This is a genomic window from Acidovorax sp. SUPP2539, assembly GCF_030158975.1.
Lineage (GTDB): Bacteria > Pseudomonadota > Gammaproteobacteria > Burkholderiales > Burkholderiaceae_C > Paracidovorax.
This window is the reverse complement of sequence record NZ_BQXJ01000006.1, coordinates 111,694-166,855: the sequence shown is the minus strand read 5'-3', so window position 1 is coordinate 166,855 and position 55,162 is coordinate 111,694. Positions and strand designations below refer to the sequence as shown.

General features: G+C 66.7%; 56 protein-coding genes (2 of these 56 running past the window's edge). 38 read left to right on the top strand and 18 right to left on the bottom strand.

Annotated features, from left to right (window positions below; all coding sequences use genetic code 11):
* Together sctL and sctN are read left to right on the top strand one after the other, a co-directional pair.
* Window positions 1–736, top strand: partial view of a type III secretion system stator protein SctL gene (gene sctL, locus AVTE2539_RS20580; protein WP_284413492.1) — the 3' portion only. The gene continues 467 nt to the left of window position 1, outside the view; 736 of the gene's 1,203 nt are visible here — the last part of the coding sequence; the start codon falls outside the window, past its left edge; the stop codon is at window positions 734–736.
* Complete coding sequence (sctN, locus tag AVTE2539_RS20575) at window positions 729–2,051, top strand: type III secretion system ATPase SctN (RefSeq protein WP_272565633.1); 1,323 nt, start codon at window positions 729–731, stop codon at window positions 2,049–2,051. The genes sctL and sctN overlap by 8 nt, the downstream gene beginning before the upstream one ends.
* Before the next feature lie 40 nt (window positions 2,052–2,091).
* On the opposite strand, the gene AVTE2539_RS20570 is transcribed toward sctN, so the two are convergent.
* On the bottom strand, window positions 2,092–2,814 hold the full coding sequence (locus AVTE2539_RS20570) for a metal-dependent hydrolase (protein ID WP_284413490.1): 723 nt from the start codon (window positions 2,812–2,814) through the stop codon (window positions 2,092–2,094).
* Window positions 2,815–2,816: 2 nt separating this feature from the next.
* Entirely contained in the window at window positions 2,817–3,527 is a 711-nt protein-coding gene (locus AVTE2539_RS20565) for a hypothetical protein (RefSeq protein ID WP_284413488.1), read from the bottom strand.
* 247 nt (window positions 3,528–3,774) lie between these two features.
* On the opposite strand from AVTE2539_RS20565, the gene AVTE2539_RS20560 reads away from it, so the two are divergent.
* Window positions 3,775–5,238 carry a leucine-rich repeat domain-containing protein gene (locus tag AVTE2539_RS20560; protein ID WP_284413485.1) on the top strand — a complete coding sequence of 488 codons (1,464 nt, stop codon included), beginning with the start codon at window positions 3,775–3,777 and terminating at the stop codon, window positions 5,236–5,238.
* A gap of 151 nt (window positions 5,239–5,389) precedes the next feature.
* Here AVTE2539_RS20560 and AVTE2539_RS20555 read toward each other — a convergent pair whose 3' ends face one another.
* The 6 genes from AVTE2539_RS20555 to AVTE2539_RS20530 all read right to left on the bottom strand — a co-directional run bounded on the left by AVTE2539_RS20555 (window position 5,390) and on the right by AVTE2539_RS20530 (window position 13,760).
* The gene (locus AVTE2539_RS20555; RefSeq protein ID WP_284413483.1) at window positions 5,390–7,543 is read right to left on the bottom strand and encodes a hypothetical protein; all 2,154 of its coding nucleotides are present in this window, start codon (window positions 7,541–7,543) and stop codon (window positions 5,390–5,392) included.
* A gap of 49 nt (window positions 7,544–7,592) precedes the next feature.
* Entirely contained in the window at window positions 7,593–8,048 is a 456-nt protein-coding gene (locus AVTE2539_RS20550; RefSeq protein ID WP_284413480.1) for a hypothetical protein, read from the bottom strand.
* A 268-nt stretch (window positions 8,049–8,316) separates the two neighbouring features.
* On the bottom strand, window positions 8,317–10,344 hold the full coding sequence (locus tag AVTE2539_RS20545) for a pectate lyase (protein ID WP_284413478.1): 2,028 nt from the start codon (window positions 10,342–10,344) through the stop codon (window positions 8,317–8,319).
* Window positions 10,345–10,467: 123 nt separating this feature from the next.
* Window positions 10,468–12,033 (bottom strand): hypothetical protein, encoded by a 1,566-nt coding sequence (locus AVTE2539_RS20540; RefSeq protein ID WP_284413475.1) that lies wholly within the window; start codon window positions 12,031–12,033, stop codon window positions 10,468–10,470.
* Window positions 12,034–12,352: 319 nt separating this feature from the next.
* Window positions 12,353–13,216 (bottom strand): type III secretion system export apparatus subunit SctT, encoded by an 864-nt coding sequence (sctT, locus tag AVTE2539_RS20535; RefSeq protein ID WP_284413473.1) that lies wholly within the window; start codon window positions 13,214–13,216, stop codon window positions 12,353–12,355.
* A gap of 7 nt (window positions 13,217–13,223) precedes the next feature.
* Window positions 13,224–13,760: a type III secretion protein gene (locus AVTE2539_RS20530; protein WP_284413471.1), complete on the bottom strand. Its 537-nt coding sequence runs from the start codon at window positions 13,758–13,760 to the stop codon at window positions 13,224–13,226.
* Window positions 13,761–14,007: 247 nt separating this feature from the next.
* Between AVTE2539_RS20530 and sctU the strand changes: the two genes are divergently transcribed.
* The 8 genes from sctU (at window position 14,008) to AVTE2539_RS20490 (ending at window position 21,425) form a co-directional block, all read left to right on the top strand.
* Window positions 14,008–15,081: a type III secretion system export apparatus subunit SctU gene (sctU, locus tag AVTE2539_RS20525; protein WP_284394250.1), complete on the top strand. Its 1,074-nt coding sequence runs from the start codon at window positions 14,008–14,010 to the stop codon at window positions 15,079–15,081.
* 27 nt (window positions 15,082–15,108) lie between these two features.
* The gene (sctV, locus tag AVTE2539_RS20520; protein WP_284413469.1) at window positions 15,109–17,163 is read left to right on the top strand and encodes a type III secretion system export apparatus subunit SctV; all 2,055 of its coding nucleotides are present in this window, start codon (window positions 15,109–15,111) and stop codon (window positions 17,161–17,163) included.
* Window positions 17,164–17,174: 11 nt separating this feature from the next.
* On the top strand, window positions 17,175–17,939 hold the full coding sequence (locus tag AVTE2539_RS20515) for a type III secretion HpaP family protein (protein ID WP_284413467.1): 765 nt from the start codon (window positions 17,175–17,177) through the stop codon (window positions 17,937–17,939).
* A gap of 194 nt (window positions 17,940–18,133) precedes the next feature.
* Window positions 18,134–18,988, top strand: coding sequence for a FliM/FliN family flagellar motor switch protein (locus AVTE2539_RS20510; RefSeq protein ID WP_284413465.1), 855 nt, complete (start codon window positions 18,134–18,136; stop codon window positions 18,986–18,988).
* Entirely contained in the window at window positions 18,985–19,656 is a 672-nt protein-coding gene (sctR, locus tag AVTE2539_RS20505; protein ID WP_284394255.1) for a type III secretion system export apparatus subunit SctR, read from the top strand. The genes AVTE2539_RS20510 and sctR overlap by 4 nt, the downstream gene beginning before the upstream one ends.
* Before the next feature lie 16 nt (window positions 19,657–19,672).
* A complete protein-coding gene (gene sctS, locus AVTE2539_RS20500; RefSeq protein WP_272565653.1) occupies window positions 19,673–19,936 on the top strand; it encodes a type III secretion system export apparatus subunit SctS in 264 nt (87 codons plus the stop codon).
* Window positions 19,933–20,973, top strand: a complete 1,041-nt coding sequence (locus tag AVTE2539_RS20495) for a hypothetical protein (protein ID WP_284413463.1) — start codon at window positions 19,933–19,935, stop codon at window positions 20,971–20,973. Before sctS ends, AVTE2539_RS20495 begins: the two co-directional genes overlap by 4 nt.
* A complete protein-coding gene (locus AVTE2539_RS20490) occupies window positions 20,970–21,425 on the top strand; it encodes a CesT family type III secretion system chaperone (RefSeq protein ID WP_272549503.1) in 456 nt (151 codons plus the stop codon). Before AVTE2539_RS20495 ends, AVTE2539_RS20490 begins: the two co-directional genes overlap by 4 nt.
* Window positions 21,426–21,735: 310 nt before the next feature.
* Here the strand turns inward: AVTE2539_RS20490 and AVTE2539_RS20485 are convergent, their stop codons facing one another.
* Window positions 21,736–22,449, bottom strand: coding sequence for a winged helix-turn-helix domain-containing protein (locus tag AVTE2539_RS20485; protein ID WP_284394261.1), 714 nt, complete (start codon window positions 22,447–22,449; stop codon window positions 21,736–21,738).
* Between the two features lie 632 nt (window positions 22,450–23,081).
* Here AVTE2539_RS20485 and AVTE2539_RS20480 point away from each other — a divergent pair.
* Window positions 23,082–24,509 carry a helix-turn-helix domain-containing protein gene (locus AVTE2539_RS20480; RefSeq protein WP_284413461.1) on the top strand — a complete coding sequence of 476 codons (1,428 nt, stop codon included), beginning with the start codon at window positions 23,082–23,084 and terminating at the stop codon, window positions 24,507–24,509.
* A gap of 43 nt (window positions 24,510–24,552) precedes the next feature.
* On the opposite strand, the gene AVTE2539_RS20475 is transcribed toward AVTE2539_RS20480, so the two are convergent.
* The 3 genes from AVTE2539_RS20475 to AVTE2539_RS20465 all read right to left on the bottom strand — a co-directional run bounded on the left by AVTE2539_RS20475 (window position 24,553) and on the right by AVTE2539_RS20465 (window position 27,462).
* Entirely contained in the window at window positions 24,553–24,888 is a 336-nt protein-coding gene (locus AVTE2539_RS20475; RefSeq protein WP_284413459.1) for a chorismate mutase, read from the bottom strand.
* Window positions 24,888–26,387, bottom strand: a complete 1,500-nt coding sequence (trpE, locus tag AVTE2539_RS20470) for an anthranilate synthase component I (RefSeq protein WP_284413457.1) — start codon at window positions 26,385–26,387, stop codon at window positions 24,888–24,890. The genes AVTE2539_RS20475 and trpE overlap by 1 nt, the downstream gene beginning before the upstream one ends.
* A gap of 394 nt (window positions 26,388–26,781) precedes the next feature.
* A complete protein-coding gene (locus AVTE2539_RS20465) occupies window positions 26,782–27,462 on the bottom strand; it encodes a TetR/AcrR family transcriptional regulator (RefSeq protein ID WP_284413455.1) in 681 nt (226 codons plus the stop codon).
* A 60-nt stretch (window positions 27,463–27,522) separates the two neighbouring features.
* Here AVTE2539_RS20465 and AVTE2539_RS20460 point away from each other — a divergent pair, with 60 nt between their 5' ends.
* Both AVTE2539_RS20460 and AVTE2539_RS20455 read left to right on the top strand, forming a co-directional pair.
* Window positions 27,523–28,704: an MFS transporter gene (locus tag AVTE2539_RS20460; RefSeq protein WP_284413453.1), complete on the top strand. Its 1,182-nt coding sequence runs from the start codon at window positions 27,523–27,525 to the stop codon at window positions 28,702–28,704.
* A 22-nt stretch (window positions 28,705–28,726) separates the two neighbouring features.
* Complete coding sequence (locus AVTE2539_RS20455; RefSeq protein WP_284413451.1) at window positions 28,727–29,038, top strand: Mpo1-like protein; 312 nt, start codon at window positions 28,727–28,729, stop codon at window positions 29,036–29,038.
* Here AVTE2539_RS20455 and AVTE2539_RS20450 read toward each other — a convergent pair.
* The gene (locus AVTE2539_RS20450; protein ID WP_284413450.1) at window positions 29,028–30,077 is read right to left on the bottom strand and encodes an NAD-dependent epimerase/dehydratase family protein; all 1,050 of its coding nucleotides are present in this window, start codon (window positions 30,075–30,077) and stop codon (window positions 29,028–29,030) included. The two genes, AVTE2539_RS20455 and AVTE2539_RS20450, sit on opposite strands and share 11 nt — an antisense overlap.
* 95 nt (window positions 30,078–30,172) lie before the next feature.
* Here AVTE2539_RS20450 and AVTE2539_RS20445 point away from each other — a divergent pair, with 95 nt between their 5' ends.
* From AVTE2539_RS20445 to AVTE2539_RS20375, 15 genes are all read left to right on the top strand, one after another.
* The gene (locus tag AVTE2539_RS20445) at window positions 30,173–31,195 is read left to right on the top strand and encodes an AraC family transcriptional regulator (RefSeq protein ID WP_284413449.1); all 1,023 of its coding nucleotides are present in this window, start codon (window positions 30,173–30,175) and stop codon (window positions 31,193–31,195) included.
* Between the two features lie 103 nt (window positions 31,196–31,298).
* A complete protein-coding gene (locus AVTE2539_RS20440) occupies window positions 31,299–31,727 on the top strand; it encodes a DUF2147 domain-containing protein (RefSeq protein WP_284413447.1) in 429 nt (142 codons plus the stop codon).
* A gap of 41 nt (window positions 31,728–31,768) precedes the next feature.
* Window positions 31,769–32,650 carry a TorF family putative porin gene (locus tag AVTE2539_RS20435; protein WP_284413446.1) on the top strand — a complete coding sequence of 294 codons (882 nt, stop codon included), beginning with the start codon at window positions 31,769–31,771 and terminating at the stop codon, window positions 32,648–32,650.
* A gap of 7 nt (window positions 32,651–32,657) precedes the next feature.
* Window positions 32,658–34,244 (top strand): xylulokinase, encoded by a 1,587-nt coding sequence (locus AVTE2539_RS20430; protein ID WP_284413443.1) that lies wholly within the window; start codon window positions 32,658–32,660, stop codon window positions 34,242–34,244.
* A 12-nt stretch (window positions 34,245–34,256) separates the two neighbouring features.
* The gene (locus AVTE2539_RS20425; RefSeq protein ID WP_284413441.1) at window positions 34,257–34,910 is read left to right on the top strand and encodes a class II aldolase/adducin family protein; all 654 of its coding nucleotides are present in this window, start codon (window positions 34,257–34,259) and stop codon (window positions 34,908–34,910) included.
* Between the two features lie 25 nt (window positions 34,911–34,935).
* The gene (locus AVTE2539_RS20420) at window positions 34,936–36,426 is read left to right on the top strand and encodes an aspartate aminotransferase family protein (protein WP_284413440.1); all 1,491 of its coding nucleotides are present in this window, start codon (window positions 34,936–34,938) and stop codon (window positions 36,424–36,426) included.
* An 11-nt stretch (window positions 36,427–36,437) separates the two neighbouring features.
* The gene (locus tag AVTE2539_RS20415; RefSeq protein ID WP_284413438.1) at window positions 36,438–37,070 is read left to right on the top strand and encodes a class II aldolase/adducin head domain-containing protein; all 633 of its coding nucleotides are present in this window, start codon (window positions 36,438–36,440) and stop codon (window positions 37,068–37,070) included.
* A gap of 39 nt (window positions 37,071–37,109) precedes the next feature.
* The gene (locus tag AVTE2539_RS20410) at window positions 37,110–37,934 is read left to right on the top strand and encodes an SDR family NAD(P)-dependent oxidoreductase (RefSeq protein WP_284413435.1); all 825 of its coding nucleotides are present in this window, start codon (window positions 37,110–37,112) and stop codon (window positions 37,932–37,934) included.
* Window positions 37,928–39,367 carry an aldehyde dehydrogenase family protein gene (locus tag AVTE2539_RS20405; protein ID WP_284413433.1) on the top strand — a complete coding sequence of 480 codons (1,440 nt, stop codon included), beginning with the start codon at window positions 37,928–37,930 and terminating at the stop codon, window positions 39,365–39,367. Before AVTE2539_RS20410 ends, AVTE2539_RS20405 begins: the two co-directional genes overlap by 7 nt.
* A gap of 180 nt (window positions 39,368–39,547) precedes the next feature.
* Window positions 39,548–40,144, top strand: a complete 597-nt coding sequence (locus AVTE2539_RS20400; protein WP_502868956.1) for a chalcone isomerase family protein — start codon at window positions 39,548–39,550, stop codon at window positions 40,142–40,144.
* A 265-nt stretch (window positions 40,145–40,409) separates the two neighbouring features.
* The gene (locus AVTE2539_RS20395) at window positions 40,410–41,030 is read left to right on the top strand and encodes a cytochrome b/b6 domain-containing protein (RefSeq protein ID WP_284413427.1); all 621 of its coding nucleotides are present in this window, start codon (window positions 40,410–40,412) and stop codon (window positions 41,028–41,030) included.
* Window positions 41,027–41,818 carry a molybdopterin-dependent oxidoreductase gene (locus tag AVTE2539_RS20390; protein WP_284413421.1) on the top strand — a complete coding sequence of 264 codons (792 nt, stop codon included), beginning with the start codon at window positions 41,027–41,029 and terminating at the stop codon, window positions 41,816–41,818. The genes AVTE2539_RS20395 and AVTE2539_RS20390 overlap by 4 nt, the downstream gene beginning before the upstream one ends.
* Before the next feature lie 92 nt (window positions 41,819–41,910).
* Window positions 41,911–42,180 (top strand): pentapeptide MXKDX repeat protein, encoded by a 270-nt coding sequence (locus tag AVTE2539_RS20385; protein WP_284413419.1) that lies wholly within the window; start codon window positions 41,911–41,913, stop codon window positions 42,178–42,180.
* 113 nt (window positions 42,181–42,293) lie between these two features.
* Window positions 42,294–42,902, top strand: coding sequence for a sigma-70 family RNA polymerase sigma factor (locus AVTE2539_RS20380; RefSeq protein ID WP_284413664.1), 609 nt, complete (start codon window positions 42,294–42,296; stop codon window positions 42,900–42,902).
* Window positions 42,899–43,540, top strand: coding sequence for an NrsF family protein (locus AVTE2539_RS20375; protein ID WP_284413416.1), 642 nt, complete (start codon window positions 42,899–42,901; stop codon window positions 43,538–43,540). Before AVTE2539_RS20380 ends, AVTE2539_RS20375 begins: the two co-directional genes overlap by 4 nt.
* 28 nt (window positions 43,541–43,568) lie before the next feature.
* On the opposite strand, the gene gph is transcribed toward AVTE2539_RS20375, so the two are convergent.
* The 4 genes from gph to ku form a co-directional block, all read right to left on the bottom strand.
* Window positions 43,569–44,291, bottom strand: a complete 723-nt coding sequence (gene gph, locus AVTE2539_RS20370; protein WP_502868955.1) for a phosphoglycolate phosphatase — start codon at window positions 44,289–44,291, stop codon at window positions 43,569–43,571.
* A gap of 79 nt (window positions 44,292–44,370) precedes the next feature.
* The gene (locus tag AVTE2539_RS20365) at window positions 44,371–44,847 is read right to left on the bottom strand and encodes an RDD family protein (protein ID WP_284413412.1); all 477 of its coding nucleotides are present in this window, start codon (window positions 44,845–44,847) and stop codon (window positions 44,371–44,373) included.
* 87 nt (window positions 44,848–44,934) lie between these two features.
* Complete coding sequence (locus tag AVTE2539_RS20360) at window positions 44,935–45,747, bottom strand: exodeoxyribonuclease III (RefSeq protein WP_284413410.1); 813 nt, start codon at window positions 45,745–45,747, stop codon at window positions 44,935–44,937.
* 36 nt (window positions 45,748–45,783) lie between these two features.
* Complete coding sequence (ku, locus tag AVTE2539_RS20355) at window positions 45,784–46,698, bottom strand: non-homologous end joining protein Ku (protein WP_284413408.1); 915 nt, start codon at window positions 46,696–46,698, stop codon at window positions 45,784–45,786.
* Window positions 46,699–46,856: 158 nt separating this feature from the next.
* On the opposite strand from ku, the gene AVTE2539_RS20350 reads away from it, so the two are divergent.
* The 4 genes from AVTE2539_RS20350 (at window position 46,857) to AVTE2539_RS20335 (ending at window position 49,245) form a co-directional block, all read left to right on the top strand.
* Window positions 46,857–47,189 (top strand): hypothetical protein, encoded by a 333-nt coding sequence (locus AVTE2539_RS20350; RefSeq protein ID WP_284413406.1) that lies wholly within the window; start codon window positions 46,857–46,859, stop codon window positions 47,187–47,189.
* A 67-nt stretch (window positions 47,190–47,256) separates the two neighbouring features.
* Window positions 47,257–48,300 carry an NAD(P)H-dependent flavin oxidoreductase gene (locus tag AVTE2539_RS20345; RefSeq protein ID WP_284413404.1) on the top strand — a complete coding sequence of 348 codons (1,044 nt, stop codon included), beginning with the start codon at window positions 47,257–47,259 and terminating at the stop codon, window positions 48,298–48,300.
* A 42-nt stretch (window positions 48,301–48,342) separates the two neighbouring features.
* Window positions 48,343–48,675 carry a DHCW motif cupin fold protein gene (locus AVTE2539_RS20340; protein ID WP_272565681.1) on the top strand — a complete coding sequence of 111 codons (333 nt, stop codon included), beginning with the start codon at window positions 48,343–48,345 and terminating at the stop codon, window positions 48,673–48,675.
* Between the two features lie 153 nt (window positions 48,676–48,828).
* Window positions 48,829–49,245: a hypothetical protein gene (locus AVTE2539_RS20335; protein WP_284394315.1), complete on the top strand. Its 417-nt coding sequence runs from the start codon at window positions 48,829–48,831 to the stop codon at window positions 49,243–49,245.
* A gap of 38 nt (window positions 49,246–49,283) precedes the next feature.
* Here AVTE2539_RS20335 and rpe read toward each other — a convergent pair whose 3' ends face one another.
* Window positions 49,284–49,964, bottom strand: coding sequence for a ribulose-phosphate 3-epimerase (gene rpe, locus AVTE2539_RS20330; protein WP_284413402.1), 681 nt, complete (start codon window positions 49,962–49,964; stop codon window positions 49,284–49,286).
* A gap of 69 nt (window positions 49,965–50,033) precedes the next feature.
* Here rpe and apaG point away from each other — a divergent pair, with 69 nt between their 5' ends.
* The 5 genes from apaG to AVTE2539_RS20305 form a co-directional block, all read left to right on the top strand.
* The gene (gene apaG / locus AVTE2539_RS20325; protein WP_272565684.1) at window positions 50,034–50,441 is read left to right on the top strand and encodes a Co2+/Mg2+ efflux facilitator ApaG/CorD; all 408 of its coding nucleotides are present in this window, start codon (window positions 50,034–50,036) and stop codon (window positions 50,439–50,441) included.
* Window positions 50,438–52,417: a transporter-like protein TlpB gene (gene tlpB / locus AVTE2539_RS20320; RefSeq protein ID WP_284413400.1), complete on the top strand. Its 1,980-nt coding sequence runs from the start codon at window positions 50,438–50,440 to the stop codon at window positions 52,415–52,417. Before apaG ends, tlpB begins: the two co-directional genes overlap by 4 nt.
* Window positions 52,418–52,607: 190 nt before the next feature.
* A complete protein-coding gene (locus AVTE2539_RS20315; protein WP_272565687.1) occupies window positions 52,608–53,867 on the top strand; it encodes a cation:proton antiporter in 1,260 nt (419 codons plus the stop codon).
* Complete coding sequence (locus tag AVTE2539_RS20310; RefSeq protein ID WP_284394324.1) at window positions 53,857–54,981, top strand: YbdK family carboxylate-amine ligase; 1,125 nt, start codon at window positions 53,857–53,859, stop codon at window positions 54,979–54,981. The genes AVTE2539_RS20315 and AVTE2539_RS20310 overlap by 11 nt, the downstream gene beginning before the upstream one ends.
* Before the next feature lie 23 nt (window positions 54,982–55,004).
* Window positions 55,005–55,162 carry the beginning of an O-acetyl-ADP-ribose deacetylase gene (locus tag AVTE2539_RS20305; protein ID WP_284413398.1) on the top strand. 364 nt of this gene lie beyond the right edge of the window, so only the first 158 of its 522 coding nucleotides appear in the window; the start codon lies at window positions 55,005–55,007; its stop codon lies beyond the right edge, outside the window.

Sequence of the window (55,162 nt, the reverse complement as noted above, 5' to 3'; positions counted from 1 at the left end):
TGCGCTGCGCCAAGCCGGAACGGCCAGCCTTCGCGTTCACCCTGACGAGGCCGACGCGGCACGCACCGCCATTGCCTCGGCCGTGCGTGGGCCGAACGAGCCCGATGTGCGCGTCGAAACCGACGCATCGCTCGCGCTGGGCTCCTGCATCTTCGAGTCCGACATCGGCCGGCTCGACACCAGCCTCGGCGTGCAGCTCGCTGGTGTGCGCTCTGCACTGGAGCGGGCCACCCGGTTGGCGATGGCCAATGCTTCGCAGGAAGCCAGTACGCCGCCAGACCCCGAAGAGATTGAGATCGAACCTTTGCATGAGGTCCAGCCGCCGTCCGCCCACGAAGCCACGGAGTGGCTGGAGGCGGCCGAAGCGGCCGAAGCGGCCGAAGCGGAAGAAGCGGCCGAAGCGGCCGAAGCGGCCGAAGCGGCCGAAGCGGCCGAAGCGGAAGAAGCGGAAGAAGCGGAAGAAGCGGAAGAGGCGGAAGAGGCGGAAGAGGCGGAAGAGGCGGAAGAGGCTCTCGTACCCGAGGATCCGCTGGACACCGAAGATCCTGAGTCCGAGCAAACCCTGGTATCCGTTGCACAGCGTCTGGCCCAGAGGGCAGACGACTCGCCCAACTGGTTCTCATCTGCCAAGCCGTTGGAAGACGAAGACGATGCGACGGACTGGCTCGAAAACCTGGACCCGATGAACGGGACGGCCGGCGACGGCGATGACGAAGAGGAAAAGCACCATGCTTGAAGTCTCCGGACTGCCCCAATGGATGGAGCAGGAAATTGCCTCCGCGACGATCGTCCGGCGCAGTGGCAAGGTCGTCGAGGTGATCGGCACCTTGATGCGCGTGACCGGCCTGGACGCCAAGCTCGGCGAGCTTTGCCATGTGCTCGATGAAAGCGGTGGCTTGCTGCAGGCCGCCGAGGTGATCGGCTTTGCCAACGGCCAGAGCATCCTGTCGCCGTTCGGATCGATCCTCGGCGTGCGGGGCGGCTCGGCGGTGGTCGGCCTGGGCGAGGTGCTGTCCGTCCCCGTGGGCCCCAAGCTGCTGGGCCGGGTGATCGACAGCCTGGGCCAGCCCATCGATGGCAAGGGCCCGCTCGATTGCCTCGAGCGCCGCCCGGTGTTCGCCCTTCCGCCCACCCCTATGGAGCGGGAAATGATCGAGCACCCCTTGCCCACCGGCGTGAAGGCCATCGATGCCCTGCTCACCCTGGGCGAAGGCCAGCGCATGGGCATCTTCGCCCCGGCGGGGGTCGGCAAGAGCACGTTGATGGGCATGCTGGCGCGTGGCACGGAGTGCGACATCAGCGTGATTGCGCTCATCGGCGAACGGGGCCGCGAAGTGCGGGAATTCGTCGAGTTCATTCTGGGCGAAGAAGGCATGGCGCGGTCCGTGGTGGTGTGCGCCACCTCCGATCGGTCGTCCAGCGAACGCGCCAAGGCGGCCCACGTGGCCACCGCCGTGGCCGAGTACTACCGGGACCAGGGCCTGAAGGTGCTGCTGATGATGGACTCGCTCACCCGCTTCGCCCGCGCGCAGCGGGAAATCGGCCTGGCGGCGGGCGAGCCCCCCGCGCGGCGCGGGTTCCCGCCCTCGGTGTTCGCCGAGATCCCCCGCCTGCTGGAGCGGGCCGGCATGGGTGCGGTGGGCTCGATCACGGCGCTGTACACCATTCTTTACGAGGATGAGAGCGGTGGCGACCCGATCTCCGAGGAAGTACGAGGCATCCTGGACGGCCACATGATCCTGTCGCGCAAGATCGCGGCGCGCAACCAGTACCCGGCCATCGATGTGCTGGGCAGCCTGAGCCGCGTGATGTCGCAGATCGTGCCCAAGGACCATCAGCAGGCGGGAGGACACTTTCGCCGCCTCATGGCGAAATACGACGAGATCGAACCGCTGGTGCAGATGGGAGAGTACAAGCCCGGCAACGATGCGCTCGCGGACGAGGCCATGCAGAAAATGCCCCAGATCCTGGATTTCCTGAACCAGGCCACATCGGATCTCTGGGATTTCGACCGATCGGTGGGCACCCTGGCACAGGTGGCCAACGGCTGACCCCACGTCCACGGCCCACCGGCCGGGATCGGGCCAACGGTCAGGCCAGGCGGCGGGGCAAGAGACCGGCGAGCGAGGCGATGGCCATGCGGCCCACTCCGGGCGCCGTGCACCATGCGAACCGCGTTGCCTGCCCCAGCAGGCCCAGCGGGCGCACGTGGCCGTCAACCATGTCCCGCCACAACAGCCCTGTCATCAGACGCGACAGATCGATGCCGAGGTAAAGCGTCGCCAGCGCCAGGCATGCCACACGCCGGGCATAGCCCACACCGAATGCACGGGCCACATCGGAGGCCACATGGCGATGTCCGACCTCTTCCTCGCAATGCCAGCGCCACATCCGCGCCTCACGGCCATCGCCCTGCAGCCAGGCCGTTCCCTGCAGCACCTGCGCTGAGAGCAGCGCGGTCAGGTGCTCGAACGCCTCGGCCAGTGCCAGGCGCATCGGCAGCGGCAGACCGGCCAGGTCCTGGACCGCCGCCGCAACCCGCCCCTCCAGCTTGGATACCGGCACGCCGGTCTGCGCCAGGCGCTCGTTGTAACGGCGATGCGCTCGCTGGTGGGCGGCCTCTTCCCGCACGAAGCGCAGGGCCTCGTCACGCAGCGCGGGGGCCGAGACGCCTTGCCCGCCGTCGGCCTGGAGAGCGTCGGAGATGGCATCGATCACGAAGGCTTCGCCGGACGGCAGCAACAGCGACAGGGCGTCGAAGAAACGCGTGCGGAACAGGTCCCCATTCCAGGGCACCATACGGGCGTGCGTCACGGTCAAAGCAGCGCTCCCGCCCAGTGCGTGGCACGTCGCAGCACCGCAAACGGCAGGATGCGCCACAGAGGCCATGCTGCCGCGAGCGGCACGGTGCCACGCAGCAGGACGCCGTGGTCCAGCGAATCTGCGTGCGGGAAATAGTCCGGCCGCACGCCGACGATCTCGCGGAAGCCCTTGCGGTGGTAATACCGCAGCTGGGCATCGGCCGGCAGGCCGCCGCGGCGCGAATGCACATAGGTGTCTGCATCGGGCGCAAGCCCTTCCTGCAAGGCGCGGCGCAGGCCGGGCACCGGCGATCCCAGATAGATGTCGCGCCAGCCATGCCGAAGCGCATGGGGCCAGAAGAATCGGATCAACTGGCAGGCCGCTTCCGGGTCCACGCTGGTCAGGCTGATCCCGAAGAGGCTGCCACCAGGCTGCGCGCCGCCCGGTTGTCCCGCGCAATCGTGCCAGGAACGGGCGGCCACCAATGCATCACGGCAGGCCGGCTTCATGAAAAGCGATGCCAGCGCCTCCCCTGTTTTAGGGCAGAACGCACCTACGCACAGATCGGGATGCGCCAGGATGCGACTTTGCAGAGCTGCTTCGTCAGCGGCTTGCTCCGGCGTCCATTGCCGGGCTTCCAGGCGTAGCAATTGCGGAATGTCGTCCAGACCTAGAAACCGCGCACGGGGCCGGCTGGCCACCCGTGAAACGCTCTGGGGCACCATGGCTGGCGAACGCGCTCTGCGCGATGGCAACCAGGAGCCCGCTGGCGCGGTGCGCCGAATCTGCATATCGAAAGACATGGGGCCGGATGATCGCCAGCCCGTATGAAAGGCTGATGACACCCCGTGCAATCGGCCACCGCTGGCTTGGCCCGCTCGCTCGCTTGTCGGTCGATCGCTTCGCATGCCGGCTGCCTGCGCTGGGCATGGCTGCCTACCCTGGAGGCATCCCGATCAACGCGAGAACGCCATGAACAGCCTTATCCTGAAAAGCCCCCCTACAGAACTGCGCCCGGTAGCGGGCGGCCTCTTGGCCTGGCTGAGCGCCAAGGCCTCCGGCGCCCATCGCCTGCGCCGCGCATCGTCCCGTCGCATGGGTGGCGCGTCCTCGGCGCCTGCCGCAAAGCAAGCAGCCGCCCGGCCGGCCGAGCAATCCGTGCGGGACTTGTCCGAGGGGCAGGCTGGCGTGCCGGTGGTGCGTGGCACACAGGGCCTGCTCGATATTTGCGAAGACGGACTTTTTCCCGGGTTGCGCAAGATCGTGCTGCGGGGCGAGTTCAGCGACGCGGATCTGCAGCACCTGCCCGGGTCGCTCGAGGAGCTGGAACTGCTGCATTGCAAAGGGATCAGTTCCGCAGGCCTGGCACAACTTTGCCAGTTGGATCTGCGCTCGCTCACGGCCCGCCATCTGCACATCGATGCGCAAGGCGCCGCGATCCTCGCAGGCCATCCCACGCTGCGTTGCCTGGACCTCAGCCACAACCCGATTGGCGATGAAGGCGCTCGCGCGCTGGCTCGAAACCCCAGCGTGCAAACGTTGCGGCTGAACGACTGCGGTATCGGCAATGCGGGAGCGGCCGGCTTGGCGGCCAACCCCCACCTTCAGGTGTTGGAGCTGCGCAGCAACCCCACGCTGGGAGCCGAGGGCATCCGGGCCCTGGCCCGCAGCCACGGGATGCGTTCGCTCGACCTGAGCGACAACCGGCTGCGCGACCCGGCCATCGCCCCGCTGGGCAGCAACCGCAGCCTGACCCATCTGGTACTGGGCGGCAACCTGATCGGCGAGGACGGTGCGCGCAGCCTGGCGGCACACCCGTTCCTGGAGTCGCTGAACCTGCAACGCAACCGGATAGGCGACAAGGGCGCCGGCGCTCTGGCGCGCATGCCACGGTTGCACACTCTGGTCGCATCAGGCAACGGCATCGGCACGGCCGGTGCGCAAGCCCTGGCGCAGCACACCGCCCTGACCACCTTGGACCTGCGCCACAACCCGATTGGCGATGCCGGTGCCCAGGCGCTGGCCGACGCCCCGTCCCTGGTCTGCCTGGATGTGGGCAGTTGCCAGGTGGGCAATGCCGGCGCGTGCGCATTGGGCCGCTCCCGCACGCTGACTCGCCTGGTCCTGCGCAACGACATGGCCGGCACCGTGCAGATCACGGAAGCCGGCGCGTGCGCACTGGCCGCCAGCGCCTGCCTGACCGAACTCGACCTGGAGGGCCACCAGATCGGCTCCGGCGGTGCGCGGGCCCTGGCAGCCAACCCTCGCCTTCAAAAGCTGAACCTGGCCCGCAACCGGATCGGCGAGTCGGGCGCGCACGCGCTGGCCGGCAATCGCACGCTGGCATCGCTGGACCTGTGGAGCAACCCGTTTTCAGAGCGGGGAAACCGCGCGTATGCGCAAACGCATCGCGCGCTGATGACGGCCCTCGGCTGAAGGCATCCGGCATTGCCGAAGGGGCTGGCTGGGCGCCCAGGGTCGGGGTAATAGGGGCCCGGATCGAGAGAACGGTGCACACTCAAACGCTGGCTTCACCGACTGTCTGACGGCAGGCAGGTCCGGTGCCACGGCGCCGGCCTGCGATGCATCAATCGGACTTGGGCTTGACCCAGTCGGTCAGTTCGTCGCGGTGCCGCAGAGTGCGGATGGTTTGGTCGACCATCCCCTGGATCTCCGCGATCTCTTCCCTGTGCTCGCCTGCGCCAGTCGCGCCACCGAGTAGAAGCCGCTGAACGAACTCCAGATCAGCCAATTTCGGCTCGCGAGCGTCTCGCAGACTAGCCAGCTTGTCCATCGCCGTGCTGAGGTACAACGCCTCGTCGCCGCGATATTCGGGAATCGCGCCTTGCAGTTCCGAACCCAGGGTGGCCACCTTTTCCTGCACGATATACGCCGCATTCGACAGCCGTACCAGCTTGTTGTCTCGCCACTTGTCCAGGGAGTCGTTCAGGCTGTGCGACGCGCCGCCCAGGTATTCCTTGCTGGCCTGCCAGACGAAATCGTTGGAAGAACTCTGGCCCGCCTGCTGCAGCATGTAGCCCTGCGATCGCAGGGATTCGCCTGGCAGGGCAGAGTTGGAGCCGCCCCGCCCCAATTGTCCGACCAGGGCGCCGATGCCGGTCGAGGCAACGCCTGCCATCACATTGGACGCCAGCGACCGGCCCATGTCGCTCACCCGGGCACGCACGTCGTCGCCATTGGGCAACCATGATCCGCTGGTGCGCCAGGGGCCGATCCAGAAGTGCTGCGTCAATGCCAGCGTTTCCTTGGCCACCTCCGCGCCATAGCCTGGCAACCCTTTGATGTCGGCCAGCCCCGCCGCGGGCAACCCGGGCTGGGGCAGCCTTTTGGCAAACACGTTGGCCTTTTGCGTTCCACCCGCGAAATCGTCCAGGTTGGCATAGGCCACGGACTTGCCCATGCCCAGCGCCAGCTTGGTCACGCCCCCTCCGAGCCCCGAAGCCCATAGCGAGTGCGCGAACACCAAGGCGGGATTGGTGAACGCGTGAATCGGCATCACCTGCCGGCGCAGCACATTGAAGCCCGCCGTCATCAGCGGCTGGGCCAATACCCCCCACTGCTTGCCATCCAGGGCCGCCTGCAGCGTGGTCACCGACTTGCGCCGCAGGTCCGCCTGGGCCTTCAGTTCGTTCATCGTGGGCAAATGCCTCGGGCCACCGAGCGAGTCTGCCGTCACCGGCCTCCAGAACTCCTTGTGTCCGTTCACCACCCGGATCTGTACCGGGCAAGGGTCGGGGACCAGCACGTGGGGATCGATGGCCTTGAACTGGGGAAAGTTGGCCAAGGCCGCTCGCCGGTCCATGGCCGACAGCAACGTGGTATCGACCATGTGCGCGGTGAGCCCCCCGAGGGTGCTGCCCGCGAGCGCCGGATCGTACTGGTTGCTCAACTCTCCGATGTTCACCGATTGGCCTTCGGCATTCAGGCCCGAGCGCGGACCGATGGCGGTGGCCATCGCATTGGTGGCGGGCGAACGCGCCATCGAGCTCAACAACTGCCGGGCAAAATCGTACCCCGCAGGCAAGGCCGCATCGCCAGCCCGCAGCGAGTAGCCCTCGGCCCCGGCGGCTTCCCGCGCATCGGCCTTTTGCCGGACCCATTCCATGTAATGCTCCGCCATTTCGCTCTGCTGCGCGTTTTCGATGCGAAACGGTATGTCACTCAGGAAGGCCACCAGGCGGGCGCCCGCCGACAAAGCGGGCCGGTCTGCGGCCGGGGGATCGACCGCCACATGCGGAATGCCGGCCTCCAGGTCCACCATATCGATGGCGATGTCTTGCACCGGCGCCTGCACATCGGTCGCCTGGGCCGCTGCAGGCTGTGGCGCCTGGCCTCGCCATCCCACCTGTCCCGCCAGGGCATGGGCGCCGGTCCATGCAGCCCCCAAGCCTTGCGCCATGCGCCGTCCACCCGACTGCATGGTCTCCATCCAGCTGCGGGAGGCCCCGGCATTGGCAAGGTCTTCGTTCGGGGACGGCATGTCGATGGCGACGTAGCTTCCGGACGCCGGCGGGGAGTTGGTGCTCCGTTCGGGCAACGCTGTTCGGCGCATCGGGGTGGCCGGCTCGGCGGTGCCTGGCGCGGTGCGCGGGCTCAAGTCCTGGTGCTCGAGCGTTTGCGTCCGGGGCCGCTCGGTCGTGTGGCTGGCGGCCGTGGTGTTGGCATCGGTCCGATGGGGGGTGGACCGAATGCTGCGGCCAGTGATGTTCGGGTGGTCCATGGGAGTGTCCTTGGGTCCAGAAATTCGTGAAACGGAGGGTCAGCCGGTCTCAAGCCGAGGACGGCGCTGGCGCGGGCTCGTCCAGCAGTGCCTGCAGCACGCTGGCCCCGATGCCGTTGAGCATGTCCATGGCGGTGGCCGCGTCTTGCGGCGCCTCGATCCAGGACAGCGAACTGAGCTGCAGCATGCCTTCGGCGGATGCGCCCAGATACCAGCCGAACTCTTTCAGGATCGCGGCCTGCAACGTCAAAAGCCTCAGGACCTCGGGGCCAGCCAGCTCTTGCGCAGCGACCGGCAGCAGCACTTCGGGCAGCACCGCGGCCTGTTCAGGATGCAAATGAAAGCGGCCGGCCAGACCGGCCGGCCCGCTGATGACCTGCGGAGCCATCAGGGAGAGGCCGTCTTCTGCACGCAACCCGATGTGCACCGCCAACTGGGTCAGAAAATCGATCTGGATGCGCGTTGCGGAATCGGGCACGCGAGCAACGGAGGATGGAGCGCTCATGGGGTGTCCTATGACGAATGGATGGGGATTGGAGAAGAAAGAACAACAAGGCAGGAGTGGTGCCGAGGAAACGGCATCGCGCTGGCGGTACCGCTGCCGGGGCCAAGGCGGCGCCCATGCGAATACTTGGAGCTCCGCATGCGGGCGCAACGGCTGGCATTCAGGCGAGTGCCTGAATGCAACGGCCACTGCGCGCGCAAGAACCGCTGCGGCAGCGGATGGACTGAAAAGCCTGCCGGCATGAGTCAGCAGACTTTCAGCCTTTTCATCAGCCGGTGTACGCCTTCGTACTGCGGCTCTGCGCACCTTCCACCTTTGCGGCAGCGGGTGCGAGCACATCGTGGGGAGCGTCGCTGATGTCGTTGTTGGCCAGCTTGATATTGGCCTGCGTCGCATCCGTGCGGACCACGGCTTCCTTGACGTTCCTGATCGTCGAGTTGGTGATCGAGATGTCGATCGGGAAGTCCTTGCCGCCGTTGGTGCGCACCAGCTTGCTGGTGCCATCGAAGAAGGAGTTGTCGATGGAGAAGGAACCACCGTGGTTGAGCTGGAACGTCTTGTCGGTGGCATTCGCCGCGCCGCCGTTCTTGAACACCACGTTGCCCTCGCCCTTCATCGTCATGAAATCTTCGCCCACATCGCGACCGAACACGCCATCGATCGTGGCGTCGCCCATGGTGTGAATGCCGTCTGCACCGGAAATCTGGACATTCTTCAGGGTCGCACCGGGTTCCAGCACGAACAGCGGTTTCTGGCTTTCGCCCTGGCCACCATCGCCCAGGGCGGGGCCGGCCTTGAGATGCATCATCTTGCCGTACTCCTTCAAGCCATCGAAGGTTTGCCCCGCCTTCACGACGATGGTTTCGTTCTGGATCTTCTCGGCGTCGTACGGCGGGATGCTCGTCACCTTGCCGGCCGAGCCAGAACCCGTGGTGGGGGTGGTCTCGGAAGGCTTGGTGCCGGTCGTTGGACCGCCGGTGGAAGGTTTGTCGGTGGAAGGCTTATCCGTACCACCATCACCCACTGGTGGCTTCGTACCACCGCCACCACCGGTCGAAGGCTGTGTGCCGCCGCCACCACCGCCACCACCGGTCGAAGGCTGCGTGCCGCCGCCACCACCGCCGCCACCGGTCGAAGGCTGTGTGCCGCCGCCACCACCGCCACCACCGGTCGAAGGCTGTGTGCCGCCGCCACCACCGCCACCACCGGTCGAAGGCTGTGTGCCGCCGCCACCACCGCCACCACCGGTCGAAGGCTGCGTGCCGCCGCCGCCGCCCGACCCACTATTGGACTCGTCAGGCTTTTTGCCAGTCAGGAGTTCGATCAGCTTCTGCAGCAGTTCCATCAGCTGCTGGGTCGCACCCTGGGCACCGCCGTTTTGCTTGCCGCCATTGGCCAGCTTGTCCAATGCGCTGCTGTCGCCCTTCAGGAGTGAATCCACCAGTTGCTTCAGAACGTCGCCTATCGAGCCCTGGCCCGTGGAAGAGTCACCGGCGCCGCTGGTTTCATCAGCGCCGCCAGCGCCCCCGGTATCTGTGGCCCCACCGGTGTTCCCGGAACTGCCAGTGCCCCCGGAACCCTCGGTGCCGCCCGAGCCTCCGCTTCCACTGGAGCCGTCCGCCTTGCCGCCTTGCAAGACCTGCAGAATCTGGACGAGCACCTCCAGCAACTGCTGGATCGGGGACTGGCCATCGGCGCCTTCCGCGCCCCCGGCACCTTCCGTGCCGCCCGTATTGCCCGTGCCACCGGTGTTGCCGGCGCCACCAGAGCCGTTCTGCTTGCCCAGGTCTTCCACAGCACCCGATCCACCCGTCAGCAGCGCTTCGATGAACTGCTTGGCCAGATCGCCGATGTCGTTGCCGCTTGCATTGCCATTGCCGCCGCTGCCGCCGCCATTGGCCTGGTTCGTGCCGCCAGTACCGCCACCGAGCTTGCCCAGCATCTGGCGCAAGTACGCCTCGCCCAGTTGCTCCAGCAGGTTGCCGCCGCCGCTGCCGCCATCCTTGCCCATTTCATCGAGCGTATTGTCCCCTCCGCCACCGAGCTTGTCGGCAATGCGGTTGGCCAGATCGTTGGCTGGATTTTTCTGAGAGTTCTGTTCCATGGACTTGGCGATCTGCTGCAGCAGTTCGCCGAACTGCTGCAGCAGGCCAGCAACGCCTTGGCCCTTGCCGGTGCCGGCATCCCCGTTGGCACCGCCGGCGCCGCCCTTTCCCGATACCCCGTCGCCGGCGCCCGTCTTATTGCCGGAACCATCCTTGCCCGTGGCCTTCATGATCTGCTGCAGCAGCAGCACGACCAGTTGAAGCATTTCGTCCTGCAGCTTCTGGGACGAGTTCTGCGGGTTTTCAGACAGCGAATTCAGGCTGTTGAGCCGATTGAAGGATTGGGTTTGAAAATTGACTGACATGGTGATTCCTTAAGGCTGATTGGTGGTCTTCTCGTCCCTTGCAGGGGGCGTGTTTGTGACTTTGCTGTCCGAGTCCGGACCCGTCGGTGGCGGTGCTTCGGAAGGCTTGCCTGTCGAAGGCTTGTCGGCTCCACCACCATCACCCACGGGAGGTTTCGTACTGACGTCGTCGCTGCCGGTCGAAGGTTTCGTGCCGTGGCCACCTCCACCACCATCGGTCGAAGGTTGCGTGCTACCACCACCGCTGCCACTGGTCGAGGGCTGTGTGCCGCCGCCACCGCCACTGGTCGAGGGCTGTGTGCCGCCGCCACCGCCATTGGTCGAAGGCTGCGTGCCGCCACCACCACCGCCACCGCCCGATTCACTGCCCGACTCATCGGACTTCTTGCCCGTCAGGAGTTCGATCAGCTTTTGCAGCAACTCCATCAATTGCTGGGTTGCATCCTGAGCACCGCCGTTTTGCTTATCGCCATTGGCCAGCTTGTCCAGCGCGCTGCTGTCACCCTTGAGGAGACCCTCGACCAATTGCTTGAGAACATCACCCGGAGAGCCCTGCCCCTGGGCGGAACCGTCCGCGCCACCGGCGCCACCGGCCTCGCCAGCGCCATCGGTATTGCCACCGCCGCCAGCGCCATCCGCGCCACCGGCATTGGTGCTTCCCTCGGAGCCGCCGGTATTGCCGGCGCCGCCGGATCCCTTGGCATCGCCTGCGCCATCGCCGCCACCACCGGAGCCGTCCGTTTTTCCGCCTTGCAGGAGTTTCAGGATCTGCTCGAGCACCTGCAGCAGTTGCTGGATCGACGACTGGCCTTCGCCACCTTGCGCGCCGTCCGCGCCCTCGGTACCGCCAGCGCCACCGGCACCCTCCGTACCGCCAGCGCCGCCTGCGCCGTCCGAGCCTCCAGAACCACCCGCGCCGTTCTGCTTGCCCAGGCTTTCCACCGCACCTGAACCGCCCGTCATCAGCGCTTCGATGAACTGTTTGGCCAGATCGCCAATTCCACTGGCTCCGGCATTGCCGCCGCCGCTTCCGCCACCCCCATCGGCTTGACCTGCTCCGCCCGAGCCGCCGGTCGACATCTTGTCAAGGAGCTGGCGCAGATAGCTCTCGCCCAGTTGCTGCATCAGGCTGCCACCACCGCCGTCCTTGCCCATTCCATCGAGCGTGCCGCCACCGCCACCGCCATCCCCACCGCCAAGCTTGTCCGCGATGCCATTGGCCAGACTGTTCGCCGGATTTTTCTGCCCGTTTTGCTCCATGGACTTGGCGATCTGCTGCAGCAATTCGCCGAACTGCTGGATCAGGCCGGCAGCCCCCTGGCCCTTGCCCGTGCCGGTATCTCCGTTGGCGCCGCCAGCGCCACCAGCGCCACCCTTGCCGGACACACCGTCAGTGCCGCCCGTTTTGCTGTCGGATCCGTCCTTGTCCGCTGCCTTCATGACTTGCTGCAACAGCAGCACGACCAGCTGAAGCAGTTCGTCCTGCAGCTTCTGGGACGAGTTCTGGGGGCTTTCAGACAACGAGTCCAGGTTATTGAACCTGGCCGGTGCCTGGGTTTGAAAATTGACTGACATGCTGACTCCTTAAGGCAAAGTGAAGAAATGGCTGCCCACCCCATGGCGGTTCAGACAGGGAAATGCGGCGGAGGGATCCACCGTGTTGCGCGAGGGCACGGGCTTGGAGGAAATGCCTGAGTGCGGTGGCGAGCGGATCGATACGTGGTGGGAGACCCCGGCCCCACGATGCACATCGCTGGGACACTGCAAGCGCGCCGGCACGAGGGGACGTCCAAGCCCTCCCGACACAGCGCATCGGCGCGCCGCCAATGCATGGGACAGGCTCGCGGCCCAGCTTCGAAGGCGGGGCTGAGCGGCCTGCCGATTGCCCTCACCGTCAGCCATGTGGCACCGCCGGCGAACGGGGTGAGGCAGGGGGCGAGGCCGCAGGCGACAGCAGGCGCTTGATGCGCTCGGCCACGGGCCGCATCGTGAGCTGCGGCCGCACCTGCTGGAAGAAGACGCCCACCAGGAGCACCAGCAGCAGCATGGTCGTCGCACCCTTGATGGGCTGCGCAAGGCTGTTGGGCTCCAGTTTTTCTGCGGCCTTGCCGAGCAAGCCGATGCCCAGATCGATGAGCATCAGGATCACGATCACCGGTCCGGCGATCTTGAGCACGGTTTCGGCGTAGTTGGTGACTTCGGTCGGCAGGAACCGCTCCATCAGCACCGGCCAACTGGGCATGACGCCCGTGAGCGGCCACCACTCGTACGAGTCGAACAGCAGGCCGATGAAGACCAGCATGCCCCCCAGCATGTAGAAGCCGACGATGGCCAGTTGCGACAGCAGGTTGCCCACCGGCGTGCTCTGCTGGCCACTGAGCGGATTGGTCTGCTGAATGTTGTTGTAGCCGGTCTGGTTGTCGATGAGCATGCCCACGCTCTCGGCCACCCAAAAGACGGTGCCGACCGCGAACCCGATCAGCATTCCGATGACGCCCTCCTTGAGCACCAGCACCGCCATGTCCACGGCGGTCAGCGAGTGCAGCAGCTCGTTCGGCTGGCCCCAGGCCACGAAGGCGCCCAGCACGAGCACGAGCCCGCCGCGCGTGCGTCCATACAGGAGCATGTCGTTCGTTGCCGGCATGACGAGCATGGCGGCATAGATGCGCGCGGTGGACAGTGCCAGCACGGCAAAGAAGCCCTTGAGATCGAGGGTCAGCTGGAAAAGGCCCAGCCCCTGCTGCATGGAGGGGTCCATCGCCACCTCATGCCCTGGCGCCGCGCGCCAGCTGCAATCGCGTGCGCGCAGCGGCACGGGAGCAGGCCAGCATGCGAGCGACGGCCGTTTCCTCGGCCTCCTCGTCCTGCGCGTCTTCCTGGGCCCGCTCCGCCTCCTGCACGGCCCGCTCCAGCCGGGCCTCGGTCGCCTCCAGTTGCTGCGTTGCCCGCCGCAGGGCGAACTCGCGCTCGGCCACCCGCTGCACGGCCGCCTCCACCTGGGTTGCAGCGCGCTGCGTCAGCTTGCCGGCATCGGCGCTGCGCACTTCGGCCTCTTTGACCAGAATTTGCAGCGTGACCACTTCCTGCGCATGAAAACCTTGCGGACGCTCGGTGGTCGAGGCGATCCGGCCGCGCACGTCGCTCTCGGCCTGGCGCACCTGCGCCTCCTCGGCCACGGCCGCTTCGTGCGCGGCCTGCTCGCGGTCGCGCTGCCGGGCGCTCTCCTGCAATGCCGCTTCGCTCTGCTCGACGCGCCGCTTCTTCAGGCGCACCAGGATGCGCAACCCCTTGATCGTGCTCATGAATCCCTCTCCAGCGGCCGACCGACATCGATCGACCTTCTGGCGGCAAGACTAGAAGCGCGCGGCCTCGCGCCATGGAGCTCGAACGAAGGCAGTCACGGCAATGCGAATGTGGGCACGCAGCGCAGGACTGCGATCCGTCACGTTCGTCTGCAAGGGCAAGGACTTCGCATCGATCGCGTGCCAGGCGGCGTGCAGAGCTAGATTGCAAGAACCCATCGCGCCCCGCGACCAACGAGCCCACGCCATGTCAGAAAAAACGGAAGAACCCACAGACAAGAAGCTCCTGGACGCCCGCAAGAAGGGCGAGGTCCCCAAGAGCCAGGACGTCGTGGCCGCGGCCATCCTGGTGGCCTCGCTGCTGGTGCTGATCGGCTCCGGCCCCATGCTCTACGACCACATCGCGAAGGTGGTGAAGACCGCCATGCACCAAGGCATGCAGGCGCAGGACACGCAGGAGGTTCTGGCGCTGATTTCCTCCATGGTGCTGGACGGCGCGATCGCCGCGTTCTCCCTGGTCATCGTCTCCGTGCTGGTGGCGATCATTGCCATGATGGGCCAGGTGGGGGTGATCATTTCGTTCGAAGCCATCCAGCCGAAATTCGAGAAACTGAACCCCGCCGAAGGCCTCAAGAAACTGATCAACGCACGCTCGATCATCGAGTTCTGCAAGTCGGTGGTAAAGGCCGTGGCACTGGGAGCCGTGATCTGGCAAATCGTGCTCAGCCTCGTGCCACTGCTGGTGGGCTCGGCCTACCTCTCCGCCCAGGGCGCGGGCCAGGTGGCGTGGAGCGCCATCCTGCGGCTGATCGGGTTTTCGTGCCTGGTGTTCGTGATCATCGGGCCCGTGGATTTCGGCTTGCAGCGCTGGCTGTTCATGCGCGACCAGCGCATGAGCAAGGACGACATCAAGCGCGAGCGCAAGGACAGCGACGGAGACCCCCACGTGAAGGGTCAGCAGCGCTCGCTGCGCGACGAACTGGCCAACAGTCCACCGCAGGAACGCGTGCCAGGCGCCACCGTGGTGGTCACCAACCCGACCCACTATGCCGTGGCCCTGCTCTACGAGGAGGGCGTGACGCCCCTGCCGATCGTGGTGGCCAAGGGGATGGATGCACAGGCCGCAGTGATCCGCGGGCTGGCCGCAAAGCACGGTGTTCCGATCATCGCCAACCCGCCCCTGGCCCGCGCGCTGCACCGCCTGCCGCTGAACCAACCCATTTCCGAAGAGCTGCTCGAGTCCGTCGCCGTCGTGCTGCGCTGGGTCGCAGAGCTCGACCAGTTCGGTGGCGGCACAGCCGCAAACACCTCTCCTCCCTGACAAGCCTTCACCACCAGGAACACCCCAATGGCCAAACGCTTCGACTCCACCCTGGTCAACGACATGACGATGGCGGGCTTTCTCGTCGGCGTGATCGCGCTGATGATCCTTCCGCTGCCGACCATGCTCATCGATGCGCTGCTGGCCATCAACCTCACGGTGAGCATCCTGCTGCTGATGACCACGCTGTTTATACCGGACGCGCTGTCGCTTTCGACCTTTCCTTCGCTGCTGCTGTTCACCACGCTGTTCCGGCTGGCGCTGAACATTGCCTCCACCAAGGCGATCTTGCTGCATGCCGATGCAGGCCACCTGATCGAGAGCTTCGGGCAGCTGGTGGTGGGCGGCAATCTGGTGGTGGGGATCGTGGTGTTCCTGGTCATCACCATCGTCCAGTTCATCGTGATCGCCAAGGGCTCGGAGCGCGTGGCGGAAGTCGGTGCGCGCTTCACGCTGGATGCCCTGCCCGGCAAGCAGATGAGCATCGACGCCGACTTGCGCGCGGGCCTGCTGACGCCCGATGAAGCCAAGCGAAAACGCGCTCACCTCGGAATGGAAAGCATGCTGCACGGCGGCATGGACGGCGCGATGAAGTTCGTGAAAGGCGACGCCATCGCCGGGCTGATCATCACGATGGTGAACATCCTCGCCGGGGTCGTGGTGGGCATCATGTACCACAACATGACCGCTGGCGAAGCGGCCAATCGCTTCGCGGTGCTGTCCATCGGCGATGCCATGGTGTCGCAGATTCCGGCCCTCTTCATCTGTATGGCGGCCGGCGTTCTCACCACCCGGGTGACCGACGAGCACAAGAAAAAGCCCACCTCGCTCGGCCAGGACATGACCGAGCAACTGACCCGCAATCCCCGTTCGATGTACCTGGCGGCGGCGCTCACGGCGGGCTTCGGATTCATTCCGGGCTTTCCGATGGTGCCGTTCGCCCTGCTGGCGGGCGGGCTGGTCGCTGGCGGGCACTTCCTCACCAAGAAACGCACCCAGCTCGCGGGCAATTCGCTGTCCAAGCCGATCGCGGCCCTGATGCGCGAGGGGGCCAAGGGAGACGCGCCCTCCATCCAGGAAAAAGCCCCCGAGTTCGCCAAGCCGCTGTCGATCCGCATGTCGGATGCTTTGGGCCAGCTGATCGATGCCGAGCGGCTCAACGGCGCGCTCAACAAGGAACGGGAAGGACTGCAATCCCGGCTGGGCCTGCCGTTTCCCGGCGCTGCGATGTGGGTGGCCACCGAACTGGCCGGCCTGCGTTACGAGGTGCTGATCAACGACGTTCCGGTGGCGCAGCCGGAACTGCCGGGCCGCATGCTGCTGCTGCTCGACCCCCAATCGCCACTGGCCGCATCGGCCCAGCAACACGGACCCGCGCTGGGCAGCGAGGTCTCGCTGTGGCTGGCACCGGAGGCCGTGCCCATCGCCCAACGCGAAGGCGTATGCATCGATGTGGAGCAGGTCATCGCGCGCGAAGTCGTCGGCATGCTGCAGCGGCACGCCCACCTGTTCATGGGGGTTCAGGAGGTGCAGTGGGTGATCGAACGCAGCACGCCGGAATACCCCGGTCTCGTGGCCGAGGTGCAGAAGATCATGCCCCTGCAGCGCATGGCAGAGGTGCTGCGCAGGCTGCTGGAAGAACAGGTGCCGATCCGCAACATTCGCAGCATTTTCGAGAGCCTGATCGTCTGGGGACCCAAGGAAAAAGACCTGCTGCTGCTCACCGAGTACGTGCGCTCCGACCTGGGTCGCTATCTCGCGCACGAGGCGACCAGTGGCCAGCGGCATCTGTCGGCCATCTTGCTCGATCCGGACATCGAACAGGCGATCCGCGGCTGCATCAAGCCCACGCCGGCGGGGAACTACCTGGCCATGTCGCCCGACGACGCGCGCGACCTGACCGAGCGCATCGCCGCGGTTGCGGACACCGCAAGGCAGCCCGGCGTGGCCTTGGTGACGTCGATGGACATTCGCCGCTATGTCAAGAAGATGATCGAAAGCCGCCTCGACTGGCTGCGCGTGTACTCGTTCCAGGAGTTGGGAACCCAGGTGGAACTGCGGCCTATCGGCCGCGTTTCCTGAGGCCCGCGGCCATGAGTTCTCTTCAGCGCCCAGATCACACCCTGCGCCACGTCGCGCACCCCGCAGTGGCGGCCACCGCCGCGCTGCTGCGGCCGAACTCGCAAGAGCGGTTTCGCCGCGAGCTGTTCCCCCCCGCACTGCCGCAGGAAGCCCCCGCCGAAGGCGAGGCGATCGAGTCCACCGATCCCTTCGCCATGGCTGCGGACGGCGCCCCGCCCGATCCCACGGACTCGGGCGAGGGAGAGCCTCGGGAGCAGGCCGACTCGCAAGGCGATTCGCCGCACGAAGAAGAGCGGGACGACAACGCACCGCCCGCTCCTGCGCCGCAGGCAGCGACGCCGGACCCATTGCCACCGCAATATTTCTTCATCCAGGGCGATACCGTGCCGCCGCCACTGGCACGCACACCCGCCCCCGGGGAAGCGGGGCAAGACCTGCCCGACGACCGGCCACCCGTGCACGCCGTCGGGGCCACCGGTACCGCCACGGATGCGGAGCCGCCGCAATGGCTGCGGGATACCGCGCAAACCATTACCGATCTGTGCCTGCGGGCAGACCCGGCCTTCCAGTCCTGGGCCGTCACGGTGCCCATGGACCCCAAGGTACTGCCGGAATGCGAACTGGCGCTGGGGCTTTCGTCCTATGCCATGACGCTTCGCTTCCGAACGGTGTCGTCCGAGTCCCGCCACCTAATCTCAAAGCATCGCGATCAACTGCACGGGTTGCTTGCCCGCCTGGGCACGGCCCACCGAAGCATCGACATTGACCTGGAATGACCTTGAACGCTGTCAAGCCACCGGCTTTCCCCTTAAGCGACCTCGCAAGGTATCTACCGCCCATGGACCACGGCGAAGCCCGTCTGGCGCGGGTGATGTTCGATCGGCGGTTCGTGCGTTGGGTCCGGGCCCTTTCGGGACAAACGGGTGCGTCGATCAGCCGGGCACCCGGTCGATCCGGCAAACGCATCAGCATGGAATTTCGGTCGGCGCAGGGCACGATGCGGCTGTCGGTCCCCAGGACCGACTGGCCTGCGCTGGAGATGGCGGCGCGCCTGCCGGACCCCGCGCTGGCGCGGGACGTTGCGCAGTCGCTACTGGCCCAGCCGCTCGCCCCGTTCCAGTCACGCTTCGCAGGCCTGGTGCTGCATGGGATGCAGCTGGACTCCGGCGCTGCGCCTTTCGAGATCACCGCAAGAAATCGCCGCATCGGGCTGCAGGCCATCGACGAAGCGATGGCCGGGCAGATCCAGGCGCTGCTGGCTTCCTCGGTCCGAAGCGACGCAAGCCACCTTCTCGGCTTGCGCGTGGCCTGCCGTATTCGGCTTACGCGCAAGACGTATGGCGCCTCCGAACTGGGCTCGGTCAGGGCGGGCGACGTGCTGCTCACAGGCGTGCCCGCCGGCGCTTCGGCCTCTTTGCATTGCCACTTGTCTTTTGGAATGGGCGTCTCCATGGAAACCACTGCACAACTCGATATCGACTCGCACGAAGCCACGCTCGACGGGGCACCTCAGCCCGGCAGCGAACCCATCCCGGAGCACGACCTGCCAGCGGGTGCGGAAATCGGTGCCATCGGAAAGCTGTCCATCCCCGTGGCGTTCGAGATAGACAGCGCCCGTGTCCGGCTTGACGATCTCGCGGCCTTCGGACCGGGCTCGGTCATCACGCTGGACATGCCCGTGCGCGAAGCACTGGTGCGCCTCGTTTGCCACGACCAGGTGGTCGGTACCGGCCGCCTGATCGTCATCGGCGAGCAGCTCGGCGTGCGCATCGAGCGCATGGGGCTCAGCCAGGCGGCCGAAGCACCACCACAAGACTTGCCATGACCCCGTTGTCATCCGTCCAGGGGCTGGACCCCATCTCGCTGTTCATCGCCCTGATGGCGCTGGCGGTGCTGCCGTTCGCGGCCATGGTGGTGACCTCGTACACCAAGGTGGTGGTGGTGCTGGGCTTGTTGCGCAACGCGCTGGGCATCCAGCAGGTGCCGCCCAACATGGTGCTCAACGGCATCGCCATCATCATTTCGATCTACGTCATGGCGCCGGTCGCCATGGAGGCGGCCGACAAAATCCAGAACGGGCCGCCGTCATCGCAGACGTCGAACACTCAGCAGCTGTTGGCAGCCGCTTCCGCCGCGAAGGAACCGTTCCGGCAGTTCCTCGTCAAGCACGCGCACCCGGCCGAAAAAGCATTTTTCCTGAAGTCGGCACAGGCGATATGGCCCCAGGAACGCGCCAAGGCACTGCTGGTCGACGACCTGATCGTGGTGGCCCCCGCTTTCTTGCTGACGGAGCTGACGGCCGCCTTTCGCATCGGCTTCCTGCTGTATCTGTCCTTCGTGATCGTGGAACTGGTCATCGCCAACGTGCTGCTGGCCATGGGCCTGTCTCAGGTGTCGCCCACCAACATCGCCATCCCTTTCAAGCTGCTGCTGTTCGTCGTGCTCGACGGGTGGTCCCAGGTCATGCACGGACTCGTGCTGACCTACCGATGACGGAGCTCGCAACGCCATGACACACGACAACATCGTTCAACTGACGTCCGAAGCACTGATGCTGTGCCTCATTCTTTCGCTGCCTGCCGTGGCCGTGGCGGCCATCGTCGGTTTGCTGGTGGCGCTCGTGCAAGCCGTGACTTCGCTCCAGGATGCTGCCATTTCGCAAGGCATCAAGCTGATCTGCGTGACCGTCACCGTTGCGGTCTCCGCCCCGTGGGTCGGGACCACCGTGTTGCAGTTCTCCCAGAGGCTACTTGCCGCCACGTTCACGCCATGAACCCCAACGCGCCGCTCTTCCGCGGGCTGCAGCAGTTGCAGCGGCTCAAGCAGTTGCGCCTGCGCGAACACAACCACTTGATCGCAGTGCAGCATGAGCAAGCCGCGCGCAGCGCCTCGCTCATGCAGCAGGGCCGGTTCGGTGACTACATTTTCCGTACGGTCCCCCGGCCGCCGCTGCCCTTGCCACCCAAGCAGACCCGACTCCCCGGCCAGCCCGATGCCCCGCTTTTTGCGCCAGGGCAGGACATTCCGCTCGAAATCCTGCAAACCGATCCCGAAGAATCCGAAGCACGGCTGGGATCTGCCGAGCGGTGGAAAGCGGCCCTCGACGACGACCGCGGAGAGCGCTATGCGCGGTACCGGGAATCGCTGCGGGACACCGGGAACGAGCCCACGGCGCTGGACAGCTTTCTGCGACAAGGAAGCAGCAGCCGTGACAAGGGGGACTCCCAAGAGAACTCCGAAGGCGGCAACTCTGGATCTGGTTCCGGCTCGGGATCTGGCTCCGGGTCGGGTTCCGGTTCCGGCTCCGGGTCAGGGTCAGGGTCAGGGTCAGGGTCAGGGTCTGGCAAAGGCGATCAAGGAAGTTCACGTGACAACCCTCATGCAAGCCGAATGGCCAAATCGGGCTTCGCTGAGGGAGCCATGGCGGCCCACCAGGTTTTGCAGCGGCATTACGCCGGCACGGTGCAAGACCGGGCCCATGTCCTCACACAGCGGCTTTGGGAGCACAGCCGAAAGCCCCACTTCGCTGCCACCCCCACTCGGGGCATGGCGGAGATGGCAGCGTACCTGCAAAACCACGAAGAGCGGGGTGCATTGGGCACCCTTCAGCGGGTCAAGATGGCGTTGTTGCTGTGCGGAGGTCCCGCTCCCGATGCAGCCAGTGACACCGTTCGCATGAAAGACCTCAAGGCCTTGCTGCCGCTCGCGTTGCTGAGCACCGATCTCCCGCGCACGCCGTCCCAGGCGAGCATCGCTGCAGAGCGGCAATTGCAGGCCAGCCAGTCCCTGAAACGGCCCGTTCGACCATGAGTCTCGACCAATACAACCAACTGGTCACCGAGTTGTGCGAAGCCATCGACTTGCCCGATCCGCAGGCGGTGCTCGCACAGGGCTGGATCGAGGTCGAAGGGTTCGAGGTTCTGCTGTCGCACTACGAGAACGACCCCGCCGCGCTGTATCTCAACTTCCATTTCGGCATCGTCACCGCAGGGCGCACGCTGACCATCTTCCGGCTCCTGCTGGAAGCCAACCTCACCGTATATGCGCAGGATCAGGCCCAGGCGGGCATCAACCCCGATACGGGCGGCATCATCCTGATCGTGCGGGTGCCGATGACACCGGAAATCACCGGGACCTGGCTGGCCGAAACACTGACCCACTACACAGAGCACGGACGGTACTGGAAGGACAACGTGCTGAGTTCCACCGACGAAGCCTTCAACGGCATCTGTGCGGGGGACTACATCTGGCTCAAGGTGTGAAACCCAGGCCCCCGCCGCCCTGCCCCGATCGGGCTAGAACGTGTTCAAGGTCTTTTTTGGAGCACGTGCTGGCACGCAATCGGACGGGGTGGGGGTCCGTGGCACCGCATGGGCGGGTGCCCACGCAAGCCGCCGGAACGCTGCGTCATCCGGTTGCGCTCCAACCCGCGGGACCCATGCCTTTTCAGGCGGCCTGCGTGGTGGCGCTGGCCGAAGTCCCAGGCAATGGGTGGCGCACCACGCTTTGCACCCGATTCCGAAACGTCACCTGCACGGCCCGAAAAAGACATTGAGCACGTTCCTGCTGCCGTTACCAGTAAAGTGCGGTGTATTCGCTGCCGACCGCTTCCGTCCCCTCATGGGACAGCAGCCGGTAGCCGCGTCCATAAGCCGCCTGGACGCGCAGTTGGCAACCGGCCTCCCGCAGCTTGGTGCGCAGCTTGTAGATGTGCTGCTCCAGGGTGCGTTTGTTGGACTCGACCGAGCGTCCCCACACCTTGGCGATGATCGTGGGCAAAGACACCACCTGGTTGGGCTTGGAAAACAGCAGGCAGGCCAGCTCGCATTCGCGGTGCGTGAGACCCACCGTCTTGTCCCCATGAACGAGGCAAAGCCTGGCCGGGTCGAGCCGGCAGCCGTCGACATCGATCGGGTGGGCGGCCTGGAACGCCTGGGCTTCCATGTGGCCGCGCAGCCGGGTCTTGAGTTCGTCATGCCCGACGCGGGAAAGGCTGATGTAGTCCACCGCACCGCAGGCCAGAGCCACGCCGAAGCCGGCGTGCAATTCGGCCCCCACCACCACGACGGGAACCTGATCGGAGACGCAGGTTTTGATCAATCCCAGATCTTCCGCCAAGGTGCCTCCGCAGTCTTCAAGGATCACGGCATCAAAAGCCTGCTGCCTCACTTGCATGCGGAAGGCCGCAATGCTGACGTGCAGCATGGCTTGAATTCCGCCACGGGAAAGCAGATCCACCAGGAACTGGTTCACCGTCGATCGACGCGAAAGAAGAGCAATGTTCATGGAATCCCTCGACGCAAATTTATATCGACAAATGGCGGCGCATCACGCTGCCCCCCTGGCCTGTTCAGCTGGGCGTGGGTGCCAAAAAATCGCCATCCGGTTGCTACACATAGTCACAGATTTTGCAATTTTTTCCCGGCCTTCCGCGGAACAGAATCAGCGAAATATTCTCTGCAGTATGCCCTTTCGATAGGTCAATTGCTTATAGGCAATAACTATTCGACGCCATAGCAGTCCCTTATCAGTCTCCAACTCCGGCTTTGTGCGCTCAATCGGCTGGCGCAGCAGTCCCTGTTTTTTTGCTGGCAGTTCTGGATCCGCGGCGCCTCCCTCTCTCGCTGCAAATCCGGTCCTCGACGACCTGATTTCACTCTAAACACCTCGCATGAATGCAGAAACAGCCCTTCATGAAAAACCGGTGACTCGCCGATGAATATTGGATGAACGGGGGAGCGGATGTGCTGCCAATAGCTTCAGGCAACGCGTGCAAAGGTATCCGAAGCCACTCACCACAAAACGTGGCAATTAGCAAAAGTTGAGGATTGAACGTAAGGAAGTTGAGCATTGCCCGGACGCCCGTTCCTAGCATTGACTGGTCATCAATCAAAGGCGCGGCAACACCGCGAAGACCCATGCTGCTCACACTTCTGTCGTTGACCTGCCAGCGCGCCCAAGCCCAGGCGCCAGAGCTTTCCAATCTCATTCATGCCATGCGCGTCAAGGACGCAGCGGGCATCGGCCGCCGGCGCCTGGAGCGCAATGGGCGTGATACGGGCACGCCACAGGAAGGCGCGCTGCTCGGACGCAGCCTGCTGCTGGTTGGCATGGAAGAGGCGGCCAGCGAAGTGTTTCACCAGCAACTCAAGGCCTATGACCAGGTTTCGCGCAGCAACGTGCGCTGGCAGTCGGCACTGGACCAGGCCTGGCTCTTTCATCATTTGAACAAGCCCGCCCGCGCCGTGGCTTGCTGGTCGATCGTGGCTGGCGACCACGAGGCCCCGCTTGAGTTGCGTGTGGAAGGCCATTGCGGCAAGGCGCTGTCGCTGCAGGCCCTGGGCCAGCATGCAGAAGCCCTGGCCACCGCACGCCAGGCGGAAGCGCTCTGCCAATCTGCCGCTGCAGCCATGCTGGAGCCGCACGCCAGGGCGATCCGCCTGGAGGTACTGGCCCGGGTGCACCTGCTGCGCCATGAAGAACTGACCGACCATGCACTCTCGGAGTCCGCCATGGCGCTGGCACGCGATCTGCCCACCGCGGCGGAGATGGTGGCCGAACTGGCAACGCTCGAGTCGAGCACCCACGTGCCCGAGCTTCTGCGGGCCCGCTTGGCTTTCCTGCGCTGCGGCTTGTTGGGACACCATCCCGCCAGTCGGCAAGAGGCGGTGGCGGGCTTCGTGCGCTGGCTGCGCGAACACGAATTGGCCGGCCTGGAATCGCAAGTACGGGTGGAAGCCTGCCTCGCATTGCTGACCGACAAGGCGGCCACGGGTGCCCGCGATGTGATCCAGCCGCTGGCCAGCGTCGAACGCGAGGTCGATCGGCACCCTTACGCGTCGGACATCCAGTACTGCCTGTCCAAGATCCACATGGAAGAAGGCCGGCTGGGCGAGTCACTGCGCCAGTACAAGCGCCACGTGGCCCAGGCCATGCGGGTGGTGCACAACACGGTGCTCGCGCGCATGAACAGCGCCGCGTCCACCCTGCCCTCCCAGGCCCAGGACACGACCGGGTTGCGCCTGCCGCCCCGCTATCGCGCGGCCTACCGCTACATCGTGGAGCACCTGCACGACGCCAACCTTTCGGTGCGTGAAATCGCAGGCCGCCTGGGGGTCACCGAACGCGCGCTGCAACTGGCGTTCCGCAACCACCTGGGAATGACGCCTGCCGAACTGATCCGGACCGAGCGCGTGAAGCGCATCGAAGACGAACTGCGCGAGATGAGCGAAACCGGCGGACGGGCCCACATGCTGGACGTCGCGTCACGCTGGGGCATCTGCAACCGGTCCACGCTGGCCAACGCCTTCAAGCTGTCCGCCGGGCGTCCCGCCGATGCGCACTGACATCACGGCTGGCGGGGCGCGACAGCCGCCCGCCGCCCTGCCGTCACTTCACCGAGGTCTTGGCGCCTTGCTCGACCAGCCGCGCAAACTCTTCATGCTCATAGGCGATGTAGGTCTCCATCATGCTGCGGTAGATGGCCTCGATCACCTCGGGCTCACCGCCTTCGGCCAGCGCGCGCTCGCGCACCCGGTGCACGATGAATTCGATGCGGCCTTCGTCCCGCACCTGGGACTCGCGCTGCTTGTTCAACGCCGCCTGGGTCATGTAGCCGCCGCGCTCCACCAGCAACGGCACCAGGATGTCGTCCAGCGCGTCGATGCGCGCGCGCACCTCCGCCATGCTGCTGCAGCGCTCCACCTTGTCGATCGCCCGGGTCATCATTCGAGTCCTTCCTCAACCAGTTCGGCAGCGCGCAGCAGGGCGCGGGCCTTGTGTTCCGTTTCCTTCCACTCCAGCTCGGGCACCGAGTCGGCCACGACACCGGCCGCGGCCTGAACATAGAGCGTTCCGTCCTTCACGATGCCGGTGCGGATGGCAATGGCCACATCCATGTCCCCGGCGTAGCTGAGATAGCCGCACGCCCCGCCATACAGGCCGCGCTTGACGGGCTCCAGCCGGTCGATCAGTTCCATCGCATGCACCTTGGGCGCGCCGGTGAGCGTGCCAGCCGGAAACGTGGCCTTGAGCACGTCCATGTTGGTCATGCCGTCGTTGAGCAGGCCCTCGACGTTGCTCACGATGTGCATCACGTGGCTGTAGCGCTCCACGGCGAACGCCTCCGTCACCTTCACCGTGCCCGTCTTGGCGATGCGCCCGATGTCGTTGCGCGCCAGGTCGATCAGCATCACGTGCTCGGCGCGCTCCTTGGGATCGTTCACCAGCTCGACTTCCGTGGCCTTGTCATGCTCCGGCGTGTTGCCGCGCGGGCGCGTGCCGGCCAACGGCCGGATCGTGACCTTCTGGCCTTGCGGGGTGCTCTCTTGCCGCACCAGGATCTCGGGCGACGCCGAGACGATGTGGAAGTCGCCCATGTGGTAATAAAACATGTAGGGCGAGGGATTCAGCGACCGCAGCGCGCGGTACAGGGAAAGCGGCGACTCGGTGTAACGCTTTTGGATGCGCTGGCCCACCTGCACCTGCATGAAGTCGCCCGCGGCGATCAGCTCCTTGGCGCGGTCCACTGCCGCCAGGTAATCGGCCTTGGCAAAGTCGCGCTGGGGGGGATGGCTCTCCGTCGGCTTGACGACCGGCGCGGCCACCGAATACTTGAGCTGGTCCTTCAAACCCCGCAAGCGTTGCTTGCCCCTGGAATAAGCCTCGGGCTGGCCCGGGTCCGCGTAGACGATGAGGTACAGCTTGCCCGAGAGGTTGTCGATGACGGCCAGTTCCTCGCACTGCAGCAGCAGGATGTCCGGCATGCCCATCGTGTCGGGCGGGCAACTGGCTTCGAGCTTCTTTTCGACGTAACGCACTGCGTCATAGCCGAAATACCCCGCCAACCCGCCGCAAAACCGCGGCAGGCCGGGGCGCAGCGCTACCTTGAAACGTTTCTGGTACGCCTCGATGAAGTCCAGCGGATTGCCGGCGGCGGTCTCGACCACCTGCCCATCGGTGACCACCTCGGTCTTGGCGTCGGCCCCGAAGCCGCTGGCCCGCAGCAAGGTGCGCGCCGGCAGGCCGATGAAGCTGTAGCGGCCGAACCGCTCTCCGCCCACGACCGATTCGAGCAGAAAGCTGTATTTTCCGCCGTCCTTGCTGTAGGCCAGCTTCAGGTAAAGCGACAGCGGCGTCTCCAGGTCGGCGAAGGCCTCCGCAATGAGCGGAATGCGGTTGTAGCCTTCGCTGGCCAGGCTTTTGAATTCAAGTTCTGTAATCACGGGAATTTCCCAATCGGGCAGCGCCAGCACAAGGACGTGGGGCGCCGCAGTTCATTGCGTTCGGCCCGTCAGGGCCACGGGTGCAGCTGGGATTGCCCCAGGTGCCATCAGGCGTTCGATGCGGCTGGCTTGCGCCAGGGCCAGGCTCCCCGGTCGCTGCAACCTGTGATGAACACGTGGTGAATGAACATGGGGAGAAAGTGTAGCAAAGCGCCTGCGGCCAGCCTGGATGGCCCAAGGCGAAAGGGCATCGCCACGTGACCACCGTCGATGGCATGCATTGCACGGGAAATGCATGCCATCGGCCACCCTTCGCGACCACCGCCATGAAAACGCGAAAGGGGAGGCAAGGCCTGCCGCCGATGCCTCGGGAGACGCATGGCGCGTGCGGCGTTCAGCGGGAACGTTTCACCGCAGGGGCCAGGCGATCGAGCTCGCTGGACATCATTCTGGCGACGACGCGTGCCACGGCCTGGGGATCCATCGTTTCATCGAACAGCATCTCGACCGCCGAATAGAGCATTTCCACCACGATGCGACTGGCCAGTTTCAATTCCGTGGGATCGGCATCCGGAAGCACCTCCACCAACAGCCGCACTTGCGCCTCGGTGACCTGCGCGTGGGAGGCGAGCCGGACCTGCTGCAATGCCGGCACGGCGCGCATGGCTCGCATGATCCACACGCCTGCCGGGGTGTGGCGCGTCACTTCGTAGGTATCGAGCAAGAGGCCCTCCAGCGCGCGCTCCAGGCTCGGGGCACCTTTCAGGAAGACGTCTGGCTGGATCCAGCGCTCCACGCACTCGTTCTGGCGCACCATCAGCCGCTGCCCCAACTCCGATAGCAACGCGTATTTGTTGGGAAAGTAGCGGTAGAGCGCAGGCGGCGTCATTCCAGCGCGCTCGCAAACCAGATTGGTCGACAGCCGCTCGATGCCGACCTCGTCCAGCGTCAGTGCGGTCGCTTCGAGGATGCGTTCGAACGTATCGGTGGCGCGCTGCTGCGCGGGCTGTACCTTGGTGGCGAGATCGGGCTGAACGCGGCGAGTCCGTGGCAAAGCGGCTTTCTCTTTCTTCATGGTGTTCGGGATTCTCCCCATATAAAAGGTGAAACAACTGGGCCGCATGACAATATCATAGTGATCACTACCTTCAAGGATGGCACCGTGACACAGCGCAAAGAAATCCATACTTCCGCGTTAATGACCGCGCTCGTGGTGGGCTCGCTAGCGCTGCTGGTCCTCGGGTTGCAGCCGATTTTGCTGGGCGAACTGCTGGAGGCCAGGCAGGTCAGCCTGGAGGGACTGGGGTTGGTGGCAATGGCCGAGATTGTGGCGCTGGGGCTGGGGGCCCTGCTCGGCGATCTTGCGCTGCCATTGGTGCATCTTCGCCTGGCCACCGCCATCGCGGCGGCCGCGGCCGCCGCGATGAACGTGGGGACGCTGCATGCGGTCGGCGACATGGGGTTCGTTGCGTACCGCGCGGCGGCCGGACTGGCGGAAGGCATTCTGGTGTGGGGGACCACGGCAGTGATCGTGCGCAGCGCCAATCCCGACCGCATCGCGGGCCTCTTCTTCGTGCTCCAGACCCTGGCCCAGGCGTTCGTGGGGCTGTTGCTGGCCCATGTGATCATCCCCACCCATGGCTGGGCCGGCGCCTTCGCGCTGCTCGCGTCGCTGCTGTTGGTGCCCGTGCTCTTGGCATTTGCGCTGCCGCGCCACCTTCAGCCGCTACCCACGCCGCCGACCGGCGCCTTTGCCTGGACCTGGCAGAAAGCGACGCCACTCATCACTGTTTTCTTGCAGCTGTCGACGTTGGGGGCCCTTTGGGCGTACGTCGAACCGCTGGGCATCCACGTAGGCTTCTCCGCGACCGCGGTGCAGACGCTGATCGCGGCCTGCCTGGGCGTGCAGGTCGTTGGCGGGCTCTGCGGCTCGGCGCTGGTGCGCTCGCTGCAGGCCCCCAAGGCACTTCTTGCGGGCTCGACCTTGCTGTGCGGTGTGGCGATCGGCATCTTCTACACCGGCGCAGGGGCCACGACGGACTTCGCCGCGCTGTGTGGCCTGTTCGCCTTCACCTGGCTGTTCATCACGCCGTTTCAGATGCGGTTCGCCTTTGACGCCGATGCCAGCGGGCGCGTGGCGTCCCTCATCCCTGCCGCCCAGGTGTTCGGCATCGCGTTCGGACCGCTGGTCGCCTCGTTCTTCGTCCAGGGAGAGCAGGCGCATGCCGTGCCGGTGGTCAGTGCCGCCTTTGGCGCCGTGGCCACGCTGACGCTGTGCTGGCGCTCCGTTACCCAACGCCACGCATTTTCCGCCTAGCGATCACGCCAAGGGAGTCAGCATGTCTTCACAGCCACCGTACCGCACCTTCCGCGAGTTCTATTCCTTCTATCTCAGCGAGCACGCGAACCCGGTCTCGCGCCGCCTTCATTTTTTGGGCAGCAGCATGGCCCTGATTCTCCTGACGGCCGCCTTATGGCAGCAGAACGGTGGGCTGCTGGGACTGGCGCTGCTTCAGGGCTACGCCTTCGCCTGGGTCGGGCATTTTTTCTTCGAACACAACCGCCTCGCCACCTTCCGCTACCCGCTCATGAGCTTCATGGGCGACTGGTGCATGTGGTGGCAGATCCTGACTGGCCGGATCAGGTTCTAACCGCCTTGCGCCATGCCTGCCACGCACTGGAATGCGCCGCGAGCGTCTCTTCGATCGGGCGATAGCGCAAACCGAGTTCGTCCATGCTGCGCTGGTTGTCGAGCGTGAAGCGGATGCCGAGATGATTGCGGATATAGGACTGCGACAGGCCGAACAGCGGCCCGATCCAACGCACCAGCGCGTCGGGCAACGGATGCCGGGGCAGCAGCCAGGGCCGATCGTGCACACGCCGCACGATGCGCGACATCTCGACGAACCGGGTCATTTCACGCTCCGCGACGATGTAGCGGCCTTGGGCCCCATCGTTCAGCGCAGCGGCGAGGTGTGCCTTCGCCACGTCGCGCACGTCCACCGTGCAGAAGCTGAAGTCCGGCACTCCGTAGAAGAACACGCCCCGCATCAGTTCGTCCAGCAGGAAAAGGCTTCCCGACTCCGATTCGGGCGTCAACGCCGGCCCCAGGACCAGGCCCGGGTTGATCGCCACCATGCGCCAGCGTTTCTGGCCGCCGGCGATGCGCCACGCCTCCTCTTCGGCCACCACTTTCGAGTAGTGGTACGGGTTGTTTTCCAGGGTGCTGGTGCGGTTGAACTGGTCTTCCGTGAGCACGTGCCCCTTCATCTGCAGGACGTCGGCGTAGTCGCCGAACATGGCCCCCACGGTCGATGTCAGAACGACCTTGCCGACCGACTCGCAGCGGTTGACCGCGGCCAGCACGTTGCGTGTGCCCGCCAGCGCAGGCTCCAGCAATTCGACCCGCGGGTTCTTGATCTGCTCGGGCAGAAAGAAAGGGGAGGCGACATGGAACACCGTGTCGCAGCCGCCCATGGCCTCGTCAAACGATCGCTCCCGCAGCAGGTCCGCGGCAAACAGCCGCAACCGGCCAGGGAAAAGCGTTTGCAACCCGAGCAGGGCGTACAGCTTGTGCGCCTTGCCCAGATCGCGCACGGTCGCGTGCACGGCCCATCCGTTTTCCAGCAGCAACTTCACCAGATGGCCGGCCACATAGCCCGAGCCTCCCGTCACCAAAGCAGTTCGCATCAACCCACTCCATTCGTTGGGCCTAGCGTATCGGGCGGGGCCCAGCGTGCGGTGTTCGCAATGGACAAGCGCGGGGCCGTTTCGGCCTGGATGCCATGACGCAGACCGAAACGGCGCTCCAGAACCGCGCCATCGTGCCGCCGATGCTCATCCGGGCGCTGCTGCGCGTCGCGCAGGCACGCGGCCTGCCGCCGGACCGCCTGTGCCTCGGCTTGGGCTTCGGCCCCGAGGATCTGCGGGATCCCGCGTTGCGGGTGTCCTACCGCCAGACGCGGGCGCTGTGCAAGCGGGTACAGGCACAACTGAACGAACCTTCGCTGGGCCTGCTCGCCGGACAGGCGCAGACCCCGCTCTCCTGGGGGCTGCCCGGCCTGGCCATGCTCACCTGCCAGACACTGGGCCAGGCCATCGCATTCTGTGCGGTGCATCAAAGCGAGGCGGGCGCATTGGTATCTTTCCGAATCGAACGCCAGGATGGCCTGCTGGTGGTCGAGGCGCAGCCCCGCTACCACGATCCCGAACTCGAGCCCTTGCTGATCGAGGAGGCCTTCGCGGCCAGCCTGACCGTGGTGCGCGCGCTGGTCGGTGCGGACTTCACGCCCGAACGGGTGGAACTGGCATGGCCTGCGCCGGCGCACGCCATGGCGCATCGGCGTGTCTTCGGCTGCAACGTGCAATTCGACAGGCCGGCACACCGCATGTGGACCTCGCAGCGATGGCTTGCCCAGGAGTTGCCCGGATGGGACCCCTACGCCTGCGACGCACTGCGCGAGCATCTGGCGGCCCTGCTCGAATGCCCCGGCAACCGCAACGATCTTCATGAAAGCGCACTGACGTGGCTGCGCGGCAACTTGGACAACGCGCCGTCCATGGCGGGCCTCGCACGCCACCTGAACCTCGGGGAGCGCACGTTGCGAAGGCGCCTGGACGCCCTGGGCGTGTCATGGCGCGCGTTGCACGACCAAGTGCGCCGCGACCACGCACTGGCGCTGCTGCAACGCGCGGCGCTGCCCATCCATGAAGTCGCATCCGCCACGGGCTTCGACGATTTGCGAGCCTTTCGCCGTGCATTCAAGCGGTGGACAGGCGCCTGCCCCAGCGCACTGCGCCAACGCTGACCCTCCGCGACCCTATTAGGGTTTTCACAAAGAAATCTCTCTTTTCAAAATAGTAGTCATAGCTATAAACTAGCCATCATTACCAAATAACCAAGTCATTGTGATGACCACATTCGCCCCCCTCCTTCGCGCTGCCGTCGTGCTGGCCACACTGGCTCAGCCCGCATGGGCCGCCGGTCCTGACGAGGCGAAAGGCCTGTGGATGGGGGCTGACAAGGATGCGGTCCTCGAGTTCAAGCCCTGTGCCGATGCGCCCACGGCGCTGTGCGGGCACATCGTCTGGGACAAGGACGCAGGCCAGGCCAAGGACAGCTGCGGCGTGCAGATCGCCCGGCTGGAGCACTACCAGAACGATGCCTGGCGCGATGGGTGGGTCTATGACCCGCGCGACGGCAAGAAATACAAGGGCGCGCTGCGGGTCAAGTCGGGAGAGCTGCACATCCGAGCGTTCCTGGGCACCGAGATCCTGGGACAGACCGAGCAGCTGCAACGCGTTGCCGCCCTTCCTGCCACCCCCGTGTGCAAGCCCTGAACCCGTCCCGTTCATCCACCCCACCAGCGAAAGGATCTCGCATGAAAAAACGTCCACTGGTCTTCCTGGTCTCCACCGGCGCGCTGCTCGGCGGCATCGCCATCCCTGCGCAGGCTGACGAGACCGCCAGCTACGCCGTGGAGACCGAAGTCAAGCTGCTCAGCGACCAGCGCACGCGCGGCCTTTCCGATTCGCTGAACCGCCCCGGGGCGCAGCTGGCCGTGCAATTCGCCCACGAAAGCGGCGTGATCGCGCTGGCGCAGTTGTCCACCATCAGCAACAAGGTCTACACGGGCAGCGACGGATACAACGTGCTGCTGGCCACCGGCTGGCGCTTCGGGGACCCGGACGGCTGGCACTACGGCGTGGGCGTGGCCAGCGAGCTCTTTCCCGGCGCCAAGTTCGATGCGCCCTATGGCTTCGATGCCAGCACCGGCACGCCCACCCACTTCCGGACGACGAAATACAACTCGACCTACGCCGTGCTCGAACTGGGCTGGGGCGCGCTCGATGCGCGCATCCTGACCGTGCTGTCCAAAAACTACCGGGGCGCCAGCACCAGCGGCGTCTGCGGCCAGATGCTGGCCCTGTCGGCCGACCCCACCAAGGCGCTCGACTGCTATGCCCGCGGCGACCACGACTCGCGCGGCAGTTGGCTCGCCGACCTCGACTACAAGATCCCCCTCGACGACAAGACGACGCTGAAACTGCACGCCGGAATACAGCGCATCAAGAACTTCAAGGAAGCCAACGCCAGCGACTATTCGATCGGCCTGCTGCACAAGCGGTGGGGCTTCGACTGGAGCGCCGAGTACGTCATGCCCAAGACCCGAACGCGCGAGTTGTTCCAGGTGGTCGATGGCGACAAGATCCGGGCGGTGGACGGCAACCGGCTCGTGCTGGCCGTCTCGCGCAAGTTCTGAGGCCTCGATGAGTCTTGCCCAACGCCTGGTGCTCGCCGTCGACCTCGGCACGTCGGGCTGCAAATGCGCCCTGGTCACGCTGGACGGGACCGTGCACGCCTGGGCCTTCAGGCCCGTCTCCCTGGAGGTGCATGGCGTGACGGCCGAACAGGATCCCGCCCATTGGTGGCAGGCCCTGATGGAGGCCGCGGGCGAATTGCTGAATGCGGACGCACAGCGGCGCCAACGCGTCGTTGCGGTGTGCTGCTCGACGCAGACGGAAGTCACGGTCTGCGTGGACCGGGCCGGCCGCCCCATCGGACGCGCCATCAGCTGGCTGGATGCCCGCGGCGCGCCCGCCATCGCACGGCGCACGCGTGGCCGGTTCGGCAACATCGAGGGCTACAGCCCCCTGAAACTCTGGCAGTGGCTGCGCCTGACCGGTGGCGCCCCGTCGACCACGGGCCGCGACAGCGCCGGACACATCGCCTACGTGCGCGACGAATGCCCCGACGTCTACGAGAAGACGCACAAGTTCCTGAACGCGCTGGACTACCTGAACCTGCGCCTGTGCGGCCGCCTGTGCGCCACGCAGGATTCCATCCTTACCGCGTGGGTCACGGACAACCGCGACCCGCACCACGTGCACTATGACGCGCGGCTGCTGCGCATGCTGGGCGTGGATGCGGAAAAGCTGCCCGAGATCGTCCGATCCACCGATGTGATCGGCACCCTGCTTCCCGAGGTGTCGGAGGCGCTCGGCCTGGACCCCGGCACGGCGGTGGTGGCTGGCGCGGTCGACAACTCCGCCGTTGCGGTGGGCGCGGCCGTCGACGACTTCGAAACGCACCTGTACCTCGGGACCTCTTCCTGGCTCGGCGCGCATGTGCCGTTCATGAAGACCGACATCTTCCGCAAGATTGCCGCCGTGCCCTGCGCGGTGTCGGGCCGCTACCTCGCCATGGCGCTGCAGTCCACCGCCGGTGCCAACCTGTCGTTCCTGCGCGACCGCATCCTGTACCACCCCGATGAACTGGCCAGCGACGAAGAGCATCCCGAAGTCTATGAAGCGCTGAACCGCATTGCCGCGCGCGTTCCACCGGGCGCCAGGGGGCTGATCTACACCCCATGGCTGTACGGCGAGCGCACGCCCGTGGACAACCCGCGGCTGCGCGCCGGACTCATCAACATGTCGCTGGAGCATTCGCGCGAAGACATCTTTCGCGCCTTTCTCGAAGGCGTCGCGTTGAACACGCGATGGATGCTGGAGCCCTTCTCCAGGCTGCTCGGGCGCAACCCGGGCGTCATCACTGCAGTGGGAGGTGGCGCGCAAAGCGAGGTCTGGTGCCAGATCATGGCGGACGTCTCGGGACAGCCCATCCGCCAACCCGCCAGCCCGATCCAGGCCAATGCGATCGGCGCCACGTTCATCGCGGGCGTGGGCATCGGCGCCCTGTCCTTCTCCGACCTGGGCCAGCTGCGCCAGATCCGCCGGGTGTACGAGCCCGCCTCGTCGCTGAGGAATCTGTACGACGAGAAATTCGGAACGTTCAAGGAGGTCCATACGCGCCTGGCGCCGCTGTACCACCGCCTGAATGCACCGGCCCTTTCCTGACAGCGAGAGCCCATGAAACACGAATCCCAACGCCGGCATGTGGTGGACCTTTGCCTCGAACTCTCCCGCCGTGGCTACTTTGCCGGCACTGGCGGAAACATCATGCTGCGCATCGATGCCGACCTCGTGGCCGTCACCCCGTCGGCGATCGACTACCACGCCATGAAGCCCGCGGACGTCTGCGTCCTGCGCCTGACCGACCTGAGGCAGACCGATGGCGAGGGCACGCCGTCCGTGGAGAGCAGCCTTCATGCGGGCGTGCTGCGGGCGCGGCCCGAATCGGGCTGCAGCATCCATACGCACCAGCCGGTGGCCAGCGCGCTGGCGTTGCTGGGCGAGGAAATTGCCGTTCCCCCGCCCTGGCGGGCCACGCTGGGAGCACGCCTTCCCGTGGTGGGCTATGCGCCGTCGGGCAGCGGCTGGCTGGCCTGGAAGTTCAGCCGCAAGGTCCGTGGCGATGTCAACGCCTACCTGATGCACAACCACGGCATCCTGTGCTGTGGCCGCGACAGCGATGCGGCCATGCAGGCCGTGGATGACCTCGAAGCCCTTGCCCGCTCGCTGCTGGATCAGCGCATCCGACATCGCGTCACCTCGGCCTCCCCGGCCATGGAACAGGCCCTGCAGCGCACGCGCGATGCGCTGCACACCCGAGCCACGGCCTGAACGTTTCCTCCCTCGAGCACTTCCCATGAGCAACCTCGCCACCATCCACGCCGCCGCCGGCGCTGCAGCCATGCCGCCCACCGCCATCTCGTCCTGGCCCGACACCCCGTCGCTCTATCAACGGTTTTCCGAACTGGTGGCGCAGCCCATGCGGCCCATCCGGCCGGATGCCATGCCCAACGTCCTGCGCTGGTTCGAAGCCAAATGCGCGGGCTCCAAGCGGCTGGCCGAGCGGGCCAAGGGGGTCATTCCGGGCGGAATCCAGCACAACCTGGCCTTCAACCACCCCTTCGCCCTGGCCATTTCCCATGCCGAAGGGGCCCATCTGACCGACGTCGACGGCAACCGCTACATCGACTTCCTGCAGGCCGGCGGCCCTACGCTGCTGGGCAGCAACCACCCGGCCGTTCGCCAGAAGGTCCATGCGCTCATCGACGCATGCGGCCCCGTCACCGGCCTGCTTCACGAATACGAGGTGAAGCTTGCCGAGCTGGTCTGCAGGCACATGCCCGGGGTGGACATGCTGCGGCTGCTGGGTTCGGGCACCGAAGCGGTGATGGGCGCGGTGCGGCTCGCGCGAACCTACACGAAGAAAAAACGGATCATCAAGATCGGCGGCGCCTACCATGGCTGGAGCGACCAGCTCGTCTACGGCATGCGCCTGCCCAATACCGGGCGCATGGAGGCCACCGGCATTCCACGCGGCGCGACGGGCCACACCCAGGAGTGCCCTCCCAACGACCTGGAGGCGCTGCGCCGCCAATTGCAGCTCAACCGGCTGCGCGGCGGCACGGCGGCCGTGCTGCTCGAACCCCTGGGGCCCGAGAGCGGCACGCGGCCTGTCCACAAGGGCTACAACGCGCAAGTGCGCAAGCTGTGCGACGAGTTCGACACGCTGCTGATTTTCGACGAGGTCGTCACGGGTTTCCGCATCGGCATGGGCGGCGCCCAAGCCTATTTCGGGGTCACGCCGGACATCACCGTGCTTGGCAAATGCCTGACCGGGGGGTATCCGATGGCCGGGGCCATCGGCGGCAAAAGGGACATCATGATGTCGCTGGTCGGCGGCATCGGCACCACCTCGCGCCGCGCCTTCGTCGGTGGCACGCTGACGGCCAACCCCCTGTCCTGCGTGGCCGGCTACTACGCGCTGCAGGAAGCCGAACGCACCAACGCCGCCGTGGTGGCAGGCCAGGCCGGGGACCGCCTGCGCCGCGGCCTCGAGGAGATCATCCGCCGCCGCAACCTGCCCTACGTGACCTACAACATGGGCTCCATCGTACACCTGCAGACTTCGGGCGTCCTGCTGCTGGACACCAGCAGCCTGTGGAAACTGTTCAAGGTGCGGAACGAGGCCAAGCAGCGCAAGCACATGATGGAGGAGATGGGCGCGGCCTACACGGCGCACGGCCTCATCACCCTGGCCGGAAGCCGCGTCTACACGAGCCTCGCCGACACCGACGAAGTGATCGACGACGCACTGAACCGCTTCGACGACGTGTTCGCACTGGTATGACGGCGGCGTACATGGACCGGGCACTGGAACAGCTGTGGCTCCAGCTGCGGGATCGCCTGATGCACAAGCACCTGCTGCAGGGAGCGGCGGCCGCGCTGTCGCTGCGCATTCCCGGCGGCGATGGCATGTGGTTCGGAGCCGCGGGCGATGCAGCGCCGCGGCGCCTCGGCGTAATGGATCTGGCGTCTTCGGGTTCAGGTCCGGGCCTGCACGCGCAGGTCCTTGCGTCGCGCGACGATGTTTGCGCCGTGGCCTCGGGCGGTGGCACGTTCGGGACGGGCCTGGCCGATTTCGGCGGGGCGATGCCGGGGGTGTTCGACGAGCAGGTACGGCACCTGGGCCGCATGGCGCCAGCGTCGTCCCTCGCCGCCGTCGGCAAGGCATTGCGCCTCGGCGGCAACGCGCTGCTGGTGCAAGGACAGCCGCTCGTGCTGGGCATGACCGGTGCACGGCTCGCCCTCAATGCGGAGCTGTTCGAAAAGTGCGCCAAAGCCTATCTGCTCGCTGCGGCCGGTGGCGGCCAGGTGCGGCCCCTGCCGTGGGTGGTGCGGTACGTGGCCAACCGCCGCCTCATGAAGGACGAGCACCGGGCGCGCCTGCGGGTCCGCCAGGGGCTGCTTCCCGAAGAGACCAAGGGCTACTGACGGCCTGGGCCGCACTCCACGGATGCGCGCTTGCGCCCCATGAACGACCGGGCGCCAACCATCGAAGGACCCCACATGGAATACAAGGACAAGGTCGTGCTGATCGTCGGTGCCTCGTCCGGCATCGGCCGCACGCTGGCACTTCGCCTGGCGGGCATGGGCGCCCAGGTGGTGGCCATGGCGCGGCGCGAAGACCGGCTGAGGCATCTGTCCGCCGAGATCGCGGCACGGGGAGGCCGCTGCAGCCTCCAGGTGGCGGATGCCCAGGACCCCGCCGCCGCCCTGCGCGCTGTGCAGGGCGCACTGGCCGAGCACGGCCGCATCGACCTGTTGATGCTCAACGCCGGCGGCGCGCCCGCCATCGACATGCGCAGCATGACCGCCGGCGAAGTGCTCGGGTACATGCGGTCGAACTACGACGTCGCGGTCAACGTGCTGTTTCCGGCGCTGGACGCCATGCGCCGGCAGCGCAGCGGCGTGGTGGTCGCCACCAACTCGCTCGCAGGCCTTCTGGGGGTGCCGTTGCAGGGGCCGTACTGCGCCGCCAAAGGCGCCCTGAAGCTGTTGATCGACACCTGCCGGGTGGAGTTTGCGGAGTTCGGCATCCGTTTCGTCTCCGTTTATCCGGGATTCATTGCGACCGAGGCGACCGCCGACGATGGCATGCCCGCGCCGTTGCAGATGTCGGAAGACCGCGCGGTCGATCACCTTCTTCGGGCCCTCCAGGGGCGCTACATGGACTATGCCTTTCCCCGGCCGATGGCCGCCCTGGTCTGGCTCGCCAATGCGTTGCCCAAACGCCTGGTCGTGCGGATCCTGCGCCGCGATGTGCCCCCGCTCGGCCCAGAGCTTCGGCCATGGTGACCGCATCGGCCGATGCGGATGCCACGGCCATCCGCGCCCTGTTCGATGCGCAGGCGGCCACTGCGCTGGCGCTGCGCGAATCGACCGCACCGCAACGCCGCGACAAGCTGCGCCGGCTCAGCCGCGCCGTGCTGGCGCGCCGGGAGCGCTGGTACGCGGCCTTCCACGCCGACCTGGGAAAGCCGCGGATGGAAGTGGAGCTGACCGAACTGCTGCCGGTGCTCGACGAGGCCAGCCATGCCATCGGCCATCTCCAGCGATGGATGCGCCTGCGCCGCATCGGCGCCACGCTGACCACGCTTGGGACCAGCGCACGCGTGCAGTACCAGCCACGCGGCCGCTGCCTGATCATCGGTCCGTGGAACTACCCGCTCAATACCATGCTGGGGCCCCTCGTGTCGTCGGTGGCAGCGGGAAATACCGCGATCCTCAAGCCGTCCGAATTCACGCCCCACGTCAACGCCCTCGTCGAGGAAGTGATCGCGGAAGTCTTCGGGCCGCAGGAGGTGGCCCTCGTGCATGGTGCCGTGAAAACCTCGGAGCGCTTGCTCGCACTGCCGTTCGACCACATCTTCTTCACCGGCTCGCCGGAGGTCGGCAAGAAGGTGATGGCCGCCGCCGCCCTCCATCTGACCTCCGTGACGCTCGAACTGGGCGGAAAGTCCCCGGCCATCGTCGATGCGAGTGCCGACGTCGAAGCGGCGGTGCGCATGCTGGCCTGGGGAAAGCTCACGAACGCCGGGCAGACCTGCGTCGCGCCCGACCATGTGTACGTCCACCAAAGTGTCGAAGCGCGTTTCATCGCGTGCTGGCGCCGCGTCGTGGCCGAACGGTATGGCCAGAATGCGCCCGACGTCGCCACCAGCGCGCACCTGGGCCGCATGGTCACCGAGCGCCACGCCGAGCGCATGGCCGCGCTGATCGAGGATGCCGTCGCCAAGGGGGCCACGCGGCTGGACGGTGGCGAACACGACACCCCCATGCGTTACGTCGCACCCACGCTGCTGGGGCGCATTCCCGGCGATGCACGCATCGCGTCCGAAGAAATTTTCGGCCCCGTGCTGCCGCTGCACGTCTTCGACTCCGTGGACGAGGTCGTCGCGCGCATCAACGCCGCCTTCAAACCCCTCGCCCTGTACCTCTTCGCGCGGGACCGGGCACTCGTGGCGAAGCTGCAGCAGCAGACCAGTTCCGGCAGCCTCGGTGTGAACCTGTGCGTTCAGCAGTACGCGCACAGCCAGTTGCCGTTCGGCGGCGTCAACCACTCGGGGGTGGGCAACGCCCACGGCTTTTACGGCTTTCGCGCGTTCTCGCATGAACGGGCCTGCCTCTACAACGGCCCGCTCAATGGGCTGCGCCTGTTCTTCCCGCCGTACTCGCCGATGAAGCTCGGATGGGCGCAAAAGCTCGTGAAACTGATCGCCAGAACCTGAACCACCGCGGGCGCAGCAAAGCCAGCAAGGCCATAACCCCTGCGTGCCGCGCGGCACCGGCACGGCGGGTCGATTCCGTCCCAGGGCCCTGATGAAACCCCTGCTGAAAACCCTGTTGTGCCTGCCCCGGCACGCAGCAACAATCAGAAACGAACGATCGTTCTTTTTTTTGGAGTTGCCATGATGTTTCTGCAGCGGTGGCTGGTCGCCACCCTCGCCGGCCTTCTCGTGACCATGGGGGCCGCCTCGGCCCAGGTCGTGACCGTCGCCGATGTGAAGTACGGCACCGCGTTGCAACTGCAAGGCAGCCCGCTGCTGCTCAATGGCGCGGGCATCCGCTACAAGGCCGTGTTCAAGGTGTACACGGCGGGCCTGTACCTGGAGCGCAAGGCGGGCACGCCGCAGGAAGTGGCCGCCCTGCGCGGCCCCAAGCGGCTGTCGATCACCATGCTGCGCGACATCGAATCGGCCGAACTGGGCAAGCTGTTTTCGCGCGGCATGGAAGACAACATGGACAAGGCCTCGTTCTCCCGCCTGGTGCCCGGCGTGCTGCGCATGAGCGAGATCTTTTCCCAGCACAAGAAGCTCTCGGCCGGCGACACCTTCACCGTGGACTGGCTGCCCGGCACGGGCACCGTGATCAGCGTCAAGGGCGTGGCGCAGGGCGAGCCGTTCCGCGAGCCCGAATTCTTCGATGCCCTGATGGGCATCTGGCTGGGCGAGCGGCCGGCGGACTGGAAGCTCAAGGACGCGCTGCTGGGCAAGGAGGGTGGCTGACCCGGTTGTCCGCGGCCCTCCGGCTGGCGGCGCACGGGCATCCGGCCCCTGCTTTTCCTGCCCCGCAAACAAATGCTATTATTTTTATAGCTACATGCCCTAGTACATATTGCGCCAGAGCATGATTCGACCGCTTTGAAGAAAACCGCGATGCCAGCACGCCACCTGAATTCCAGGATTTTTTTCACCCGCCTGTAACCCGCGGCGCATTCCGCCCGAACTACTGAACGAGGCCCGATCGCCGGGCCCTCTTTCAGGAGCATTCATGGCGGCATCCGCGAAACCACAGCCCATCCACCCCTTGTGGATACGCGTCAGCCACTGGCTGAACGCCCTGGCGGTGCTGATCCTCATCGCCAGCGGCTGGCGCATCTACAACGCGGCGCCGTTCTTCCCTTTCACGCTGCCCAACGCGCTGACCCTCGGCGGCTGGCTCGGAGGTGCACTGCAGTGGCATTTCGCCGCCATGTGGCTGCTGGCGGCCAACGGCCTGTTCTATCTGGCGATGAACCTCGCCAGCGGCCGGCTGGCCCGCAGGTTCTTTCCGGTCTGGCCGCGCGCCGTGCTGCGCGACGCCATGGACGCCCTGCGCGGAAAGCTCGCCCACACGGATGCGCGCCAGTACAACAGCGTGCAGCGGCTGGCCTATCTGTTCGTGATGCTGGACCTTCTGGTCCTGGTGCTGTCCGGGCTCGTGCTGTTCAAGTCCGTGCAGTTCCCCGTTTTGCGGGAATGGATGGGGGGTTACGAGTTCTCGCGCCGCATCCATTTCGTGGCCATGGGGCTGCTGGTCGGCTTCATTTCCCTGCACGGTGTGATGGTGGCCCTGGTGCCGCGCACGCTGCTCACCATGCTGAGCGCCGGCCGCCAAGGGAGTGCGGCATGAACCTCTTCAGACGCCGGAGCTTGTCCAACGCCGATGCAGACGGGGCCGTGGCCGACGCGCGCAAACTCCTGGAGCGCCGCATGGCGCCCGCCGCACGCCGCCATTTCCTGCGCGGCAGCCTGACGCTGGGCGGACTGTCCCTGCTGGCCGGCTGCAGCATCAGCGACAACGAGGATGTGCAAGCCATTCTCCAGCGCATCTCGCGCTGGAACGACCGGGCCCAGGGATGGCTGTTCGACCCCGGCCGATTGGCGCCCACCTATCCCGAATCCATGATCGTCCGGCCGTTTCCCTTCAATGCGTACTACGGCGAAGACGAAGTCCGGATCGTGAAAGAGGAAGGCTACCGCCTCGAAGTGGCCGGCCTGGTGGCCGAAAAACGCCCCTGGACCCTTGCGGCACTGCGCGCTCTCGCGCAGCAGGAGCAGGTCACCCGCCACATCTGCGTGGAGGGCTGGAGCGCGATCGGAAAGTGGGGCGGCGTGCCTTTCGGCGATTTTCTGCGGCGCATCGGCGCCGACCTGAGCGCGAAGTACATCGGCTTCGCATGTGCCGACGACTATCGCACCAGCATCGACATGGCGACCGCGCTGCATCCGCAGACGCTGCTCGCGCTGACCTGCGACGGCGAGCCATTGCCACCGAAATACGGCTTTCCGCTGAAGCTGCGCATACCGACCAAGCTGGGCTACAAGAACCCGAAACACGTCATGGCGATGTACGTGACCAACACCTATCCAGGCGGCTACTGGGAAGACCAGGGCTACAACGGGTTCGGCGGCAGCTGAGCGATCGGGCTCGGCGCCGCAGACGGCGCAGCCGTGCCCGATTCCCGGGTGCGGCGCAATTTTTCTCTTCCCTCTACAAAAGGACTTTCGACATGAACAAGCTCACGACCGCACTGCTCGCCGCCTGCCTGACCGCGGCTTCCGTCTCCGCCATGGCGGCGGACGACATGATGAAAAAGGACCCCATGGCCAAGGACTCGATGGCGAAGGACGCCACGCCGAAAGACGCCATGAAACACGACGGCATGAAGAAGGATGCGATGAAGAAAGACGGCATGAAGCACGACCCTATGGCCAAGGATTCCATGGGAAAGGACGCGATGAAGAAAGATGAGATGAAGAAGGACGAGATGAAGAAATAAGCCACGGCATGCCTGCAGGCAGTGGGTCCATGCATGCCGTCAGCGCAGGCGGTGTTCGAAGCCATCGCGCGATGCGCGCGAGTGGCGCCGATGCCGTGTACCCTGATGCGGCCATGGCACCCCGACCGCCTCGAGAGATTGCGCACCTCCAGACCGAACAGCGCCTGCGAAGCCTGATGCTCGCCGGGCTGGAGGGCGATGCGGCGGCGTACCGGCAATTCCTGCAGCAGATGGCAACCCGCCTGCGGTCCTTCTACCGCCGGCGGCTGTCCGGTTGGCCCGACGATGTGGAGGACCTTGTGCAAGACACCCTGCTGGCCCTGCACAACCAGCGCCACACCTACCAGCGCACCCAGCCGCTCACGGCCTGGGTGCACGCCATCGCGCGCTACAAGACCATCGATCTGCTGCGCGCGCGCCAGGCGCGCGAAGCGCTGCACGACCCCCTGGACGACGATGAAACCGGCCTCTTCGATCACACCGAGGACACGGCCGCCGAAGCCCGGCGCGATCTCGGGCGACTGCTCGCCACACTGCCCGACCGCCAGCGCCTGCCCATTGAGCAGGTCAAGCTGCACGGCCGGTCGGTTTCCGACGTGGCCCTGGAAACCGGCATGACGGAATCCGCCGTGAAAATCGGCATCCACCGGGGCCTGAAGGCGCTGGCGAGCCGCATCGCGTCTTCGTCCCCACCCACGGCGAAGCCAAAGGCCTCCCCATGAAAACCGACGATCTGATCCATCTATTGGCCGCCGACACGGTGCCGGTCCCTCGCCATGCCGCAGCGAAGCGCCTGGCGCTCGGCCTTCTCCTGGCCGTGCCGGTTTCGGGCTTGCTGATGCGGTATGGGCTCGGGCTCAATCCAGCGCTCGGCCAATACGCCACCCTGCCCATGTTCTGGGTGAAATTCGGCGCTCCGCTGCTGATGGCCCTGGCCGCGTTGCTGCTGGTCGCCCGGCTCGGTAAACCGGGTTCTGTCACCCGCGTCGCATGGCTGGGCTGGGCCGCCCCGATCGGCCTGGTGTGGGCCCTGGGGCTGATGGCGGTGTGGCAGGCCCCCGCGGCACAACTGCCGGAGCTGGTGCTCAGCCGCACCTGGCGTGTGTGCGCGGAAAACATCGCCATGCTGTCGCTGCCGGTGTTCCTGGCCGCGATCTGGGTGTTGCGGGGCATGGCGCCCGTCCGCCCCGCATGGGCAGGCGCAGGGGCCGGCGCCCTGGGCGGCGCGGTCGGTGCCACGGTCTATGCGCTGCACTGCCCGGAGCTGGCCGCACCGTTCATTGCCATCTGGTACGTTCTGGGCATGTCGCTGCCGGTGGCCGCTGGTGCCGTGCTGGGGCCTCGGCTGCTGCGCTGGTAGCGGGCCATCGCCCCGCTGCTGCGGCGCGTCAGGGGCCGGGCAGCAGCGCCTCCAGCGAATCGACATAGCCGTCGGCATCCACCTCGCGCACGGGTTGCCCGTGGTTGTAGCCATAGGTCACCAGCACCACGGGGCAGCCGGCGGCGCGGGCCGCCCGGGCATCGTTGCTGGAGTCGCCGATCATCAGCGTGCGCGCGGGCACGGTGCCCAGCGCCTCGCAGGTCCTGAACAACGGCATCGGGTCGGGCTTCATGCGCTCGAAGGCATCGCCGCCGAACACCTTCTCGAAGAAGCCATCCAGCCCCTTGGCCTCCAGCAGCGCAACGGCGAACGCCGTGGGCTTGTTGGTCAGGCAGGCCAGGCGCACGCCTTGCCGCCGCAGCGCCTGCAGTCCGGTGACCACCCCGGGGTACAGCGCGGCGAACTGGCCGTTGACGGCGGCGTAATGGCGCTGGTAGCTTTCCCAGGCCTGGGGATAGATTGCTTCTGTTTTGATAGCAATATGCCCTAGTGAATCATGCGCCAGAACGTGATTGAGCACCGAATGAATCAGGTGCTGCGAGCCCTTGCCCACCATGCGTTCGATGTCGGGCGCCGCGATGCCGGGCAGCCCCAGCTCGCGCAGCATGCGGTTGATTGCCTCGGAAAAATCGCCGAGCGTGTCCACCATGGTGCCGTCCAGGTCCACGATCGCGGCATCGGCTTGTGCAGGGGGCAGCGGAATCCAGTCTGAAAAGGGGGCAGATTGCATCGTCATGGCCATGAAAACAGGCGTGCAGTGAATGAAGGCGGGGTGGCGCCGTGGCGGTCCTGGTGCGGGGCGGACGTCTTCAACCCTGTGGAAAGCTCACCGCCTGCGTCCCACGCCGCTTCGGCCGCACGACCACCGTGCCCGCCAGCTTATCGTGCCAGCCCTGCTTGCGGCCGTCGAACGCCACCCACAGCAGGCCCAGGCCCAGCGGAATCGCGGAGGCGAAATACGCCACGTAGCGGCCCACCGACTGCCCGGGGGTCATCGGCTTGCCGGTGGCGGCATCCACCACGCGGGCGCCGATGGCCATCTTGCCCGGCGTGGCCTGCCGGCTCAGCCAGAACAGCACCACCGCCACGGCCGGCAGCACCCAGGAGATGACGAAATCCGCAGGCCCCAAGACCAAGCGTTCGGATTCGAAATACGCCCAGCCATAGAACGCCACCAGCAGCGGCACCGTCACGACGATCAGCAGCACGGTGTCGATCAGCGTCGCGCCCACGCGCGCCCAGAAGCCGACATATTCGAGATCGGGAAAACCGCTGGGGTCGTTCATGGCATCGTTTCCTTCTGGAGTAGGTGTTTGCGGCCTCAGGGGTCGAGGCACCCTGGATTCTGGCAGCGATCTCCGGACGTGGGGGGTTCAAACGCCAGTCGGCCCGGCCGCCCGGCGCCGCACCGGCGCTTTCGCCCCCGTCAGTTCCGCCCAGACGGGGGCGTGGTCGCTGGCGTTGGCCTTGCCGCGCTCGTCCCGGTCCACGCCGGCATCCGCCACGCGGAGCATGCGGCTCACCAGGATGTGATCGATGCGCAGTCCCGCATCGCGCTCCCAGCGCCGGCGCCGGTAGTCCCAGAAGGTGAACGGCACGTCCTTCGGGTGCACCGTGGCGATGGCATCCGTCCACCCCTGGGCCAACAGGTCGGCATAGGCCTGCCGGGGCGCCGGCTGCAAAAGGGCATTGTCCGCCCACGTGTCGGGCCGGTAGATGTCCGCATCCGTCGGCACGACGTTCCAGTCGCCCATCAGCACCACGGGATGGCCAGACGCCCAGAGCGCCTGGGCGCGGCGGTTCAGCCGCTCAAACCAACGCAGCTTGGCATCGAATCGGGGGCCGGGCTGCGGGTTGCCGTTGGGCAGGTACAGGCAGGCATAGAGCACGCCGTGGATGGCCGCTTCGAGGTAGCGGGCTTCCTTGTCGGCGGGATCGCCCGGCAGCGCGGTCAACACGGGCAGGGGATCGTGCCCGCGGCCGAGCAGCGCCACGCCATTCCAGGTTCGCTGGCCGACGGCCATGCCGCGGTAGCCCGCCGCGCGCAGCGCCTCATGCGGGAACTGCGCCGTGGGACATTTGAGTTCCTGCAGCGCGACCACATCGGGCCGCGTGCGCTGCAGCCAATCGACCAGCCGGTCGATCCGCTTGTTGACGTTGTTGATGTTCCACGTGGCGACGCGCATGGCATCACCGGTCTGAACACGCGGGCGAGCAATCGCTCACGCCGCTTTTCTTTCCGGTGCGCTCTTCCTGGCGGCGGCGCTTTTGGCACCGGCCTTCCTGGCAGGCGCCTTGGCCGCCTTGCCGGCCGTTTTGCCCGCGCCTTTGCGCACAGACGCGGAGCCACCCTTGAGGCTGCGCTTGAGCAGGGCCGTGAGGTCGATCACTTCGCCGGTCTGCGGCGCTTCTTCCTCCGGGTCCATCACCGTGTGGCCTTCGCCCGCCTTCGCCTTCTTGTCCACGAGCCTCATCACCTGGATGCGGAACTCGTCCTTGAAGTCGGCGGGGTCCCATTTTCCGGACATCTCCTCGACCAGCTGCTTGGCCATCTTGAGTTCCGCGGCGCTCACACTCTTTTTGCCGGCGGCCGGCAGTTCGAGCGAGTCGAGCGTCTTGACCTCGTCGCCCCAGCGCAGCAGGTTCAGCACCAGCGCCGGCCCCGAAGGCACCAGCGCGGCCAGGTGCTGCTTCGTCGAGATGACGACCTTCGCGAGACCGACCTTGCCCGTCGCGATGAGGGTTTCGCGCAGCAGCGCATAGACCTTGTCGCTCTTGTTGACCGGCGCCACGTAGTAAGGCCGCTCCAGGAAGATGAACGGCATGTCGTTCGCGTCGATGAAGCGCTCGATCTCGATGGTCTGCGTGGTCTTGGGGAACACCGCCTCGATCTCTTCCGGGCTGATGATGACGTACTTGCCGTCTTCGTACTGCACCCCTTTGACGATGTTGTCCTTGTCGATTTCCTTGCCGGTCTTCTTGTTGATGCGCTTGTAGCCCACCGGGTCCATGGACCGCTTGTCCAGCCAGTCGAAGTCCACGCCCTGCTCCGTCGCCGCCGTGTGCAGCCCGACAGGGATGTGGACCAGGCCGAAGGTGATGGCGCCCTTCCAGAGCGTGCGACTGCCAGTTGCCATGTGACTTTTCTCCGAAGGGGAAACCCCGTGCATCCCAGTCTGCGTCGATCGGTCTGCCACCCTTGTAGGCGGCCGCTTGCCGCATCGGTAGGCATTGCCTGCCAATCGGGGGGCTGCACGGCCTTGGGCCATTCCCCGCGATCCCCTATGCTGGAGTGATGCCGACTGCCCTTCGCCCCATCGCCATCCATGTGCAAGAGCCTGCCCCCGGGGACTTCCGCTGGGTGCTGATGGAGCGCGAAGGCGGCGGTGCCTGGGCGGAGATGGAACGGTCCGCGTCGGCCGCAGGCACCTACCAACAGGCCCTGGCCGATGGGCTTCGGGTCTTGCAAGCCATGATCGAAGACCTGGACATCGGCCCTCGCCTCGCCGTGAAGCGGGCCGCGAAAGCGGTGGCACCATCGCACGATGCGCCCCAGACGGAGCGCCCGCCAGCCGATCCCCCGGCCCCCTCCAAACCCTCGCTGTTCGGATTCGGCCCCGCCCGCTGAACCGCCGCGCCTGGCGGCTGCAGGGAGGTGGTGCAGAATGCCCACCACGTCCCTACAGGCCCCACCGATGACCACGCTCCAACACCTCCTCGGCACCGAATTTCCCCTCATCCAGGCGCCCATGGTGGCGGTGTCGGGAAGCGCGATGGTGATCGCCGTGAGCGAAGCCGGGGGCCTGGGCTCCTTGCCCTGCGCCGGGCTCACGCCCGACCTGATCCGCCAGGAAGTCACGGCCATCCGCGCGGCCACCCGCCGGCCCTACAACGTCAACTTCTTCTGCCACACGCCGCCCCAGCCCGATCCGCAGCGGGAGGCGGCATGGCGTGCGGCGCTGGCGCCCTATTACGCCGAATTCGGCCTTCGTTCGGAGGACATCCCCGCCGGTGCGGGACGCCATCCGTTCAACGCCGAGGTGGCCGGCCTGCTGGCGGAGTTCCGGCCGCCGGTGGTCAGCTTCCATTTCGGGCTGCCGCCGGACGACCTCCTGGCGCAGGTGAAAAGCTGGGGCTCCAAAGTCCTCGCGTCGGCCACCACGGTGGAAGAAGCGCTCTGGCTGCAGGCGCGGGGCGTGGACGCAGTCATCGCGCAGGGCCTGGAGGCCGGCGGGCACCGCGGGCACTTCCTGTCGCACGACCTGACGAAGCAATCCGGCACCTTCGCGCTGCTGCCCCAGATCGTCGGCGCCGTGCAGTGCCCGGTCATCGCGGCCGGGGGCATCGCGGACGCCCAGGGCGTGGCCGCGGCCATGGCGCTGGGGGCCTCGGGCGTGCAGGTCGGCACCGCCTACATGCTGGCCACCGAGGCCACCACCAGCGCAGTGCACCGCGCCGCATTGCAAAGCGACGCCGCGCGCCACACCGCCCTCACCCACATGTTCACCGGCCGCCCTGCCCGCGGCATCATGAACCGCGTCATGCACGAACTGGGGCCACTGAATCCCGCGGCCCCGGAATTCCCTCTCGCGACCGCCGCGCTGGCCCCGCTGCGCGCCAAGGCGGAAGCCCTGGGGCGCAGCGACTTTTCACCGCTGTGGTCCGGGCAGAACGCAAGAGGGTGCCGGGAGGCGTCCGCCGCCGACCTGACGCGCGCGCTGGCGAAGGGCCTGCGCTGAGCGGCCGACCGTTTCCAGATTCACCGGCCCCACCGCTTTGACATGAAAATTCCTGCACTGCCCTTCACGACGACGGACTGGTCGCTCATCGCACCCACCGAGCACCCTGGCGAGACCGGAACGGCCCTGTGGCGCACCCAGACCGTGGGCGACATTCGCATTCGCCGGGTCGACTATTCCGCCGGCTACCTGGCCGACCACTGGTGCGACCGGGGCCACATCCTGTTCGTGCTGGAAGGCACGCTGGAAACCGAATTGAAGGATGGCCGCCGTGTCACGCTCACGGCCGGCATGAGCTATCAGGTGTCCGACTTCGGCGATGCGGCCCACCGGTCGTCGACGGCCACGGGCGCGCAGCTCTTCATCGTGGATTGACGCCAGGGCCGCCCTGTGGCGGGCGAACGGCCCGCACGGCGGCTGCGCACCGTCCGACAGACGCCCCCCTCGGTGTACGCCTAGTCTGCAAACCTTGCCCCGGCCGGGCCTTCGCCCGGCTGCCAGGGGCGGTTCGCATACCAAAGGATCACCATGCCGATGTCTTCTCTTCGCCGCTTTTCCGCTCTCGCCACCACCGCCCTGCTGGCCGCAGCCGCCGCCACCGCGCACGCCGCGCCGGACGAATCCGCCCGGGCCCGCTACGAGCGCGACCGCCAGGCCTGCCTGAGCGGCAACACGCAGCAGTCCCAGGCCGTGTGCCTGCAGGAAGCGGGTGCGGCCCTCGAATCGTCGCGCACCGGCCAGTTGACCAATCCGGGCGCCCAGGCCGAGCAGAGCAATGCGGTGGACCGTTGCGCCGTGTTCAAGACGCCCGAAGAACGTTCCGCCTGCCTGGATCGCGTGAAGGGCCCGAGTGCCGTTTCCGGCTCGCCCGCCGCGGGCGGCGTGCTGCGCGAGAGCACCACGACCACCATCGTGCCGGCCCCCGCCACGCCACCAGCGCGCTGATCGCCGTGGATGCAGGCCCAGCCCGCGGCCGGGCCGCGTCAGGCCAGCTGCGTGCGCATGGCGCCGATCACGCCGGCGTAGTCGGGCTTGCCGAAGATCGCGCTGCCCGCCACGAAGGTGTCCGCGCCCGCATCCGCCACGCGGCGGATGTTGTCGGTCTTGATGCCGCCGTCCACTTCCAGGCGGATGTCCTTGCCGCAGGCGTCGATGCGCCGGCGCACGGCCTCGATCTTGCGCAGGGCCGAGTCGATGAAGCTCTGGCCGCCGAAGCCCGGGTTCACGCTCATGATGAGGATGAGGTCGATGTCGTCGATCACCCAGTCGAGCACGTCGAGCGGTTCGGCGGGGTTGAACACCAGGCCGGGCTTGGCGCCCTTGGCGCGGATGGCCTGCACGCTGCGGTGCACGTGGGCCGAGGCGTCAGGGTGAAAACTGATGTAGTCGGCGCCGGCATCGGCGAAAGCGGCGGCCAGCGCATCCACGGGCTGGACCATCAGGTGCACGTCGATCGGCACGGGCTGGCCGTCCGTGGTCTTGGCGTGGGGCTTCAGCGCCTGGCAGATCATGGGCCCGAACGTCAGGTTGGGCACGTAGTGGTTGTCCATCACATCGAAGTGGATCCAGTCGGCGCCAGCGGCGATGACGTTCTTCACTTCGTCGCCCAGGCGGGCGAAATCGGCGGACAGGATCGAGGGGGCAATGCGGTAGGTGCGGCTCATCCCCCGATTGTCGCAGCAGCCCGCGGCGCTCCGGAAGGCACGGCCGCCGGCCCGGGTACCATTGCGCCCATGCCGAAGTACCAGTTCCAGGCCGAGGTGCAATCCCAGTACCTGCCCGAGCAATCCACGCCCGACGAGGGCTTTTATGGCTTCGCCTACACCATCACCATCACGAACACGGGCGACATCCCCGCCCAGTTGATCTCCCGCCACTGGGTCATCAGCGACGCGCGCGGCCACACCGAAGAGGTCAAGGGCCTGGGCGTCGTCGGGCAGCAGCCGCTGCTCAAGCCCGGGGAATCCTTCCAATACACGAGCGGCTGCCGCCTGCGCACGGCCAGCGGCAGCATGCACGGCCGCTATTTCTGCGTGGCCGAGGACGGCGAGCCGTTCGAATGCCCCATTGCGCTCTTCGTGCTGGAAGCCGTGTCCGGCGACGCCTCGGGCGCGCCCCTGAACGGCAGAGTGCTGCATTGAAACGCCAATCCAATGACCTGGGCCACCTGCTGGCCCAGTTGGATGCGGGCGCGCCGCTGGCGCAGCGCCACCTTTGGCTGATCTCACTGCTGGACTGGGTGCGGGGCAACCGCCGCTCGGTCGAGGCCGCGGTCGGCCGCATGCAGCTGTTCGTGGAGGCCATCGAAAAAGACAACGCCGCGCGCCAGCGCCTGCAGGACTGGTGGAACGCGCTCGTCGGCACGGTGGACATCACCACCTTGCTGGCCGATTTCGGCTTCGCGCCGCGCACGGCCCTCGCCAGCGAGGTGGCGGAGCGTCTGCGCTACAAGCTGCTGCCGGGCAGCCCGGAGACCATCGACGCGTCCGAGCTGTTCATGCTGGCGCTGCCCTACGATTTCGATGCGCTGTGGCTCGCGGCCCTGGACGAGGCCCTGCTCGCGCGGCTGCTGTCGGCCATGGCCCCGGCCGAGGCGCCGGGCGCCACCCGCTGGCAGCGCGCCCTGCTGGACGCCATCACCTATTGCGCGGGGCAGATCCTGTCCACCGGCTTCGCACCCGAGCTGCGCCTGCGCATGAGCGAGGCCGCGCGCGACGCGCAGCCGTTCCACGCCCTAATCCGCGACGTGGAGAGCGTGCGCGTGGAGGTCCTGCACCAGCTGCGCACCACCGACCGGCTCGACGAATCCGTGCAGCGCCTGCGCGAGCGGCTCGATGCCTGCCGTGCCGCCGCGGCCACGGTGTATTCGCATTTCGAGGACAACGGCATTTCGGTGGGCCTGGTGTTCCGGCTGCGGCAGCTGCGCGAGCGCATCCTGCGCGTGCGCGAGCTGCTGGACTGCCTGCTCTCGCCCACGCCCGCCCCCACCGCCGCCCGCCTGATGGCGCGGCTGGTCACCGTGGGCCGCGAACGGCGCAGCCTGCGCGCGCTGCTGGCGTCCAACTCGTCGCTGCTGGCGGCCAAGGTGGCCGAGCGCAGCGCCGAGACGGGCGAGCACTACATCACGCGCACCGGCGCCGAATACCGCGCCATGGTCGGCAAGGCCGCGGGCGGCGGCCTGGTGATGGCCTTCACCACCCTCATGAAGTTCGGCCTGGCGGCACTGGCGCTGTCGGCCTTCTGGGGCGGCTTCTGGGCGGGCGTGAACTATTCGGTGAGCTTCGTGCTGATCCTGCTGCTGCACTTCACGGTAGCCACCAAGCAGCCCGCGATGACCGCGCCGGCCATGGCGGCCAAGCTCAAGGACCTGCACTCCGACGAGGCCGTGGTGTCCTTCGTGGACGAGGTCACGCACCTGGTGCGGTCGCAGGTGGCCGCGGTGCTGGGCAACGTGCTCGTGGTGTTCCCGACCGTGATCGGCATCACGCTGCTGATCGCCAAGGGAACCGGGCAGACGGCCATCAGCACGGCCCAGGCCCACCACGTGCTGGAGTCGCTGCACCTGCTGGGGCCCTCGCTGCTGTTCGCGGCCTTCACCGGCGTGCTGCTGTTCGCCTCCAGCATCATCGCGGGCTGGGCGGAGAACTGGTTCGTGCTGCACCGCCTGGATTCGGCCGTGCAGTACAACCCGCGCATCACCCGGCTGCTGGGCACGGCGCGCGCGGCGCGCTGGGCGCACTTCCTGCGCGAGAACCTGTCCGGCTTCGCCGCCAACATCTCGCTGGGCTTCATGCTGGGGCTGGTGCCACCCATCGCCTCGTTCTTCGGGCTGGGGCTGGACGTGCGCCACGTCACGCTGTCGTCGGGCCAACTGGGCGCGGCCAGCACGGCGCTGGGCCTGCCGGTGCTGCACATGCCGCAGTTCTGGTGGGCCGTGGCCACGATACCGCTGCTGGGCGCGCTGAACGTGTCGGTGAGCTTCTACCTGGCCTTCCGGCTCGCCCTGCGCGCGCACAGCGTGACTGGGGTGGAGCGGGCCCGCGTCTATGCGGCGCTGCGCTCGCGCCTGCGGCGCGCGCCGCTGGAGTTTTTCATGCCCGCCCGGCGCGCGGCCTGAGCTCGGTTAAAAGGTCTTTTCCGCCGCCTTGATCCACCCCGGAATGGAGGCCTCCGTCCTACAGGATGGGGCCACCCTAACGGGTAAATTCGGGCGACCCCGGGGTCGGGCCGCTGCGCGCCGAGGGGGCTTCGCGAAGGCCGACCCAACCCTGCAGGCCTGGCGCCTGCGCGAAGAGGACATACAAAGAATGGATGAAATCCTGAGCTTCTGGGCGCAATGGTTGCGCCCTTCGGCCGGGTTGCCCACCGTGCAATGGTCGCTGCTGCTCGCAGTGGCCGCGGTATCGGGCTACCTTTTCCAACGCCATATCGGCCTGCCCAAGGTGGTCGGCTACACCCTGGTCGGCACCATCGCCGGCCTGCTGGGCTTCACCGGCGCCGTGTGGCCGCTGCAGGGCATCAGCCTGTTCCTGCTGGAGCTGGGCATCGCGCTGGTGCTGTTCGAGGCGGGCGGGCGCATTCCGCTGCGCTGGTTCCGCCACAACCCGATGGTGCTGGTGCAGAGCATCGCCGAATCGGCCCTGACCTACTTCGCCGTGTACTACGTGCTGATGTGGCTGGACGTGCCCCAGCGCGCCGCCGGACCGCTCGCCCTGGTGGCCCTGGCCGCCTCGCCCGCGGTGCTCAGCCGCGTGGTGGCCGACACGCGCGCCGCCGGCCCGGTGACCGACCGCGCCATGGTGCTGGCCACGCTCTCCACGCTGTACGCCCTGACGCTGGGCAGCGCCACGGCGGAGCTGATCAACCGCCCCGCCGCGCGCATCATGGACACCATCTACCCGGTCATGGTGGTGCTGGGCGTCTCGATCATCGTCGGTGCCGTGCTGGCCCTGGTGCTGCGCATGGCGCTGCGCTTCATGAGCCCCACGAGCGAGAACACCTCGTTCCTGCTGCTCACCCTCATCGCCGCCGGCACGGCCGTCGCGGCGCACATGGGCGGCTCCGCGCCGCTGGCCGCGCTCCTGGCCGGCATGCTGCTCAAGCAGCTCAATCCGCGCCCCTGGGCCTGGCCGCGCCAGATGGGCACGGCCTCGTCTTTGCTGACCATGCTGATGTTCGTGCTTGTCTCCACCGTGGCGGCGCAGGCCGACTGGAGCGGCCCGGTGGCCGGCGTCGTGCTGGCCCTGATCGTGGTGCGCCTGGCGGCCAAGGCCCTGGGCGTGGCGGTGGGCAACGTGGGCAGCGGCGCCAGCTGGCGCCAGGCCCTGTGGGTGGGCTGCGCGATGACGCCGATGTCGTCCATCGCGCTGCTGATCGCATCGCAGTTCGTGGTGGCCTCGGCCTCCACCGGCCAGCTGATCGCCCGCGTGGCGCTGCCGGCCATCCTGGTCATGGAAGTGCTCGGGGCCGTGATCGCCACCGTCGCCATCTACCGCGCGGGCGAGAGTTCGAAACCCTGGGCGCCGCTCTCGCGCGCCGCCAACGGAGACAACAGCCGTGAGTCTTGAAGCCTTCCACCATTCCGAGCCCCTGACGCTGGGCGTCGAGCTGGAGCTGCAGCTCGTCAACACGCACGACTACGACCTCGCGCCCTATGCCGAGGACATGCTGCGCCTCATGCACAAGACGCCGCTGCCCGGCAGCGTCGTGCCCGAGATGACCAACAGCATGATCGAGATCTCCACCGGCGTGTGCCACAGCAGCAGCGAGGTGCTGGGCCAGCTCACGCAGATCCGCGATGCGCTGGTCAAGAGCGCGGACAAGCTCAACATCGCCGTGGCCGGCGGCGGCACGCACCCGTTCCAGCAATGGCACGAGCGGCGCATCTACGACAAGCCGCGCTTTCGCGAGCTGTCGGAGCTGTACGGCTACCTGTCCAAGCAGTTCACGATCTTCGGGCAGCACGTGCACATCGGCTGCCCGGACGCCGACGCGGCGCTGCTGATGCTGCACCGCATGTCGCGCTACATCCCGCACTTCATCGCGCTGTCGGCCTCCAGCCCCTACGTGCAGGGGCAGGACACGGCGTTCGATTCCGCCCGGCTCAACTCGGTGTTCGCGTTCCCGCTGTCCGGCCGCGCGCCCATGGCGCTCACCTGGACGGACTTCGAACACTACTTCGACAAGATGACGCGCACGGGCGTGGTCAAGAGCATGAAGGACTTCTACTGGGACATCCGCCCCAAGCCCGAGTTCGGCACCATCGAGATCCGGGTGTTCGACACGCCGCTCACCGTGGAGCGCGCCGCCGCGCTCGCCGGCTTCGTGCAGTCGCTGGGTGCGTGGTTCCTGGCCGAGCAGCCCTTCATGCCGACCGAGGACGACTACCTCGTCTACACCTACAACCGCTTCCAGGCCTGCCGCTTCGGCATGGATGCGGTCTATGTGGACCCGGCCACGGGCAGCCACATGCCGCTGCGCGACCACATCCTGCAGACGATCGACCACATCGCGCGGCACGCGGGTGTCACCGGGGCGTCGAGCGCGCTGCACATGCTGCGCAGCGAGGCCGACGCCGGCCAGAACGACGCGCGCTGGCTGCGCGAGCGCCAGCGCAACGAGCAGTTGCTGGGCGAGGTGAGCCGGCAGGCGGCGCAGCGCTTTCGGGGCGCGGTGTCCTGACGGGCCGACGCCAGGCTGTGCCCATGGCGAACGCCACGCTTCGCGCGCTGCGCGCCGACATCACCCAGCTGGCGGTGGATGCCATCGTCAACGCGGCCAATTCGTCGCTGCTCGGCGGGGGCGGGGTGGATGGCGCCATCCACCGCGCGGCCGGTCCGGAACTGCTGCACGAATGCCGCCT

Coding starts and splice junctions, on each gene's coding strand:
- sctN (WP_272565633.1), top strand. CDS start 729: ATGCTTGAAGTCTCCGGACTGCCCCAATGGATGGAGCAGGAAATTGCC.
- AVTE2539_RS20565 (WP_284413488.1), bottom strand. CDS start 3,527: ATGGTGCCCCAGAGCGTTTCACGGGTGGCCAGCCGGCCCCGTGCGCGG.
- AVTE2539_RS20560 (WP_284413485.1), top strand. CDS start 3,775: ATGAACAGCCTTATCCTGAAAAGCCCCCCTACAGAACTGCGCCCGGTA.
- AVTE2539_RS20555 (WP_284413483.1), bottom strand. CDS start 7,543: ATGGACCACCCGAACATCACTGGCCGCAGCATTCGGTCCACCCCCCAT.
- AVTE2539_RS20550 (WP_284413480.1), bottom strand. CDS start 8,048: ATGAGCGCTCCATCCTCCGTTGCTCGCGTGCCCGATTCCGCAACGCGC.
- AVTE2539_RS20540 (WP_284413475.1), bottom strand. CDS start 12,033: ATGTCAGTCAATTTTCAAACCCAGGCACCGGCCAGGTTCAATAACCTG.
- sctT (WP_284413473.1), bottom strand. CDS start 13,216: ATGGACCCCTCCATGCAGCAGGGGCTGGGCCTTTTCCAGCTGACCCTC.
- AVTE2539_RS20530 (WP_284413471.1), bottom strand. CDS start 13,760: ATGAGCACGATCAAGGGGTTGCGCATCCTGGTGCGCCTGAAGAAGCGG.
- sctU (WP_284394250.1), top strand. CDS start 14,008: ATGTCAGAAAAAACGGAAGAACCCACAGACAAGAAGCTCCTGGACGCC.
- sctV (WP_284413469.1), top strand. CDS start 15,109: ATGGCCAAACGCTTCGACTCCACCCTGGTCAACGACATGACGATGGCG.
- AVTE2539_RS20515 (WP_284413467.1), top strand. CDS start 17,175: ATGAGTTCTCTTCAGCGCCCAGATCACACCCTGCGCCACGTCGCGCAC.
- AVTE2539_RS20510 (WP_284413465.1), top strand. CDS start 18,134: ATGGAATTTCGGTCGGCGCAGGGCACGATGCGGCTGTCGGTCCCCAGG.
- sctR (WP_284394255.1), top strand. CDS start 18,985: ATGACCCCGTTGTCATCCGTCCAGGGGCTGGACCCCATCTCGCTGTTC.
- sctS (WP_272565653.1), top strand. CDS start 19,673: ATGACACACGACAACATCGTTCAACTGACGTCCGAAGCACTGATGCTG.
- AVTE2539_RS20495 (WP_284413463.1), top strand. CDS start 19,933: ATGAACCCCAACGCGCCGCTCTTCCGCGGGCTGCAGCAGTTGCAGCGG.
- AVTE2539_RS20490 (WP_272549503.1), top strand. CDS start 20,970: ATGAGTCTCGACCAATACAACCAACTGGTCACCGAGTTGTGCGAAGCC.
- AVTE2539_RS20485 (WP_284394261.1), bottom strand. CDS start 22,449: ATGAACATTGCTCTTCTTTCGCGTCGATCGACGGTGAACCAGTTCCTG.
- AVTE2539_RS20480 (WP_284413461.1), top strand. CDS start 23,082: ATGCTGCTCACACTTCTGTCGTTGACCTGCCAGCGCGCCCAAGCCCAG.
- AVTE2539_RS20475 (WP_284413459.1), bottom strand. CDS start 24,888: ATGACCCGGGCGATCGACAAGGTGGAGCGCTGCAGCAGCATGGCGGAG.
- AVTE2539_RS20465 (WP_284413455.1), bottom strand. CDS start 27,462: ATGAAGAAAGAGAAAGCCGCTTTGCCACGGACTCGCCGCGTTCAGCCC.
- AVTE2539_RS20455 (WP_284413451.1), top strand. CDS start 28,727: ATGTCTTCACAGCCACCGTACCGCACCTTCCGCGAGTTCTATTCCTTC.
- AVTE2539_RS20450 (WP_284413450.1), bottom strand. CDS start 30,077: ATGCGAACTGCTTTGGTGACGGGAGGCTCGGGCTATGTGGCCGGCCAT.
- AVTE2539_RS20445 (WP_284413449.1), top strand. CDS start 30,173: ATGACGCAGACCGAAACGGCGCTCCAGAACCGCGCCATCGTGCCGCCG.
- AVTE2539_RS20440 (WP_284413447.1), top strand. CDS start 31,299: ATGACCACATTCGCCCCCCTCCTTCGCGCTGCCGTCGTGCTGGCCACA.
- AVTE2539_RS20435 (WP_284413446.1), top strand. CDS start 31,769: ATGAAAAAACGTCCACTGGTCTTCCTGGTCTCCACCGGCGCGCTGCTC.
- AVTE2539_RS20430 (WP_284413443.1), top strand. CDS start 32,658: ATGAGTCTTGCCCAACGCCTGGTGCTCGCCGTCGACCTCGGCACGTCG.
- AVTE2539_RS20425 (WP_284413441.1), top strand. CDS start 34,257: ATGAAACACGAATCCCAACGCCGGCATGTGGTGGACCTTTGCCTCGAA.
- AVTE2539_RS20420 (WP_284413440.1), top strand. CDS start 34,936: ATGAGCAACCTCGCCACCATCCACGCCGCCGCCGGCGCTGCAGCCATG.
- AVTE2539_RS20415 (WP_284413438.1), top strand. CDS start 36,438: ATGGACCGGGCACTGGAACAGCTGTGGCTCCAGCTGCGGGATCGCCTG.
- AVTE2539_RS20410 (WP_284413435.1), top strand. CDS start 37,110: ATGAACGACCGGGCGCCAACCATCGAAGGACCCCACATGGAATACAAG.
- AVTE2539_RS20405 (WP_284413433.1), top strand. CDS start 37,928: ATGGTGACCGCATCGGCCGATGCGGATGCCACGGCCATCCGCGCCCTG.
- AVTE2539_RS20400 (WP_502868956.1), top strand. CDS start 39,548: ATGATGTTTCTGCAGCGGTGGCTGGTCGCCACCCTCGCCGGCCTTCTC.
- AVTE2539_RS20395 (WP_284413427.1), top strand. CDS start 40,410: ATGGCGGCATCCGCGAAACCACAGCCCATCCACCCCTTGTGGATACGC.
- AVTE2539_RS20390 (WP_284413421.1), top strand. CDS start 41,027: ATGAACCTCTTCAGACGCCGGAGCTTGTCCAACGCCGATGCAGACGGG.
- AVTE2539_RS20385 (WP_284413419.1), top strand. CDS start 41,911: ATGAACAAGCTCACGACCGCACTGCTCGCCGCCTGCCTGACCGCGGCT.
- AVTE2539_RS20380 (WP_284413664.1), top strand. CDS start 42,294: ATGGCACCCCGACCGCCTCGAGAGATTGCGCACCTCCAGACCGAACAG.
- AVTE2539_RS20375 (WP_284413416.1), top strand. CDS start 42,899: ATGAAAACCGACGATCTGATCCATCTATTGGCCGCCGACACGGTGCCG.
- gph (WP_502868955.1), bottom strand. CDS start 44,291: ATGCAATCTGCCCCCTTTTCAGACTGGATTCCGCTGCCCCCTGCACAA.
- AVTE2539_RS20365 (WP_284413412.1), bottom strand. CDS start 44,847: ATGAACGACCCCAGCGGTTTTCCCGATCTCGAATATGTCGGCTTCTGG.
- AVTE2539_RS20360 (WP_284413410.1), bottom strand. CDS start 45,747: ATGCGCGTCGCCACGTGGAACATCAACAACGTCAACAAGCGGATCGAC.
- ku (WP_284413408.1), bottom strand. CDS start 46,698: ATGGCAACTGGCAGTCGCACGCTCTGGAAGGGCGCCATCACCTTCGGC.
- AVTE2539_RS20350 (WP_284413406.1), top strand. CDS start 46,857: ATGCCGACTGCCCTTCGCCCCATCGCCATCCATGTGCAAGAGCCTGCC.
- AVTE2539_RS20345 (WP_284413404.1), top strand. CDS start 47,257: ATGACCACGCTCCAACACCTCCTCGGCACCGAATTTCCCCTCATCCAG.
- AVTE2539_RS20340 (WP_272565681.1), top strand. CDS start 48,343: ATGAAAATTCCTGCACTGCCCTTCACGACGACGGACTGGTCGCTCATC.
- AVTE2539_RS20335 (WP_284394315.1), top strand. CDS start 48,829: ATGCCGATGTCTTCTCTTCGCCGCTTTTCCGCTCTCGCCACCACCGCC.
- rpe (WP_284413402.1), bottom strand. CDS start 49,964: ATGAGCCGCACCTACCGCATTGCCCCCTCGATCCTGTCCGCCGATTTC.
- apaG (WP_272565684.1), top strand. CDS start 50,034: ATGCCGAAGTACCAGTTCCAGGCCGAGGTGCAATCCCAGTACCTGCCC.
- AVTE2539_RS20315 (WP_272565687.1), top strand. CDS start 52,608: ATGGATGAAATCCTGAGCTTCTGGGCGCAATGGTTGCGCCCTTCGGCC.